The organism is Phenylobacterium sp. SCN 70-31 (genome assembly GCF_001724605.1).
In the GTDB taxonomy this organism is placed as follows: Bacteria; Pseudomonadota; Alphaproteobacteria; order Caulobacterales; family Caulobacteraceae; genus Phenylobacterium.
Genome location: NZ_MEEX01000036.1, coordinates 1 through 42,318 on the forward strand (window position 1 = coordinate 1; position 42,318 = coordinate 42,318).

36 protein-coding genes and 1 pseudogene are annotated in these 42,318 nt (G+C 71.1%); 24 read left to right on the plus strand and 13 right to left on the minus strand.

Annotated features, from left to right (window positions below; translation table 11 throughout):
- The 5 genes and pseudogenes from ABS78_RS20565 to ABS78_RS20585 all read left to right on the plus strand — a co-directional run.
- A pseudogene (locus ABS78_RS20565) lies at positions 1 to 1,099 on the plus strand (S1 RNA-binding domain-containing protein); the annotation flags it as partial.
- 192 nt (positions 1,100 to 1,291) lie between these two features.
- Positions 1,292 to 1,969 (plus strand): fumarylacetoacetate hydrolase family protein, encoded by a 678-nt coding sequence (locus ABS78_RS20570; protein WP_293383875.1) that lies wholly within the window; start codon positions 1,292 to 1,294, stop codon positions 1,967 to 1,969.
- A complete protein-coding gene (gene maiA, locus ABS78_RS20575) occupies positions 1,969 to 2,616 on the plus strand; it encodes a maleylacetoacetate isomerase (RefSeq protein WP_293383878.1) in 648 nt (215 codons plus the stop codon). Before ABS78_RS20570 ends, maiA begins: the two co-directional genes overlap by 1 nt.
- Positions 2,617 to 2,630: 14 nt before the next feature.
- On the plus strand, positions 2,631 to 3,257 hold the full coding sequence (locus ABS78_RS20580; RefSeq protein WP_293383881.1) for a carbonic anhydrase: 627 nt from the start codon (positions 2,631 to 2,633) through the stop codon (positions 3,255 to 3,257).
- A 148-nt stretch (positions 3,258 to 3,405) separates the two neighbouring features.
- Positions 3,406 to 5,214, plus strand: a complete 1,809-nt coding sequence (locus tag ABS78_RS20585) for a M2 family metallopeptidase (RefSeq protein ID WP_293383884.1) — start codon at positions 3,406 to 3,408, stop codon at positions 5,212 to 5,214.
- Positions 5,215 to 5,261: 47 nt separating this feature from the next.
- On the opposite strand, the gene ABS78_RS20590 is transcribed toward ABS78_RS20585, so the two are convergent.
- On the minus strand, positions 5,262 to 6,014 hold the full coding sequence (locus tag ABS78_RS20590) for a sulfite exporter TauE/SafE family protein (protein WP_293383887.1): 753 nt from the start codon (positions 6,012 to 6,014) through the stop codon (positions 5,262 to 5,264).
- 16 nt (positions 6,015 to 6,030) lie between these two features.
- The gene (locus ABS78_RS20595; RefSeq protein WP_293383890.1) at positions 6,031 to 6,984 is read right to left on the minus strand and encodes a 2-oxoglutarate and iron-dependent oxygenase domain-containing protein; all 954 of its coding nucleotides are present in this window, start codon (positions 6,982 to 6,984) and stop codon (positions 6,031 to 6,033) included.
- A 192-nt stretch (positions 6,985 to 7,176) separates the two neighbouring features.
- Here ABS78_RS20595 and ABS78_RS20600 point away from each other — a divergent pair, with 192 nt between their 5' ends.
- The 4 genes from ABS78_RS20600 to msrA all read left to right on the plus strand — a co-directional run bounded on the left by ABS78_RS20600 (position 7,177) and on the right by msrA (position 11,163).
- A complete protein-coding gene (locus ABS78_RS20600) occupies positions 7,177 to 9,030 on the plus strand; it encodes a monovalent cation:proton antiporter-2 (CPA2) family protein (RefSeq protein ID WP_293383893.1) in 1,854 nt (617 codons plus the stop codon).
- 87 nt (positions 9,031 to 9,117) lie between these two features.
- The gene (locus tag ABS78_RS20605) at positions 9,118 to 9,825 is read left to right on the plus strand and encodes a CoA transferase subunit A (protein ID WP_293383896.1); all 708 of its coding nucleotides are present in this window, start codon (positions 9,118 to 9,120) and stop codon (positions 9,823 to 9,825) included.
- Between the two features lie 2 nt (positions 9,826 to 9,827).
- Positions 9,828 to 10,496: a 3-oxoacid CoA-transferase subunit B gene (locus ABS78_RS20610; RefSeq protein ID WP_293383899.1), complete on the plus strand. Its 669-nt coding sequence runs from the start codon at positions 9,828 to 9,830 to the stop codon at positions 10,494 to 10,496.
- Between the two features lie 85 nt (positions 10,497 to 10,581).
- Positions 10,582 to 11,163, plus strand: a complete 582-nt coding sequence (gene msrA, locus ABS78_RS20615) for a peptide-methionine (S)-S-oxide reductase MsrA (protein ID WP_293383976.1) — start codon at positions 10,582 to 10,584, stop codon at positions 11,161 to 11,163.
- Here msrA and ABS78_RS20620 read toward each other — a convergent pair.
- The gene (locus ABS78_RS20620) at positions 11,138 to 12,694 is read right to left on the minus strand and encodes a glycosyltransferase family 39 protein (RefSeq protein ID WP_293383902.1); all 1,557 of its coding nucleotides are present in this window, start codon (positions 12,692 to 12,694) and stop codon (positions 11,138 to 11,140) included. The two genes, msrA and ABS78_RS20620, sit on opposite strands and share 26 nt — an antisense overlap.
- Before the next feature lie 235 nt (positions 12,695 to 12,929).
- Here ABS78_RS20620 and ABS78_RS20625 point away from each other — a divergent pair, with 235 nt between their 5' ends.
- The 4 genes from ABS78_RS20625 (at position 12,930) to ABS78_RS20640 (ending at position 18,844) form a co-directional block, all read left to right on the plus strand.
- The gene (locus ABS78_RS20625; protein WP_293383905.1) at positions 12,930 to 16,292 is read left to right on the plus strand and encodes a TonB-dependent receptor; all 3,363 of its coding nucleotides are present in this window, start codon (positions 12,930 to 12,932) and stop codon (positions 16,290 to 16,292) included.
- 154 nt (positions 16,293 to 16,446) lie between these two features.
- On the plus strand, positions 16,447 to 17,442 hold the full coding sequence (locus ABS78_RS20630) for an agmatine deiminase family protein (RefSeq protein WP_293383908.1): 996 nt from the start codon (positions 16,447 to 16,449) through the stop codon (positions 17,440 to 17,442).
- Positions 17,442 to 18,320, plus strand: coding sequence for an N-carbamoylputrescine amidase (gene aguB / locus ABS78_RS20635; protein ID WP_293383911.1), 879 nt, complete (start codon positions 17,442 to 17,444; stop codon positions 18,318 to 18,320). The genes ABS78_RS20630 and aguB overlap by 1 nt, the downstream gene beginning before the upstream one ends.
- Complete coding sequence (locus ABS78_RS20640) at positions 18,317 to 18,844, plus strand: GNAT family N-acetyltransferase (RefSeq protein WP_293383914.1); 528 nt, start codon at positions 18,317 to 18,319, stop codon at positions 18,842 to 18,844. Before aguB ends, ABS78_RS20640 begins: the two co-directional genes overlap by 4 nt.
- A 52-nt stretch (positions 18,845 to 18,896) precedes the next feature.
- On the opposite strand, the gene ABS78_RS20645 is transcribed toward ABS78_RS20640, so the two are convergent.
- Complete coding sequence (locus ABS78_RS20645) at positions 18,897 to 19,694, minus strand: phosphatase PAP2 family protein (RefSeq protein ID WP_293383917.1); 798 nt, start codon at positions 19,692 to 19,694, stop codon at positions 18,897 to 18,899.
- A 175-nt stretch (positions 19,695 to 19,869) separates the two neighbouring features.
- Here ABS78_RS20645 and ABS78_RS20650 point away from each other — a divergent pair, with 175 nt between their 5' ends.
- Entirely contained in the window at positions 19,870 to 20,670 is an 801-nt protein-coding gene (locus tag ABS78_RS20650; protein WP_293383920.1) for a SapC family protein, read from the plus strand.
- A gap of 22 nt (positions 20,671 to 20,692) precedes the next feature.
- Here the strand turns inward: ABS78_RS20650 and ABS78_RS20655 are convergent, their stop codons facing one another.
- Positions 20,693 to 21,085 (minus strand): acyl dehydratase, encoded by a 393-nt coding sequence (locus tag ABS78_RS20655; protein WP_293383923.1) that lies wholly within the window; start codon positions 21,083 to 21,085, stop codon positions 20,693 to 20,695.
- A 168-nt stretch (positions 21,086 to 21,253) separates the two neighbouring features.
- Between ABS78_RS20655 and ABS78_RS20660 the strand changes: the two genes are divergently transcribed.
- The 10 genes from ABS78_RS20660 to trxA all read left to right on the plus strand — a co-directional run bounded on the left by ABS78_RS20660 (position 21,254) and on the right by trxA (position 35,816).
- On the plus strand, positions 21,254 to 23,386 hold the full coding sequence (locus tag ABS78_RS20660; RefSeq protein WP_293383926.1) for a protein-disulfide reductase DsbD domain-containing protein: 2,133 nt from the start codon (positions 21,254 to 21,256) through the stop codon (positions 23,384 to 23,386).
- Between the two features lie 38 nt (positions 23,387 to 23,424).
- Positions 23,425 to 24,063 (plus strand): thioredoxin family protein, encoded by a 639-nt coding sequence (locus ABS78_RS20665; RefSeq protein WP_293383929.1) that lies wholly within the window; start codon positions 23,425 to 23,427, stop codon positions 24,061 to 24,063.
- Between the two features lie 11 nt (positions 24,064 to 24,074).
- A complete protein-coding gene (gene pgi / locus ABS78_RS20670) occupies positions 24,075 to 25,688 on the plus strand; it encodes a glucose-6-phosphate isomerase (RefSeq protein WP_293383932.1) in 1,614 nt (537 codons plus the stop codon).
- A gap of 24 nt (positions 25,689 to 25,712) precedes the next feature.
- Positions 25,713 to 26,585: a 1-acyl-sn-glycerol-3-phosphate acyltransferase gene (locus ABS78_RS20675; RefSeq protein WP_293383935.1), complete on the plus strand. Its 873-nt coding sequence runs from the start codon at positions 25,713 to 25,715 to the stop codon at positions 26,583 to 26,585.
- Entirely contained in the window at positions 26,582 to 27,049 is a 468-nt protein-coding gene (gene tsaE / locus ABS78_RS20680) for a tRNA (adenosine(37)-N6)-threonylcarbamoyltransferase complex ATPase subunit type 1 TsaE (RefSeq protein WP_293383938.1), read from the plus strand. The genes ABS78_RS20675 and tsaE overlap by 4 nt, the downstream gene beginning before the upstream one ends.
- Positions 27,039 to 28,130 carry an N-acetylmuramate/N-acetylglucosamine kinase AmgK gene (amgK, locus tag ABS78_RS20685; RefSeq protein ID WP_293383941.1) on the plus strand — a complete coding sequence of 364 codons (1,092 nt, stop codon included), beginning with the start codon at positions 27,039 to 27,041 and terminating at the stop codon, positions 28,128 to 28,130. The genes tsaE and amgK overlap by 11 nt, the downstream gene beginning before the upstream one ends.
- Before the next feature lie 35 nt (positions 28,131 to 28,165).
- Positions 28,166 to 28,873, plus strand: a complete 708-nt coding sequence (locus ABS78_RS20690) for a nucleotidyltransferase family protein (protein ID WP_293383979.1) — start codon at positions 28,166 to 28,168, stop codon at positions 28,871 to 28,873.
- On the plus strand, positions 28,870 to 31,914 hold the full coding sequence (gene addB / locus ABS78_RS20695) for a double-strand break repair protein AddB (protein ID WP_293383944.1): 3,045 nt from the start codon (positions 28,870 to 28,872) through the stop codon (positions 31,912 to 31,914). The genes ABS78_RS20690 and addB overlap by 4 nt, the downstream gene beginning before the upstream one ends.
- Positions 31,911 to 35,390, plus strand: a complete 3,480-nt coding sequence (addA, locus tag ABS78_RS20700; RefSeq protein WP_293383947.1) for a double-strand break repair helicase AddA — start codon at positions 31,911 to 31,913, stop codon at positions 35,388 to 35,390. The genes addB and addA overlap by 4 nt, the downstream gene beginning before the upstream one ends.
- 96 nt (positions 35,391 to 35,486) lie before the next feature.
- Complete coding sequence (gene trxA, locus ABS78_RS20705; RefSeq protein ID WP_293383950.1) at positions 35,487 to 35,816, plus strand: thioredoxin; 330 nt, start codon at positions 35,487 to 35,489, stop codon at positions 35,814 to 35,816.
- Positions 35,817 to 35,986: 170 nt separating this feature from the next.
- On the opposite strand, the gene ABS78_RS20710 is transcribed toward trxA, so the two are convergent.
- From ABS78_RS20710 to ABS78_RS20745, 8 genes are read right to left on the minus strand one after another with little or no spacing between them, the layout of a single operon-like run.
- Positions 35,987 to 36,190, minus strand: coding sequence for a hypothetical protein (locus tag ABS78_RS20710; RefSeq protein ID WP_293383953.1), 204 nt, complete (start codon positions 36,188 to 36,190; stop codon positions 35,987 to 35,989).
- Between the two features lie 7 nt (positions 36,191 to 36,197).
- Entirely contained in the window at positions 36,198 to 37,556 is a 1,359-nt protein-coding gene (locus tag ABS78_RS20715) for a folylpolyglutamate synthase/dihydrofolate synthase family protein (RefSeq protein ID WP_293383956.1), read from the minus strand.
- Positions 37,531 to 38,445 (minus strand): acetyl-CoA carboxylase, carboxyltransferase subunit beta, encoded by a 915-nt coding sequence (gene accD, locus ABS78_RS20720; protein WP_293383959.1) that lies wholly within the window; start codon positions 38,443 to 38,445, stop codon positions 37,531 to 37,533. The genes ABS78_RS20715 and accD overlap by 26 nt, the downstream gene beginning before the upstream one ends.
- A 15-nt stretch (positions 38,446 to 38,460) precedes the next feature.
- Positions 38,461 to 39,306, minus strand: a complete 846-nt coding sequence (gene trpA, locus ABS78_RS20725) for a tryptophan synthase subunit alpha (RefSeq protein WP_293383962.1) — start codon at positions 39,304 to 39,306, stop codon at positions 38,461 to 38,463.
- Positions 39,303 to 40,532, minus strand: coding sequence for a tryptophan synthase subunit beta (trpB, locus tag ABS78_RS20730; protein WP_293383965.1), 1,230 nt, complete (start codon positions 40,530 to 40,532; stop codon positions 39,303 to 39,305). The genes trpA and trpB overlap by 4 nt, the downstream gene beginning before the upstream one ends.
- A gap of 18 nt (positions 40,533 to 40,550) precedes the next feature.
- Entirely contained in the window at positions 40,551 to 41,195 is a 645-nt protein-coding gene (locus tag ABS78_RS20735) for a phosphoribosylanthranilate isomerase (RefSeq protein WP_293383968.1), read from the minus strand.
- A 59-nt stretch (positions 41,196 to 41,254) separates the two neighbouring features.
- On the minus strand, positions 41,255 to 41,668 hold the full coding sequence (gene mscL, locus ABS78_RS20740; RefSeq protein WP_293383970.1) for a large-conductance mechanosensitive channel protein MscL: 414 nt from the start codon (positions 41,666 to 41,668) through the stop codon (positions 41,255 to 41,257).
- 45 nt (positions 41,669 to 41,713) lie between these two features.
- Positions 41,714 to 42,004 carry an integration host factor subunit beta gene (locus ABS78_RS20745; RefSeq protein ID WP_293383973.1) on the minus strand — a complete coding sequence of 97 codons (291 nt, stop codon included), beginning with the start codon at positions 42,002 to 42,004 and terminating at the stop codon, positions 41,714 to 41,716.
- Between the last annotated feature and the right edge of the window lie 314 nt (positions 42,005 to 42,318).

Here is a 42,318-nt window from a genome sequence, read left to right on the forward strand (position 1 = left end):
CAAGAGGGCGAAGTCCGCGAAGGCGTGGTCAAGAACATCACCGACTACGGCGCGTTCGTGGACCTGGGCGGCATCGACGGCCTGCTGCACGTCACCGACATGAGCTGGAAGCGCGTCAACCACCCGAGCCAGGTCCTGGCCGTGGGCGACACCGTCAAGGTCCAGATCGTCAAGATCAACCCCGACACCCAGCGCATCTCGCTCGGCATGAAGCAGCTCCAGTCCGACCCGTGGGACGGCGTGGAGGCCAAGTATCCCGTGGGCGCCAAGTTCACGGGCCGCATCACCAACATCACCGACTACGGCGCCTTCGTGGAGCTGGAGCCGGGCGTGGAAGGCCTGGTGCACGTGTCGGAAATGTCGTGGACCAAGAAGAACGTCCACCCCGGCAAGATCGTCTCCACCTCGCAGGAAGTGGACGTGGTCGTGCTGGACGTCGATCCGTCCCCTGGGCCTCAAGCAGGCCCTGGCCAACCCGTGGGAGAAGTTCGTGCAGGATCACCCGATCGGCACGGTCGTCGAGGGCGAGGTCAAGAACGCCACCGAGTTCGGCCTGTTCATCGGCCTGGACAACGACATCGACGGGATGGTGCACCTCAGCGACCTCGACTGGTCGATGTCGGGTGAGGAAGCCATCGCGAAGTACCAGAAGGGCGAGACCGTCAAGGCGCGCGTCCTGGACGTCGACGTCGAGAAGGAGCGTATCTCGCTCGGCATCAAGCAGATGGCCGGCGACCCGCTCCAGGGCGACACCTTCCGCAAGGGTCAGACCGTCACCACGACCGTCACCGAGGTCACCTCGGGCGGCATCGAGGTGAAGTTCGGCGACGAGGAAGCGCCGATGACGGCCTTCATCCGCAAGTCGGACCTGAGCCGCGACCGCGCCGACCAGCGCCCCGAGCGCTTCGCGGTCGGCGACCGCGTGGACGCCCAGGTGACCAACGTCGACAAGGCGGCCCGCCGCATCTCGCTGTCGATCAAGTCGCTGGAAATGGCCGAGGAAAAGGAAGCCATCGAGCAGTTCGGGTCCTCGGACTCCGGCGCGTCGCTCGGCGACATCCTGGGCGCCGCCCTGCGCGAGAAGGCGTCGAAGGAATAGGGCTGAGGCCCTTGGGGGGCGGCTCTTCGGGGCCGCCTTCCGGAGACTTGGACCAGGGGCTCCCGCTCGCAAGGCGGGAGCCCTTTCCGTTTCCGAGCCGCCCGGATCGGGCGGCGCGTGTGCTTCCGCAACGTCATTCTCCGCAGCGGCGCCGGGGTTCACAGACGGCGGCCATGAGCCTATTTGCGCCCCATGCCTTATGCGCTGCCCCTTTCGCCCGTCCCGGCCGTTCCCGTCGAGGGGAGCGCGGCCGTGTTCCCCGTGCGCCGCATCCTCTGTGTGGGGCGCAACTACGCCGCCCACCGGCGCGAGATGGGCGGCGATGATCGCGACCCGCCGTTCTTCTTCGCCAAGCCCGCCGACGCGGTCGTTCCGCCGGGCCAGGATCCCGCCTATCCCCAGGCGACCGGCAATCTCCATCACGAGATCGAGCTGGTGGTCGCCATCGGCAAGGGCGGCCGCGACATCGCCGTCGCCGACGCCCTGTCCCACATCTTCGGCTACGCCGTGGGCGTGGACCTGACGCGCCGGGACCTCCAGGCCGCCGCCCGCGACAAGGGCCAGCCGTGGGACTCGGCCAAGGGCTTCGACGAGAGCGCGCCGATCTCGTCCATCCGCCGCTGGGAGGGGCCGCCGCCCCAGGGACGCATCGCGCTCTCGGTGAACGGCCAGACGCGCCAGGATGCGACGGTCGCCGACATGCTCTGGAACGTGCCCGAGATCGTCGCCGAGGCCTCGAAGCTGTGGGCGCTGGCGCCCGGAGACCTGATCTACACCGGCACTCCCGAGGGCGTCGGCGCCCTGGTCCGCGGCGACCGGGTGGACGGGGAGGTCGAGGGCGTGGGCCAGCTCGCCTTCACGGTGCGCTGATGGCGCTGACCCTGCATTCGGCCTGGCGCGCCTCGGCGCCCTATCGCGTCCGCATCGGCCTGGCGCTGAAGGGGGTGGAGTACGACTACGCCCCGGTCGACCTCATCGCCGGCCAGCAGCGGGAGCCTGCGTATCGGGCGATCAACCCCCAGGGCCTGACGCCGGCCCTGGACCTGGGCGACGGGACGATCCTGGCCCAGAGCCTGGCCATCCTGGAATGGCTCGAGGAGACCCGGCCACAGCCGCCGATCCTGCCGCGCTCGGCCATGGACCGGGCGATGGTGCGGCGCATGGCGGGCATCGTCGCCTGCGACATCCACCCGCTGAACAACACCCGGGTCGGACGTCACCTCCAGCTCGAAATGGGTCACTCGCAGGACGAGTACATCGCCTGGATGAAGCACTGGATGATCGAGGGTTTCGACGCCCTCGAACCCCTGGTGGCCGCGCACGGCGGACGCTTCGCCTTCGGCGACACCGCAACGATCGCGGATTGCTGCCTGGTCCCGCAGGTCTACGGCGCCCACCGCTGGAGCCTGGACATGACGCCCTGGCCGGCGATCGCCAGGGTTTCCGCTCACGCGGACACGCAGCCCGCCTTTCAGGCGGCCCACCCCGACCGTCAGCCCGACGCGGCAAAGGCTTGAGGAAGGCGACCGACATGCCCAAGACCCTGGAAGACCTGAAAGCCAAGAACCGCGCCTGGGCGGCCGGCAAGGTTTCCGTCGATCCCGGCTTCTTCAGGCGCCTGGAGGGCCAGCAGGCCCCCGAGTACCTGTGGATCGGCTGCGCCGACAGCCGCGTGCCGGCCAACGAGATCGTGGGCCTCGACCCCGGCGAACTGTTCGTCCACCGCAACGTGGCCAATCTCGCGCCGCCCCAGGACGCCAACTACCTGTCGGTGCTGCAATTCGCCGTCGATGTGCTGAAGGTGAAGCACATCCTGGTCGTGGGCCACTACGGGTGCGGGGGCGTGGCCGCCGCCGTGGACGGTCAGCGCCGTGGGCTGGTCGATCATTGGCTGCATCCGATCCGCGAGGTTCACCACTGCCATCGGCATGAGCTGGAGGCGCTGCCGGACGAGCGGGCCAAGTGGGATCGCCTGGTGGAGCTGAACGTCATCCGCCAGGTACGGAACGTGGCCTCGGACGTCTTCGTCCGCGAAGCCTGGCTGCGCGGCCAGGCGCTCAGCGTCCACGGCTGGGTCTATACCCTCGGCACCGGCCTCGTGACCGACCTGGACGTCACCATCGCGGGGCCGGAAGACCTGGCCGAGTTCGTGGACTGAAGCTGGCCGTCCGTCTTCCCCGGGCCCGATTCCGTCTCTCTGGCCCCGACGGTTCGCCCCGGGGTTGACGCTCCTGGCCGAGGGCTCTCTCCTCGGAGCCAGCCGGCGGCTTGAAGCCGCCAACAGAAACCACGTCCAGGAAGACGGAATGAAACTCAAACCCATGGCCGCCGCGGCGGCCGTCCTCGCCTGCCTGGCCCCCGCGACGGCGCTGGCCCAGGCCGGGGCGCCTCCAACCCCCGCGGAGGCCAAGGCCTTCGTCGACGCGGCCGAGGCGCGGATCGACACCGCCAGCGCCTTTTCGGCCCGAGCGGCCTGGGTCCGCGCAAACTTCATCACCGAAGACACCCAGTGGCTGGATGCGAAGGCTTCGGCCGAGCGCAGCGCGCTTCTGGCGAGCCTCGCCACCGAGGCCGCGCGGTTCGATGGCGTCGCGGCCGATCCGGTGACCGAGCGCAAGCTGAAGCTGCTCAAGCTGTACGCTGTGGCGCCGGCCCCGAACCGGCCGGGCGCGGCCGATGAGCTGGCGAAGCTGCTGACGCGCATGAACAGCGCCTATTCGACGGCGAAGTTCGACTTCAAGGGAAAGCCCATCACCCTGAACGACGCCGAGGATGTGCTGCGGGCCAGCCGCGATCCGGCCGAGCTGAAGGCGGTCTGGGAGGGCTGGCACGCGACCGCGAAGCCCATAAAGGCGGACTACGAACGCTTCGCCGCGCTCTCGAACGAGGGGGCCAGGGGCCTGGGCTTCGCCGACACCGGCGCGCTGTGGCGGTCGAACTACGACATGGCTCCGGAAGCGTTCGCGACCGAGACCGACCGCCTGTGGGCCCAGGTCGCGCCATTCTACCGCAACCTGCATTGCTATGTCCGGGCGCAGCTCAATGCCAAGTATGGCGATGCCGTGCAGCCGAAGACCGGTCCGATCCGCGCCGACCTCCTGGGGAACATGTGGGCCCAGCAGTGGGGGAACATCTACGACATCGTCGCGCCGAAGACGGCCGCCGCCGGCTACGACCTCGACAAGCTTCTCGAGGACAAGGGTTATGACGCCGTCAGGATGGTGAAGACCGGCGAGAACTTCTACTCGTCGCTCGGCTACGCCCCGCTGCCCGAGACGTTCTGGGCGCGCTCGCTCATCACCCGGCCGCGCGATCGCGAGGTGGTGTGCCACGCCTCGGCCTGGAACATCGACGGCAAGGACGACATCCGCATCAAGATGTGCACCAAGGTGAACGGCGAGGACTTCCAGACCGTCCACCACGAACTGGGCCACAACTACTATCAGCGCGCCTACAAGGATCAGCCCACCCTGTTCCGTAGCGGGGCGAACGACGGCTTCCACGAAGCCATCGGCGACTGGGCGGCGCTGTCGGCGTCCACCCCAACCTACCTGAACCAGATCGGTCTTCTGGATACCGTGCCGGGCGCCGAGGAGGACATTCCGTTCCTGCTCAAGATGGCCCTGGACAAGATCGCCTTCATGCCGTTCGGCCTGCTGGTCGACCGCTGGCGCTGGGACGTCTTCTCGGGGGCGACCGGCCCGGACGACTACAACAAGGCCTGGACCGCGCTGCGTCTCAAGTACCAGGGGATCACGCCGCCGGGTGAGCGTCCGGCCGACGCCTTCGATCCGGGGGCCAAGTACCACGTGCCGGGCAACACGCCCTACACGCGCTACTTCCTGGCCCATATCTACCAGTTCCAGTTCCACCGGGCGGCCTGCCGGCAGGCCGGATGGAAGGGGCCGCTGCACCGCTGTTCGGTCTATGGCCAGACGGCGGTGGGCGAGAAGTTCAACCGGATGATGGAGCTGGGCCAGTCGCAGCCCTGGCCCCAGACCCTGGCCGTCTTCTCGGGGGAGACACGCACCGACGCCAGCGCCGTCGCCGACTACTTCAAGCCGCTCGACGCCTGGCTGGCGAAGCAGAACCGCGGCCAGGCGTGCGGCTGGTGACCTGACGGGGAAGGGCGCGCGCCGCGGTGCGCGCCCCGACCCTGGCTTCAGCCCGAGAACGCCTTCCAGACCAGATAGGCGCCGACCGGGATCATCAGGCCGTAGATCGCCACATAGAACCGCTCGGCGGCGATGCGCTTCACCAGCCAGACGCCCGCGAAGGTGGAGGCGATCGCCACCGGAAGCAGGGCGGCCACCGTCAGCAGGTTTCCCGGCGTGAACTGGCCCAGGGCCGCATAGGCCGGGACCTTCAACCAGTTGATGACGGCGAAGAAGACGGCCGTCGTGCCGGCCAGGCGAGGGGGCGAGAGGCCGCGCGGCAGCACCCACATCTGGAACGGCGGCCCGCCCGCGTGGGCGATCTGGCTGGTGAACCCGCTGATCGCGCCGAACAGGACGCCGACGACGGGCGGCGAGTTGGCCGGCGCCTGAACCGCACCGCCGTACATCAGCCACAGCCGGTGGAGCGCGAAGACGATCGAGATCGCGCCCAGGGCGCCCAGCACCGCCGCCGCCGACACCTGCGCGGCCAGCAGGTAGCCCGCCAGGATTCCCACCGCCGCGCCCGGCAGCATGACGGCGACGATCCGCCGGTCCCACTCGCGGCGGAAGGCCCAGACGCTCACCACGTCCTGGACGATCAGGATGGGCAGGAGGATGGCGGCCGCCCGCACGGGCGACACGGTCAGCGCCAGCAGCGGCATGGACAGGGCGCCGACGCCGGCGAACCCGCCCTTGGCGAAACCCATCAGCACCACGGCCGGCAGGGCCAGGGCGTAGAAGATCGGATCGGTGATCACGCCGGCGGGACGCGCGTCAGGCCAGCTTGATCTCCCGCAGCCGCTCCTTGAGGTAGTCGTCCGCGGTGATCGGGTCGGGATACCGGTCGGGATGGGCCGCATCCACGCAATTGGACAGCGTCTCGATCCGGTAGTCCGAGTTGAAGTGCAGGAAGAACGGCGTCGAGTAGCGCGGGAAGCCGCGGCGTTCGGGCGCCGGGTTGACGACCCGGTGCGTGGTCGAGGGCAGGCGGTGGTTGCACAGCCGCTGGAGCATGTCCCCGATGTTGCAGACCAGGCTTCCGGCCGGCGGGTTGATGGCGATCCACCGGCCGTCGTGGTCCTTCACCTCCAGCCCGGCTTCTTCGGCGCCCAGCAGCAGGGTGATGACGTTGATATCCTCGTGCGCGCCGGCCCGGATGTGCGGGCCGTCCTGCGGCACGGGCGGATAGTGCAGCAGGCGCAGGATGGAATTGCCCACGTCCACCTTGTCGTCGAAGAAATGGCGCGGCAGGCCCAGATAGGCGGCGATCGCTTCCAGCACCTTGAGGCCCATGCTGTCGAGGGCCTGGTAGAGCCACTGCACCGCCTCGTGGAACCCGGGCAGTTCGGCGTCGGGCCAGACGTTGTCGGCCATATGGTCGCGGAAGCGGTGGCCGGGCGGCAGGTCCCGGCCGACGTGCCAGAACTCCTTGAGGTCGTAGTGGGCGGCGCCTTTGGCCGTCTCGACGCCGAAGGGCGTGTAGCCGCGCTGGCCGGCCAGCGGCAGTTTGTATTTCAGCTTGGCCGCCTCGGGCAGGGCGAAGAACCGCTTCATCTGGTCGATGGCGGCGTCGATGCGGTCCTGGGGCAGGCCGTGGTCCGAGATCACCGCGAAGCCCCAGCGGGCGTAGCTGTCGCCCAGCTTGCGGGTGAAGGTTTCGAAGTCCTGGTCGAACAGCTCGAACGAGACCGGTTCGATGCCGTCCCGGAGGGCGTGCGCTTGGCTCATGGCGGTCTTCTACACCCGCGCGGCGGGACGCTCCACTGGGGCGGGCCCGGCCAGCGGCCGTGAGGAGTTGCTCCGTTGGACGGCTTCGGACGTCCCCACTTCCGCCCCGGCGCCGGAGATGTTGCGCGGCGGGGCGATTGCGCACCACATAGGATGCGACCGCCCATCCCCGGTGCGGCGAAGGAGACGCGCATGGCGGCCGAGGCGGCGGGCGGAGCGAACCTCGGCCAGGTGGTGATTCTGCTCGCGGCGGGCGTGGCGGCGGTGCCGCTGTTCCGGCGGCTCGGGCTGGGGTCGGTCCTGGGCTACCTCGCCGCGGGTCTCGCCATCGGGCCGTTCGGCCTGCGCCTTTTCGCCGATCCCGAGGCGATTCTGCACGTCGCCGAGCTGGGCGTGGTGATGTTCCTGTTCATCATCGGCCTGGAGATGCGGCCGGCGAAGCTCTGGACGCTCCGGCGAGAGATCTTCGGCCTCGGGGCGACCCAGGTCGTCCTCTGCTGCGCCCTCCTTTCCGGAGTGGCGCTGCTGGCGGGCCTGCCGCCGGCCGCGGCGGTCATCGGGGCCAGCGGCTTCGTTCTGTCCTCGACGGCCGTGATCATGAAGATGCTGGACGAGCAGGGCGAGACGTCGTCGGACGCCGGCCAGCGGGCGATCTCGATCCTCCTGCTCGAAGACCTGGCCGTGGTGCCCCTGCTGGCGCTCGTCGCGGTCATGGCGTCGTTCTCCGGAGGGCCGGTCGAGTCGACCCAGCCCATGTGGGTGTCGGTCCTGATCGCCCTGGGCTGCATCGCCGCCGTCGTGGCGGCGGGCCGGTGGCTCCTGAACCCGTTCTTCCAGATCCTGGCCGGGACCGGCGCGCGGGAGATCATGACGGCCGCGGCGCTGCTGGTGGTCCTGGGGACCGCGCTCTTCATGCAGTGGGGCGGCCTCTCGATGGCGATGGGCGCCTTCCTGGCGGGGGTGCTGCTGTCGGAATCCAGCTTCCGCCACCAGCTCGAGGCCGACATCGATCCCTTCCGCGGCATCCTGCTGGGCCTGTTCTTCCTCAGCGTCGGCATGTCGCTGGACCTCGCCGTGGTTGCGCAGGAGTGGCGATTGATCGCCGCCGGCGTCGTGGCGTTCATGGGGGTCAAGGCGCTGGCCATCTACGGCGTCGCCCGCCTGTTCCGGTCGGACCACCGCGAGGCGATCCAGCGCGCCGCCCTGTTCGCCCAGGGGGGCGAGTTCGCGTTCGTGCTCTATGCGGCGGCGGTCTCGGCCGGGGTGATGGACGGCCGGACCAGTGCGGGCATGACGGCGATCGTGATCATCTCGATGGCCCTGACGCCCCTGGTCATCATCGCGCTGAAGGCGGCGCTCCCGCCGCCCAGGGAGTCGTTCGACGGCGTCGACAAGGCCGACGGCTTGCAGAGCCGGGTGCTGATCATCGGCTTCGGCCGCTTCGCCCAGGTGGTCAGCCAGCCGCTTCTGGCCAAGGGGATCGAGGTTTCGACCATCGAGAACGACGTGGAGATGATCCGCGCCGCCGCAGGGTTCGGCTTCAAGGTCTACTACGGCGACGGCACGCGGCTCGACGTGCTGCGGGCCTCGGGCGCGGGCAACGCCGAGGCGATCATGGTGTGCGTGGACAAGCCCGACGTGGCGGACCACATCGTCGAACTGGTCAAGGCCGAGTTCCCGCTGGCCAAGCTGTTCGTCCGCGCCTTCGACCGTGGCCATTCGCTGCGGCTGGTCGAGGCCGGCGTGGACTTCCAGATCCGCGAGACCTTCGAATCCGCGCTGCAGTTCTCGAAGCGCGCGCTGATCGAGCTGGGCGTGGACGAACTCGAGGCGGCGGACCTCGTCAAGGACGCCCGCAAACGCGACAACGAACGCTTCGAACTCCAGGTCGCGGGCGGCCTCCAGGCCGGCCGCTGGCTGATGCGCGGCAACATGGCGACGCCGACGCCCGAGCCGTTCTCGACGCCGAAGAAGGGGGGCGAGGCGCTCAACCTGGACGCCGCCGAAGTTCTGGGCCGCGAGCGCGAAGACGCCCAGGCCACTTGACCAGAACGCGGGCGCCGGTGTTCATCGGTTGGTGAATTCTGCGCCGTTCCTGTTCTCAGGGGGGCGTTTGCAGCGTATGGGGCCAAGATGGCTGACAAGGTTCGCAACGATGCGGTCGAAGCCCTCGAGGGGCTGCTCTTCGATGGCATGACGATCATGGCCGGCGGCTTCGGGCTGTGCGGCATTCCCGAGAACCTGATCGCGGCGATCCGCCGGTCGGGGGTGAAGGACCTGACGGTCGTCTCCAACAACTGCGGCGTCGACGATTTCGGGCTGGGCGTGCTGCTGGCCGGCGGCCAGATCCGCAAGATGATCAGCTCCTACGTCGGCGAGAACAAGCTGTTCGCCGAGCTCTACCTCTCCGGCAAGCTGGAGCTGGAGTTCAATCCGCAGGGCACGCTGGCCGAGCGCATCCGGGCCGGCGGCGCCGGCATCCCCGCCTTCTACACCAAGACCGGCGTCGGCACCCTGGTGGCCGAGGGCAAGGACGTGCGCGAGTTCGACGGCGAACTGTATGTGATGGAGCGGGGCCTGACGGCCGACCTGTCGATCGTGAAGGCCTGGAAGGGCGACCGCGAGGGCAACCTCGTCTACCGGATGACCGCGCGGAACTTCAATCCGATGATGGCCACGGCCGGCAAGGCGACGGTGGCCGAGGTCGAGAAGCTGGTCGAGACCGGAACGCTGGACCCCGACCATGTCCACACGCCGGGCGTCTTCGTCGACCGCATCGTCGAGGGTCTGCACGAGAAGCGGATCGAACAGCGCACCGTGCGCCAGCGCGAGGAGGCGTAGACATGGCCCAGGGCACGAGGGGCTGGACCCGTGACCAGATCGCCGCCCGCGCCGCGCGCGAACTGAAGGACGGCTTTTATGTGAACCTGGGGATCGGCATCCCGACCCTGGTCGCCAACTACATTCCCGACGGCATGAGCGTGACGCTCCAGAGCGAGAACGGCATGCTGGGCATGGGTCCCTTCCCGTATTCGGGCGAGGAGGACGCCGACCTCATCAACGCCGGCAAGCAGACGATCACGGCCCTGCCTTCGTCCAGCTACTTCTCCAGCGCCGACAGCTTCGCGATGATCCGCGGCGGCCACATCGACCTCAGCATCCTGGGGGCGATGCAGGTGGCGGCCAACGGCGACCTCGCCAACTGGATGGTGCCGGGCAAGATGGTGAAGGGCATGGGCGGCGCCATGGACCTGGTGGCCGGCGTCAAGCGCGTGGTCGTGGTCATGGAGCACAACGAGAAGACCGGCGCGCCCAAGCTGCTGGACGCCTGCACCCTGCCGCTGACGGGCCAGGGCGTCGTGGACCTCGTCGTCACCGACCTGGGAGTCTTCGACGTCAGCCGCGGCAGGAGCCCGCTCACCCTGCTCGAGCTGGCGCCCGGCGTGACGCTGGACGAGATCAGGGCCCGGACCGAGGCGCCGTTCCAGGTGGCGGAGACGGTGGCGGCCTGATCCCCGCGGCGCCGGCCTTGAAGCCGCCGCCATGTTCCTCACGTAATAGGCAGGCGTGAGGAAGGCCGGACCCATGAAGACCCAGATGTTCGCAGCGGTCGCCCTGGCTGGAAGCTTGGCTCTGTCGGGCAGCCTGACCGTGGCCGCCCCGGCCGCCGCCGCGACCCGGACCGCCGTGTTCGCCGGCGGATGCTTCTGGTCGGTCGAGAAGTTCTTCGAGGCGACGCCCGGCGTCGTGACGGCCGTCTCCGGCTATTCGGGCGGAACCACGGCCAATCCCACCTACGAGAACCACCGGGGGCACCTGGAAGCCGTGAAGGTGACCTACGATCCGGCCAAGGTGAGCTACGCCCAGCTCGTCGAGAAATTCTACCGCAACATCGATCCCACCGATCCCGCCGGCCAGTTCTGCGACAAGGGGCCCTCCTACAGGACTGCGGTCTTCGTCGCGAACGACGCCGAGCGACAGATCGCCGAGGCCGAGAAGGCCAAGGTGGAGAAGCTGCTGGGCGCCAGGGTGACGGTGGCCACCCGCGTCGCCGCGCCGTTCTGGAACGCCGAGGCCTACCATCAGGACTACGCGAAGAAGAATCCGGCCCACTACGAGCGCTATCGGATCGGCTGCCGTCGCGACCAGTCGCTCAAGGCCGTATGGGCAGGCCGCTGACGGGATCGCGCGGGCGGGGCGCGAAGTCCTCGCCGACGAACATCTCGATCCGGCGCTTGCGCTTGGCGTCCAGCCGGACGCTGCCGATCTCCAGGCCCGACGCGCGGGCGAAGTCGGCCTGCATCTCGGCTCGCCGCCAGCCCTCGTAGGACACCATCAGCACCTTGCCGCCGAGGTCGTCGGTGAGGGGCGCGGCCGTCTCGGCCTGGTTGCGCGGCCCCTCCATCAGCAGCCAGCTGGTCAGCGGGACGCCCCGTTCGGCCAGGCGGTCGCGGCCGTAGTAGGCGGTGGCGTAGAAGAGGAAGCGGTTGTTGACGGCGATCGCCGTCAGGCCCGGCTCGCGCCAGGCGCGGTCCAGGATGAGATCGGCGGTGTCGGACCAGCCGCGAGCGCGCTTCAGGCCGTTGGCCAGTCCCGCCTTGTCGGCCAGCGCGGGCGAGATCACCGCGGCGAGAAAGAAGGCGGCCACCCCCGCCTGGATCGCGACGGCCGTCCGCAGCCATAGGCGGGCCCGCCAGCGCATCAGCCAGGCGGCGACCAGGATCGCGCCCGCGAGATAGCCCGCGCCCGACCAGTTGGCGTTGGCGCGGCTGATGAACGCCTGGCCCGTCACGATCAGGATCGGCGGCAGGGTGAAGCAGAGCAGCAGCAGGTCTTCGCGGCGGATCGCCCGTCCCTCGACCGCCCGTCCCCGGATCGCGAGACCGACGCCCAAGATCAGCGCGCCCAGCGGGATCGGGCCGAAGACCCCGAACTGGGAACCCAGGAATGCGCCCATCTCGCCGATGTTAAAGAGATGCACCCCGCTCCAGGCTGCGTTGGCCGCGGTGTGCTGGAAGGTGGCGAACCCGTGGGTCGCGTTCCAGGCCAGGTTCGGCGCCAGGACGGCCGCCAGCGCCAGCGTGGCCGCCGCTGCGGACGCGGGGGTCCAGGCGCGGCGCGCCTCGCGGGAGAGCGCCAGGTGGAGCGCCAGGCCGACCACGAAATAGACCGCCGCATATTTGGACAGGAACGCCAGTCCCAGGCTCGCGCCCAGGCCGGCGGCCAGCAGACGTCTTCGTCGCGGCTCGGCCGGCGTCAGGAAGACCGTGTAGGCCAGGAGGGACAGGCCCAGGAAGAACAGGAGCGGCGCATCGGTCGCCGCCACCAGGGCCGAGAGCTGCACGCCCGGCATGAGGCCGTAGAGGGCGGCGGCGGCCAGGCCGGTCGGCGCATCGAACAGGCGCCGCCCGATCAGGAAGGTCAGCAGGGTGGCGCCGGCCTGGAAGAGCGCGGCCGGCGCCCGGATCCACGCCTCGGCGTCACCCCCGATCTGGGTGCTGGCCCAGATGGCCCAGGCGATCATCGGCGGCTTCGAATAGTAGCCGAAGTCCAGGGATCGCGACCAAAGCCAGTATTGCGCCTCGTCGGGATAGAGTTCGAGCGGCGTGGCGAAGAGCGCCGCCAGTCGCGCCAGGGTCAGGGCGGCCGTCAGAAGGATCGCGGCGCGCAGATCCGGAGCGGCGCCTTGCGGCCTGAGGCTTTGCGGCATTTCGATTCCCCGGAGGCCAGCCGACCCTAGCGCCCCTGGGCGCGGCGCAAAAGCTTGCCGCCTTTTCAGTCGCTTTGGCGGGAAGGTGCGGCCTTTCTGCCTCACTATGACAGTCTCGGACGAACCGTCGCAAAACAGTCACCAATACCCCGGTTTTTGACGGTATAGGGCGGCAAGGTCAGGCGACGTTGTGGGGATTTTTCGCGCCTGGATACCTGTTGAGAGGGGAATTCGAATGAGCATGAGACGGCTCGCCTATGGCGCGGCGCTGGCCGCGCTGGCGTGCGGCACGGCCACGGCTGTGTACGCGCAGGAAACCACGAGCGCGATCCGGGGCACGCTGCGAGGGGAAAGCGGAGCGCCCGTCGCGAACGCCACCGTGACGATCGTTCACACGCCCTCGGGCACGCGCACGATTACGCGTTCGGGCGCGGACGGTGTGTTCGACGCCCGCGGCCTTCGGGTCGGCGGTCCCTACTCCGTCAGCGTCTCGGCGCCCGGTTATGATTCCGAGGCCGTTTCGGGCGTCCGGCTGGCCCAGGCCGACACCCTGCGTCTGGACCTCGACCTGACGTCGGCGACCGCCGTCGACGAACTGGTCGTCACCGCCGCGCGGAACCCGGAATCCAACAACTCGGGCCTGTCCTCGACCCTGGCGCGCGACAGCATCGAGTCGGTCGTGACCGTGACGCGGGACATCCGCGATCTGGCCCGCCGCAACCTGCTGGTTTCGTCCAACACCCTGTCGGACGGCGGTATCTCGATCGCCGGCTCGAACCCGAAGCTGAACCGCATCACCATCGACGGCGCCTCGGTGCAGGACGACTTCGGCCTGAACTCGGGCGGTCTGCCCACCCTGCGCGGCCCCGTCTCGCTGGACGCCGTCGAGCAGTTCACGGTCCAGGCCGTGCCCTACGACGTGGAGAACGGCGACTTCCAGGGCGGCGCCATCGACATCGTGCTGCGCTCGGGGACCAACAACTTCCACGGCAGCGCCTTCGTGAACTACCTGAACGACGGCATGGTCGGCCGGAAGTTCAAGGGCCGCCGCGTCGACCAGGTGATCAGCCAGAAGAACTTCGGCGGCTTCCTGTCGGGCCCGATCCTGAAGGACACCCTGTTCTTCGCCATCTCGTACGAGAAGTACAAGTCGGCCGAGCAGGTCCCGGTCGGCCCGACGGGTTCGGGGTTCGCCAACTCGATCACGGGCGTCACCCAGGCCACGATCGACCAGGTGGTCGGCATCCTGAACAACACCTACGCCACCGACTTCGACGCCGGCGGCATCCCCCGGTCCACGCCGATCCTCGACGAGAAATATTCGGCCAAGATCGACTGGAACATCAACGACCGCCACCGGGCGTCGTTCACCTACCGCTACTCGCTCTCGGAAGTGACGGCGCGGTCGAACCTCAACACCGGCACCGCCGGTCTGTCCTCGAACTTCTACCTCAGCGGCGAGGAGGACTACTCCTACGTCGGTGAACTGAATTCGCAGTGGACCGACGCCCTGACGACCCAGCTCCGCGTGTCGTATCGGGACTATGAGCGTCGCCAGAATCCGCCGTCCGGCCAGGAGTTCGGCGAACTCCAGATCTGCTCGGCGCCCACGTCGGACGCCGTCCTGACCACCTGCCAGAGCGGTTTCTCGAACATCCGGATCGGCCCCGACGGCTTCCGTCAGGCCAACGAACTCGAGACCCACAACCTGAACGTCCAGTTCAAGGCGACCTACGCCTACCGCGAACATCTGTTCAAGTTCGGTTTCGAGTCGCAGAATCTGGAGATCGTCAACCTGTTCGTCCCGAACAGCGACGGCGTCTACTATTTCGACTCCATCGCCGACTTCCAGGCGGGTCGCGCGAACCGCTTCGTCTATTCGAACGCGCCTTCGGGCAACCCATACGACGCCGCGGCGGTCTTCGACTACCAGCAGAACAGCGTCTACCTTCAGGACATCTACGACATCACCGACAGCTTCCAGGTGACGGCGGGCTTCCGCTACGATTGGTACAAGAGCGACGACAAGCCGATCCTGAATCCGTTCTTCCAGCAGCGGAACGGCTTCACGAACCAGACCACCTATGACGGCAAGTCGATCCTGATGCCGCGGGTCGCGTTCAAGTACGATCCGAAATCCTGGTTCCGGATCAACGGCGGCGCCGGCATCTTCGCCGGCGGCATTCCGGACGTGTTGATCTCCACCTCGTTCAGCACCACGGGCTACGCGGCGGCGGGCATCACGGTCGAGCGCAACGCCGACGGCACCTTCCGTGAACTGGGCGCCAACCCCGGCTTCACCCAGGCTATCGGCGGCACGGCGCTGAACGTCGCCGTCTCGGACCCGCGCTTCGGCTACGACCTGCCGGCCAGCGTGACCGGCCTGGTGACCCCGGCGCTCCTGCCGACCACCTCGGAAGTGATCGCCCTGAACCCGGCCTTCAAGATTCCGTCGGCCTGGAAGTTCTTCATCGGCGGTTCGGCCGACCTGCCCTGGGGCGTCAAGGCCCAGACGGACCTGGTCGTGACCGAGACGGTGAGCACGATCGGCTACTCGGACTTCAAGGTCCGACCGCTGATCGTCAATGGCCAGCAACAGTTCACGCCGGACGGCCGCCAGCGGTTCGACGGCCTGACCATGACCGATGCGGCGCGCGCCGCCGCCGGCGTCGCCGGGACCAACGTGCAGAACGCGGCCGATCTCGTGGTCGGCAACGAGAAGCGCGGCAAGGGCTGGGTGGCCGCCATCGGCGTGTCGAAGGCGTTCCTCGACGACGACCTGCGGGTGGGCCTGGGCTACGTGCGCCAGAACCTGCGCGAAGGCGCCAGCGGCGTGCGCTTCGGCACCACTTCGGGCTCGCTCTACGCCAGCCAGCTCGCCGACGCGCTGGACTCCAACCGCGACGCCTACGGCCGCGGGTACGAGGAAGTGCGCGACCGCGTGAAGCTGGAAGTCACCTACGAGAAGGAGTTCATCGAGAACGCCAAGACCCGGTTCACGCTCTTCGCCGAAACGCGCTCGGGCCGTCCGTTCAACGTCACGATGGCCAGCCAGGGCGGCAACCGCAGCCCGATCTTCGGCACCAACCGGAGCGCCTACCAGCTCTATGTGCCGGACTTCGCGGCTGACCCGAACCCGAACGACCTCGACGTCGGCTTCGTGACGTTCGACAGCGTGGCGACCCTGAACCGCTTCAAGGACGCTGTGGCGCGGTTCAACCTGCCCACCGGCATCGTTCCGAAGGGCTACAACCGCAACCCCGACGTCAACCAGGTGGACCTCCAGATCAGCCAGGAGATTCCGACTCCGATCGACGGCCACAAGTTCCGCGTCCAGCTCGATATCCAGAACGTGCTGAACCTGCTGAACAACAAGTGGGGCACGGTCGAGGAGTACGGCTCCACCGGCTCGGGCCAGGGCAACAACCGGATCGTCGACGTCCAGTGCGCCACGGCCACGGGCGCGGCCGCCGGCAACGGCAGCCCGACCTGCGTGCGCTACCGCTACTCGAACCCGAACACCACGGCGCTGACCCGCTCGGTCAACAACGCCCGTTCGCTGTGGTACGCCCAGCTCTCGCTGCGCTACGAGTTCTGACGGACGCGAAGACGGCCAATGGAGGGGCGGCCGCGGCGACGCGGCCGCCCTTTCTCTTTGGGCCATGCTTGACGGGACCCCGGCCGAGGGCCACATGCGCGGCCCCCGACGCCCGGCTTCCGCCGATGGCCGGCTTTCTGGAGGTCGTGTTTCGATGAGCTTCGTCGTTCCGCCGGAATGGGCGCCGCACCGGGCCATGTGGCTGGGCTTTCCCAGTCATGCCGATCTCTGGCAGGACGACCTGCCCGTGGCCCAGGCCGAGGTGGCGGCCCTGGCCCGGGCCCTGGCCGGCCCCGGCGGCGAGCACGTCCGCGTGATGACCGGTCATCCGGGCGGCGAGGCGGCCGCCCGCGAATTGCTGGGCGGGGTTCCCGGCGTCGAGCTGGTCCAGGGCCGGTTCGGCGACATCTGGCTGCGCGACACCGGGCCGATCTTCGCGAACGGCCGGGCGCTGGCCTTCCGCTTCAACGGCTGGGGCGGCAAGTACGCCCTGGAGCACGACGACACGGTCGCCCACCAGATCGCCGAGATCACCGGCGCGCCGCTGGTGAGCCACGACTTCGTGCTGGAGGGCGGCGCCGTGGACCATGACGGCGCCGGCACGGTGCTGACCACCGACCAGTGCCTGCTGAACCCAAACCGCAACCCCGGCTGGACCGTCGCCGACGCCGAGGACGCCCTGCGCCACAGCCTGGGCGCGCGCAAGGTCCTGTGGCTGGGCGAGGGCCTGCGCAACGACCACACCGACGGCCATGTGGACAACCTGGCCCGCTTCGTCGCCCCCGCCACGGTCGCGGTCCCCGTCGCCTGGGGCAAGGCCGACCCCAACGCGGAAGCCTATGACGACGCCGCGCGGCGGCTGGCCGGCATGACCGACGCCGAGGGCCGCCCGATCCGGGTGGTCCGCATCCCGTCGCCCGGCTGGGTCGAAGGCCCGGACCAGGACGGCCCGGTCCCGGCCAGCCACATGAACTTCGTCATCGCCAACAAGGCCGTCGTCGCGCCGGTCTACGGGGACGAGCCCGGCCGGTTCGCCATCGAGGCGCTGAAGGCGATCTTCCCCGACCGTGAGGTCGTCGGCCTGCCGTCGCGCGCCATCCTCACCGGGGGCGGCTCGTTCCACTGCATCACCCAGCAGGAGCCCGCCTGATGGCCCGCACGATCCAGGTGGCCGCGCTCCAGACGTCGTACGGCGACGACATGGCGGCCAACATCCGCAAGACCGAGACGCTGATCCGCGAGGCGGCGACGAAGGGCGCGCAGGTGATCCTGCCCTCCGAGCTGTTCCAGGGGCCCTACTTCTGCGTGGCCCAGGAGGAGCGCTGGTTCGCCACCGCCCATCCCTGGCGCGAGCACCCGTGCGTCACCGCCCTGGCGCCGCTGGCCGGCGAACTGGGCGTGGTGATCCCGATCTCGATCTTCGAGCGCGAGGGGCCGCACTACTTCAACAGCCTGGTGATGGCCGACGCCGACGGCTCGCTCATGGGCGTCTACCGCAAGAGCCACATCCCCGACGGCCCCGGCTACATGGAGAAGTACTACTTCCGGCCGGGCGACACGGGCTTCAAGGTCTGGGACACCCGCTTCGGTCGCCTGGGCGTCGGGATCTGCTGGGACCAGTGGTACCCGGAGTGCGCGCGCGCCATGGCGCTGATGGGCGCCGAGGTGCTCTTCTATCCCACCGCCATCGGGTCCGAACCGCACGACGCGACCCTCGACACCGCGGCCCCCTGGCGGCGGGCGATGCAGGGCCACGCGGTGTCGAACGTAATTCCCGTGGTCGGCGCGAACCGCACCGGGTTCGAGCCCTGGGACGGCTATCCGAACGGCGGCCAGCAGTTCTACGGCTCCAGCTTCATCGCCGACCATCGGGGTGACCTGGTGGCCGCGGCCGGACGCGAGGACGAGGGCGTGCTGACCGCGACGTTCGACCTCGACCATCTGGCCACCCACCGCGCGGCCTGGGGCTTCTTCCGTGATCGCCGGACCGACCTCTACGGCGCGCTGGCGGCGCCGCGGCCGGCATGATCGAGACCCCGCGGCTGATCCTGCGGGCCTGGCGCGAGGCCGACCGCCCGGCCTTCGCGGCCATCAACGGCGATCCGCGCGTCGGCGACTGGCTGGGCGGGGCGATCGACCGCGCCGCCAGCGACGCCGTGATGGACCGGCTCCAGGCCCAGATCGACGCCGACGGGTTCGGCTTCTGGGCGGCCGAGCGGCGCGAGGACGGCCGGCTTGTGGGCATGATCGGCCTGCGCCGTCAGGACGCCGCCCCGCCCGGCCCCTGCCTCGAACTGGGCTGGCGGCTTTCGCCCGACGCTCAGGGCGCCGGTCTGGCCACCGAGGGGGCGAAGGCGGCGCTCGACTGGGGCTTTTCGAACCACGACGCCCCCGAGATCCTGGCCTGGACGGCGCAGACCAACGTGCGGTCCCAGGCGGTGATGCGCCGGATCGGGATGCTGCCCGACATGACACGCGATTTCGATCACCCGACCCTGGCCGCGGATCACCCCCTGCGCCGGCACGTCGTGTTCGCCGTCAGGCGGCCTTGAGCCGCCGGCCGCGGTTCTGAGCGCAACTCGGGGCGCAACTCGGGGCGCGGGGTCAGGCGCCCTTGCAGGCCCGGGGCGCGGACCGCGCCGCCGCCACCTCGCGCTTCAGCTTCGCCAGGTCGGTCATGAAGGCGCGGTCGGCGTGCAGCCGCGCCACCATGCCGGCGGCCAGGGTGCGGCCGGCTTCGACGTCGGACGGAAAGTGGACGCCGCAGACCACCCGGCTCTCGCCGCTCTCGCGCCCCAGTTCCAGCAGCGCGTCGGCGCGGGCCGGCGCCGCCTCGGTCAGGATCAGCGCCCAGGCCCAGGCGGTCATCGAATGGCCCGACGGGTAGGAGGCGTTGGTCCGCATCCAGTCCTCGCGCGGCACGCAGATCGGCTGGTCGTTGCCGATGAGCGGTCGCACCCGGGCGTAGGCGTCCTTGGCCGGCGTGCCGACCGTGCGCACATCCAGCTCCACGCGGTGCAGCAGTCGCAGGGCCGCCGGCGTCTCCCGTTCGTTGAGGTCGACGCCGAGGGCGCACGAGAAACGCCGGATCGCGGCGCCGCCCCACAGGTCGTTGTCCTCGATGGCGGCCCTCCAGCGTTCCGAGCCTTCCAGCGCGCGGGTCTCGTCGAAGACGGCGCGGTCGGCCCGGCCATGCGGCGAATCCACGGCCGGCGGCGGCCCCAGGATCGTCTTCCCGTCCAGCGGGTTGGCCGCGAAATAGCCGGTCAGCGTGGTCGGCTTCGGCCCGGCGGGCTGGCCGGCGGCCGGCGCGGCGGCCTGACCGGCGGCGGGCGGCGCGGCGTCGGTGGCGCAGGCGGACAGGGTCACGGCGAAGGCGGCGAGGAGGAGGGGTCGGCGCACGGATCTCTCGTATCGGTTGAAGGGCGATTCAACGGGCCGGCGGCCTCTGGCGCAAGCCTTCCATGACCCCTCCGAGGCGAATTTGCCGGGCAGGGCGGGATCGGCTAGAAGCGGCGACCTTGCACGCGAGGGCCGGAGGCCGGAATCGCGGCGCCACGACCTCGAAGGCTGACGAATGACCACCGCCCAGATGCCCGGCCAGCTGTCCGGCAACGTCCTGTTCTACAGCAAGCCCGAGCCGCTCGCGAAGGAGCTGCATTCGAACCTGGGCGTGAAGCGCATGGACGGCCCCTTCGGCTTCGCCCGCGCCGGCCACGCGATCCCCCTGACCGTGGGCGAATTCCCGCTGGCCGCGGTGACCGGCCCGATCATCTTCGTGGGCGACGACCGGGTTCCGATCGCCGTCATGGGCCTGAACGCCGGCGAGAACATGTTCGTCCGCGACGACGGCACCTTCGAGAACGGCGTCTACATCCCCGCCTATGTCCGCCGCTATCCGTTCGTGTTCGCCAACGACGACGCCAACAAGCAGATGGTCCTGTGCATCGACCGCAACGCCGAGTTCATCACCGACAAGGGTTATGACATGGCGTTCTTCGACGCCGCCGGCGAGCCGACCGAGTACACGAAGGGCTGCATCGAGTTCTGCAACAACTTCGAGGTCGAGCGTCAGCGCACCCTGGCCTTCGTCCAGCTCCTGAAGGACCTCGACCTGTTCGAGTCGAAGGAAGCCAACTTCACCCCCACCAATCCGGACGGCACCGCCGGCCAGCCGCAGAAGATCGCCGAGTACTTCGGCGTCTCGGAAGAGAAGCTGAACAAGCTCCCGGCCGACAAGCTGGTCGAGCTCCGCGACAACGGCGCGCTCAGCCAGATCTACGCCCATATCCACTCTCTGGTGGGCTGGGACCGTCTGGTGGCCCTCGCCATGGCCCGGCAGGCCGCCCAGCCGCAGCCGGCGAACCTCAACAGCTAGAGGCGTCGCCCCTCCCGGGGGGCTACCTCTGGAACACGCTCCGGGTCAGGCACGAGAAGACGAGGCGGCCGGCCTCGTCGAGCAGGTCGTGCTGGGCGATGACGATGCCCTTGTCGTCGCCCACCGGGTCCTTGGCCATCACCGTCATGCGGCCCCGCAGCAGTTCGCCCGCGGGCGGATTGCGCATCCAGCGCAGGGCGTCCACGCCCAGCCGCTTGGTCTGCTGGAAGTTGCCCGCCGCCAGGGCGTCCAGCCGGGTCCAGATCGCGAAGATCATCGAATCCGGGGCGCCCCGGTCGACCGACCAGCCCGGCGCGAACGCCTTCGCGAACGCGGCCAGCGCATCGGCGTCGACCGCCATGGCCCCCAATGAGGCGACCTGGCCGATCTGGATGTCGTCGAACGAGGCGGGCACGGCGAATCTCTCCTTGACCTTGCCCGATGATGGACCGCCGTTCGACAGAGTCGAGCCCGCGCGGGGGTAGGGCGGCGCATGGACGTCGATCTGACCTGAGCGTGCTTTGCAGGCGCGCCACAGCCGCGCCATATAGCCGCTGTAGTGCCGACGGCTGACGAGGTGACGATGCGGTTCCTGCCGGGCGTTCTGGGCGCCCTCGCGATGTGCGGAGCGATCCTTCCCGGCGCGGCGTCGGCCCAGCCCGTGAACACGGGTCATCTGACCGCCGAACTCGTCAGCGCGGTCCAGGGCGTGGCGCCCGGACAGACGATCCAGGTCGCTCTGCGCCAGGACATCCAGAAGGACTGGCACACCTACTGGCGCAACGCCGGCGATTCCGGCGAGGCGACGCAGATCGCCTGGACGCTGCCCACGGGCTGGTCCGCCTCGGGCTTCACCTGGCCCACGCCGCATCGCATCCCCTTCGGCCCGCTGGTCAACTACGGCTACGAGGGCGAGGTCCTGCTGCCCATGACGGTGACGGCGCCCGCCGGCGCCACGCCGGGCGGGACGGTGACGCTCAGGGCCAAGGCCACGTTCCTGGTCTGCGCCGACATCTGCATTCCCGAAGAGGCGACGCTCGCCCTCGCCCTGCCGGTGACGGCGCAACCTGCGCCCGCCGACCCGCGCTGGGGGGCGCGCATCGAGAGGGCCGTCGCCGAGGCGCCGAAGCCCGCAGGCCTCGTCGCGGCGTTCGAGAGATCGGGCGAGGTGCTGAAGCTGGCGGTGACCGGCGCGCCGCTCAAGGGCCGCGACCTGGCCGGCGCCTATTTCTTCCCCTTTTCGGGAACCGTCATCGACCACGCCAAGCCCCAGGCGATCGAACGCGGGCCGGAAGGCCTGACCCTGTCGATCGCGCCAGGCTACGATTTCCAGTCGCCCACGCCGCCGACCGAGGTCGCGGGCGTCCTGGCGCTGGACGGCGCGGCCTACGAGGTCACCGCCGTCGCGGGTCCGCCGCCGGCGGGCGCCGCCGGCCTCGGCCCGCCGCCGGCCCGCGCCGGGCCGGGCGGGGGGGTGAGCCTGGGCCTGATCTCGGCGGCCGTGTTCGCTTTCGCGGGCGGCCTGATCCTGAACCTGATGCCCTGCGTCTTCCCCGTGCTGGCCATGAAGGCCGCCTCGCTGGCCGGGCATGGCGGCGCGGGCGGCGACGCCCGCCGCCAGGGATTGGCGTTCGGCGCCGGGGTCGTGGCGTCGTTCCTCGCCCTGGCCGGCGGCCTGATCGCGTTACGCGCCGCGGGCCTCGAGGCCGGCTGGGGGTTCCAGCTCCAGGACCCGACCGTGGTCGCCGTGCTGGCCCTGATCATGCTGGCGGTGGCGCTCAACCTGTCCGGCGTCTTCGAGATCGGCGCCTCCTTCCAGGGCGTCGGCTCCGGCCTCGCCGCCCGCGGCGGCCTGTCCGGCGCGTTCTTCACCGGCGTGCTGGCCGTCGTGGTGGCCGCGCCGTGCACCGCGCCGTTCATGGGACCGGCGATGGGCTGGGCCATGGTCCAGCCGCCCGTCGCCGCGCTCACGGTCTTCCTGGCGCTGGCGCTGGGCTTCGCCCTGCCGTTCGTGGCGCTCGCCTTCATTCCCGGCCTGGTCGAGCGCCTGCCCCGGCCCGGCCCGTGGATGGACGTGTTCCGCAAGGCGCTGGCGTTCCCGATGTACGCGGCCGTGGTCTGGCTGGTCTGGGTGCTGACCGTCCAGGTGGGCCCCGACGCCGTGCCGCGCATCCTGGGCGCGGGCGTGGTTCTGGCGCTCGCCGGATGGCTGTACGGCGCGGCCCAGCGGCGGGCGATCGTCGGCGGTCGCACCCTGGGCCTGTCGGGCGCCGCCGTGGCCCTGGCCGTGGCGGCGGTCGCCGGCGGCGCGGTCTGGCCCACCTACGCTGTCGCCACCGACGGAATCTCGGGTTCGGCGGAACTGGACGACGAGGCCTACACCCCCGAACGGCTCGCCGCCCTGCGCGCCGAGGGACGTCCCGTGCTGGTCAACTACACGGCCGCCTGGTGCGTGAGCTGCCAGGTTAACGACCGCGTGGCGCTCTCCACCCGGGGCGTGGCCGAGGCGCTGGACCGCAACAACGCCGTCTACCTGAAGGCGGACTGGACGCGGCGCGACGCGGGGATCGCCGCCGAACTGGCCAGTTTCGGGCGCGCGGGCGTGCCCCTGTACCTCGTCTATGGCGCGGACGGGGGAGACCCGGCTATCCTTCCGGCCATTCTGACCGAAGGCCTCGTGGTGAAAGCCCTCGACGCCGCCGGCAAGCCGAGCTGACACGTCACGACCCCAACCTCACCCCAGGGAGCCGCACGATGATCCTCGACCGCAGAACCGCCCTCGTCCTGGCCGCGGCGGCCGCCGTCGCCGCCCCGGCCGCCATCGCTACGCCGGCCGCCGCCGCGCCCGTGCTGGGAAAGCCTGCGCCCGCCTTCCAGGCCGTGGACGCCGACGGCAAGACTCGCTCGCTCTCCGAGTTCCGCGGCAAGACCGTGGTCCTCGAATGGACCAACGAGGGCTGTCCCTATGTGAAGAAGCACTACGATTCCGGGAACATGCAGAAGCTCCAGGGCCAGGCCGCCAATGACGGCGTGGTGTGGCTCACCATCATCTCCTCCGCGCCGGGAACCCAGGGCTACCTGACGGGCGCGCAGGCCAAGGCCTGGAAGGCGCGTGAGAAGGCGGCGTCCGCAAGCGTGCTGCTCGACCCCAAGGGAACCGTGGGCCGCGCCTACGACGCCAAGACCACCCCGCACATGTACATCGTCGATGAGGCCGGCACGCTGGTCTACATGGGCGGCATCGACGACAGGCCGTCGGCCGCCGCGTCCAGCCTGGACGGCGCGAAGAACTACGTCACCGCCGCCCTGGCCGACGTGAAGGCCGGCCGCGCGGTGGCCCAGCCCGCCACGCGGCCCTATGGCTGCAGCGTGAAATACGCCTCCGCCGACTGAGGAGCCCCGCCTTGACCGTCGACGCCGCCTGGGCGGCCCTCTCCAAGGCCGCCGAGGCCGCGCGCGGCCGTCGCATCACGGACCTGTTCCGCACCGAGCCCGAGCGGCTGGGTCGCCTGTCGCTGTCGGCGGCGGGCCTGGAGCTCGATCTGTCCAAGCATCCCTGGTCGCTGGCCGATCTGGAATCGATGGTCGATCTGGCGCGCGCCAGCGGAGTCGAGACCGCCCGCGGGATGCTGTTCGCCGGCGGCGTGGTGAATGCGTCCGAGGGCCGACCCGCCCTGCACATGGCGCTCCGGGCCGCCGACGGCGCCGACTTCCGCGCGGCCGGTCAGCCGATCTCGGGCGAGGTCGAGGCGACCCGCGCGGCGATGCGCGCGTTCTCCGACGAGGTCCGGGACGGCCGGCGGAGGGGGGCGGCCGGCCGGCCCTTCCGCGCCATCGTCCATATCGGCATCGGCGGTTCCGACCTGGGGCCGCGGCTGGTGTGGGAGGCGTTGCGCCCGGCGGCGCCCGGGATCGATCTGCGGTTCGCGGCCAACGTCGACCCCGCCGAACTGGCCCTGGCGCTCACGGGCCTGGACCCGGCCGAGACCCTGGTGGTGATCGTCTCCAAGACCTTCACCACCTTGGAGACCCTGACCAATGCCGAGACCGCCCGCGCCTGGCTGCGGGCGGCGCTGGGTCCCGAGGCCGACAGCCATCTGGTCGCCGTCTCGGCCGCGCCCGACAAGGCCCAGGCGTTCGGCGTCCCGCCCGACCAGGTGTTCGGATTCTGGGACTGGGTCGGCGGCCGCTATTCGATCTGGTCGGCGGTGGGCTTGTCGTGCGCGGTGGCGCTGGGTTTCGACGTGTTCGAGCGGATGCTGGCGGGCGCGCGGGCGATGGACGCCCATTTCCAGAAAGCCCCGCTGGCGCTCAACGCCCCGGTGCTGTTGGCGCTGGCGCACATCTTCAACCGCAATGGCCTGGGCCGGCCGATCCGCGCCGTCGTGCCCTACGCTCAGCGGCTGCGCCTGTTCGCCGCCTTCCTTCAGCAGCTCGAGATGGAGTCGAACGGCAAGCGCGTGACCGCCGACGGCCGCCCCGCGCCGCATCCCACGGCCGCCAGCGTGTTCGGCGACGCCGGCACCAACGGCCAGCACGCCTTCTTCCAGCTTCTCCATCAGGGGACCGATGTCGTCCCCCTGGACATCGTGGCGGTCGCCCAGGGAAGCGAAGGCGACCCGGCGGCCCAGCGCAAGCTGCTGGCCAACGCCGTGGCCCAGGCCGAGGCCCTGCTGGCCGGCCGTTCGGAGGACGCGGTGCGCGCCGAACTGGCCGCCGCCGGCCGCCCGGCCGACGAGATCGACGCCCTGGCGCCCCAGCGCGCCTTCCCCGGCGACCGCCCCTCGACCTTCATCCTGCTGGAGCGGCTGGATCCCGAACGGCTGGGCGCCCTGGTGGCCCTCTACGAGCACAAGACGTTCGTCGAAGGCGTGATCTGGGGGATCAACAGCTTCGACCAATGGGGCGTGGAACTGGGCAAGACCCTGGCGGCGCGTGTGCTGGCGGAACTGGAGGGCGGGGCCGCGACCGCCCACGACCCGTCGACCGCCGCGCTGATCGCCCGGTTGAAGTCCTAGGCGTCCGCGGGACATCATCGCCCCATGACGCTGGCCCAGCCTGCGGCCGCGGCGCGCATGCCGCGCGGCCGCGACCACATCGTGGACGTCCTGATCGCCGAGCGGGCGCCGCGCCTCTCGGGCGGCCCGGCGTGGCCCCTCTTGCGGCCGCTGCTGTACGCCATGCTGGGCTATGGCCGGGCGCGCCGGATGGCCGACGCCATCGCGCCTCTGCCGGGCCGCGCCGCCCTGGACCACGTCTCGGACCTCCTCGCGCTTCAGGTCACGGCCAGTGGCCTGGACCGTGTCCCCCGCACGGGACGCCTCGTGGCGATCTGCAATCACCCGACCGGGATCGCCGACGGCGTGGCGGTGTTCGACGCCCTGAAGGCGATCCGGCCGGACATCTGCTTCTATGCCAACGCCGACGCCCACCGCGTCTCGCCGGCCTTCGGTGAGGTGCTGATCCCCGTGGAATGGGTCGAGGCCAAGCGCACGCGCGAGAAGACGCGGGCGACCCTCGGCATGACGCGCGAGGCGCTGGAGGCCGAACGCTGCCTGGCGATCTTCCCCGCCGGACGCCTGGCGCGCCGGCAGGCCGACGGGACGCTGGCCGACCCCGAATGGATGTCGTCGGCGGTCTCGATCGCCCGCAAGTACGAGGCGCCGGTCCTGCCGATCCATGTCGCCGGCCCGTGGTCGACGCTGTTCCACCTGTTCAACGGGGTCTCGACCGAGTTGCGCGACATCACCCTCTTCCACGAACTTCTCAACAAGCGCGGGCGGGCGTTCCGTCTCACCGTCGGTCCGTTGATCGCGCCCTCTGCGCTGGATGGCGATCCGGTGGAGGCGACGGCCCGTCTCAAGGCCTATGTCGAGCGCGATCTGGCCACCGACGGCGACGCGGCCTTCGCATGACCGAGACCCGCCCTGCGCCCTCCGTGAGCCTGGTCGACGAGGCGGCGACCGCCCGGCTGGGGGCGGCGGTGGCGGCCTGCCTGCAAGCCGGCGAGGCCGTTTGCCTGTCGGGACCGCTGGGCGCCGGGAAGTCGACGCTGGCCCGCGCGCTGGTCAGGGCGCTGACGACGCCGGACGAGGAGGTGCCCAGCCCGACCTTCACCCTGGTGCAGTTCTACGAGGGGCCGGGCCTGGCGGTCGCCCATTTCGACCTCTATCGCCTGTCCGATCCCGACGAGGCCTACGAGATCGGCCTGGACGAGGCGCTGGAGACCGGCGCGGCGGTGATCGAGTGGCCCGAGCGGCTCGAGGGCCGCCTGCCGCCCGACCGACTCGATATAGAGATCGCGCTCGCGCCGGATGGCGGCCGCACGGCGCGGCTGGTCCCGCACGGCGCCTGGAAAGGACGGACGATTGAGGTCTGAGCGTGAGGCGGAGAAGGCCGCGTTCCTGGCGGCGTCCGGCTTCGGCGACGCGCGACGGGCGCCGTTCGACGGCGACGCCTCGACGCGCGTGTTCGAGCGGCTGCGCCTGGCCGACGGCTCCACGCGCTTCTTCATGGACCAGCCGCCGGCCCTGGAGAGCGTCGTCTGCCCGCCGGAGGCCGGGGACGCCGAGCGGATCGCGCTGGGCTACAACGCCGCCGCGCGGCTGGCGGCGGGTTCGGTGGCGGCCTTCGTCACGGCGGCGGCCTGGCTCAGGGAACGCGGCCTCTCGGCGCCCCGCATCGATGCGTTCGACGCGGCTCTCGGCCTGGTGGTCCTGGAGGACCTGGGCGACGGCCTCTTCGCCACGCTGATCGGCGACGGCCAGGACGAGCGCCCGCTCTACGAGGCGGCCGTGGACGCCCAGGTGGCGATGCAGTCAGAGCCGCCGCCTTCGGTGCTGTCGTACGAGGGCCTGTCCTGGCCCCTGCTGACCTACGACACCCTGGCGCTCAAGGTGGCCACCGACACCTTCCTGGAGTTCTGGCCGCCCTTCGCGGGCCTGCCCCCGTTCGGTCCGGCGGCGGTCGCCGAATGGGACGCGCTGTGGGCGCCCGTCTGGGTCCGGGGCGAGGCCGGCGCCGACGTCTTCACCCACCGCGACTTCCACGCCCGAAACCTGCTGTGGCTGCCCGAACGCGCGGGCGTCGCGCGCGTCGGCATGGTGGACTTCCAGGACGCCCTTCGCGCCCATCCGGCCTGGGATCTCTTGCACCTGTTGCAGGACGCCCGCCGCGATGTCGCCCCCGAACTGGAGGCGGCGATGCTGGACCGCTTCCTGGCCGTCAGGCCCGAGTTGGACCGCGCGGCGTTCCTGGCCGACTACCGCGCGCTGGCCGCATCCAACGCCGCCCGAATCCTGGGCCGGGTCTTCGCGCGCCAGGCCCTGCTCGGCCGGACCCAGTACGAGTCCTACATGCCGCGCACCTGGCGCTATCTCGAACGCAATCTCCAGGACCCCGACCTCGTCGGCCTCAAGGCCTGGTTCGACCGCCACGTCCCGCCCGAGGCGCGCCGGTGAGCGCGCCGGCGAGCCCTCCCGGCCCCACGACGGCGATGGTGCTGGCCGCGGGCCTGGGCACCCGCATGCGGCCGCTGACCGACACCCGGCCCAAGGCCCTGGTCCCGGTGGCCGGCCGGGCGCTGATCGACCATGTGCTGGACCGGTTGCGCGACGCCGGAGTGACGCGGGCGGTGGTGAACGTCCACCACTTCGCCGACCAGATGGAGGCCCATCTGGCTACGCGCCGCGACCTGGAGATCGTGGTGTCGGACGAGCGCGCGGCCCTGCTCGATTCCGGGGGCGGCATCCGTCACGCGGCCGACAAGCTGGGCCGCGACCCGATCTTCGTCGCCAACATCGACTCGCTGTGGATCGAGGGCGCCGCGCCCGCCCTGGAGACGCTCAAGGGCGCATGGGATCCGGCCGAGATGGACATCCTGCTGCTGCTGGTGCGTCGCGGCCACGGGATCGGCTTCGAGGGTCCGCAGGGGTTCTTTCGGGACGCGGCCGGCCGGCTCACCCATTCCACCGCGCCCCAGCCCCCGACCCCGTTCGCCAATGTCGGGGTCACGATCCTGAAGCCCCAGGTCCTGGACGACCAGCCCGACGGCGCCTTCTCGATCGTCCCGGTCTGGCATCGCCTGCAGGCGCAGGGGCGGCTGCACGGCGTCGCGATGGACGGATACTGGATGCACGTGGGCGATCCCGCCGCCCGCGACGCCGCCGAGGCCCGACTGCGCGAGGCGGCGGGCGCATCGTGACCGGCCTCTTCGAACGGCCGGGTCCGCGCTGGTTCACGATCCCCGCGCACCGGCCGTTCGCCGACGACCTGGCCCTGGGCCTGCACCGGGCGCTCTCGCCCCGGGGTCCCGAGGCGCTGGCCGACGCCGTGGTCCTGACGCCCACCCGCCGCGGGGCCCGCGCCCTGGCCGACGCCTTCGTCCGCGCCGGGGGCGGCCGGGCCATCCTGCCGCCGCAGATGCGTCCGCTGGGCGACCTGGAAACGGGCGAGCCGCCCTTCGAGCCCGGCGATCTGGCCCTGGACCTGCCCGCCGCCATCGACCCGCTGCGTCGCCGCTTCGAACTGGCGCGGCTGGTCAAGGCGCACGAGACCGACCTGAAGCGCGACCTCGACGCCGCCGCCGCCCTGGAACTGGCCGACGCGCTGGGCGGCTTCCTGGACAGTCTGCAGATCGAGGAGATCGACCCCTCCGGACGCCTGGACGATCTGGTCGGCGCCGATCAGGCCGAGCACTGGGCGATCTCGCGCGACTTCCTCCAGACGGCGCTGGAGGCCTGGCCGCGCCGCCTCGCCGAGTTGGGCGTCGCGGACGTCAGCGTCCGGCGTGTGCTGTTGCTGCGCCGCCTGGCCGAACAATGGGACGCGCGGCCGCCCCGCAACGTCCTGGTGGCCGCCGGCTCCACCGGCACGGCGCCGGCCACGGCCGCCCTGCTGGCGGTGGTCGCGCGCGCCCCGCAGGGCGCCGTGGTGCTGCCGGGCCTGGACCTCGACCTCGCCGATCCCGCCTGGCGCGTGGCCGGCGAACAGCATCCTCAGGGGGCCATGCGGCGGCTGCTTCAGCGCTCGGGCGTCGAGCGGCGAGAGGTCGGCGTCTGGCCGGTGTCGGCTGCGCCCGACTTCCGGGGCCGCTGGCGGCGACGGATCGTCAACGAGGCCCTGCGCCCGCCCGAGAAGACCGACGACTGGCTGGAGCAGATCGCCGCGCTCAGGGCCGAGGGCGCGGACGACGGGGTCGATCCGTTCGTGGCCGGCCTCTCGGGCCTCTCGCTGGTCGACGCCCGGCATGAGGAGGAGGCCGCGACCGTGGCGGCGCTCGCCCTGCGCGAGGCGTTGGAGACGCCCGGCCGCACCGCCGCCCTGGTGACGCCCGACCCGACCCTGGCGCGGCGGGTGATGGCGCGGCTGGCGCGATGGGACGTGGTTCCGGACTCTTCGGCCGGGGTGGCCCTGGCCGGCGCGCCCGCCGCCGTGCTGGCCCGCCTGTTGACCCGGCTGGCGGGCGACCCGCTTGACCCGGTCGCGCTGCTGGCGGTCCTCAAGCACCCGTACGCGGCGCTGGGGCTCGCTCCCGAGGATCTCGACCGCCGGCGGCGTGCGTTGGAGCTGTGGGGGCTGCGCGGGCCGCGGCGCGCCGACTGGCCCGCTCTGGAGGCCAAGATCGGGCGGGCCGAACGGGCGTCGGAGGACGAACGCGCCGACGCCTTGTCGCTGTGCCTGCGGCTGCAAGGGGTGCTGGCGCCGCTGTCCGCCGCCTTCGCCGACGGCCCTGCCGCCGTGGGCGAGGCGGCGCTGGCGCTGGCCCGCGCCCTGGAGGCCGTCGCCGCCGACGAGGCCGGTTCGGCGGGCCGGCTGTGGTCGGGCCACGGCGGCGAGGCCTTGAGCCGCCTGCTCGCCGGGCTGATCGACGGGTCGGATGGCCTGCCGCCGGTCTCGGCCCGCGGCTTCGGCGACCTGCTGTTCAAGCTGGTGTCGGGCGAGACGGTGCGCGTGGGCGGCGCGACCCATCCGCGACTGCGGATCCTGGGCGCCATCGAGGCGCGGACCACGCGCGCAGACCTGCTGGTGGTGGCCGGGCTGGAGGAGGGGGTCTGGCCCCAGGGGGCGCCGGTCGATCCGTTCCTGTCGCGCCCCATGCGGGCGGCCCTGGGTCTGCCGCCGCCCGAGCGCCGCATCGGCCTGGCCGCCCACGATTTCGCCCAGGCGGCCTGTGCGCCGGAGGTGGTCCTGGTCCATGCCGAGCGCCGCGAGGGGGCGCCCAGCGTCAAGTCGCGCTGGCTCTGGCGGCTGGAGACCCTCGTCGGCGGCGCCAAGGACAGTCGGGGCGAGCCGCTGCGCCTGCCCGGCCGGCCCGAGCTGCTGGACTGGGCGCGCGCCCTGGATGCGGCCGGGGACTACCGGCCCGCCCCGCGGCCCGCGCCCCTGCCGCCGCTCGCCGACCGCCCGCGAAACATGGCGGTGACCCGTATCGAGGCTCTGACGCGCGACCCCTACGCCGTCTGGGCGCGGGACATCCTCAGGCTCTATCCGCTGGACGCCCCGGACCAGGCCGTCGACGCCCGCGCTCGCGGGACGGCGATCCACACCGCGTTCGAGACCCTGGCCCGCGACTGGCCCCGCGAGCTGCCGCCCGACGCCGCGGCGGTGTTCCAACGGCTCTACGTCGAGGCCCTGCGCGATCAGGGGATGCCCGAGGAGGCGCTCGCGCGCGAAACGGCGCTGGCCCGCGAGGCCGGAGCCTGGGTGGCCGCGCTGGAGGCGGATCGCCGCGCCGACGGCCGCGCCATTCACGTGGAGCTGAAGGGCGAGCTGACGTTCCCCGCGCCCGGCGGCGACTTCACCCTGACGGCGCGGGCCGACCGCATCGAGATCGACCCCGACGGGTTCGGCCATATCCTGGACTTCAAGACCGGCAAGGCCCCGTCGCAGAAGGAGGTCGACACCGGCTTCTCGCCGCAGCTCACGCTCACCGCCGCCATCCTGATGGCCGGCGGGTTCGAGGGGCTGGGACGCCCGCGCCCCGGCGACCTGACCTATCTCGAAGTCACCGGCCGCAAGCCGGCGGGCAAGGTCGAGGTGCGCGCACTGGCCGGCGAGGCGAGCGAGGAGGCCGCGCGGCTGGCGCTGGAGGGCGCCCGCAAGCTGGTAGCCCAGTACGACGACCCCGCCCGGCCGTACCTCTCGCGGATCGCGCCCCAGTTCCTGAAGGCGCGGGTCAGCGACTACGACCATCTGGCCCGGGTCTTCGAGTGGTCCACCAGCGGCGACGAGGGCGAGACATGACGGCCGCCCCGCCCGATCTCCCGCCCGATCCACAGCGCGTCGCCGCCGATCCCGCGCGCTCGGCCTTCGTCAGCGCCAACGCCGGCTCAGGCAAGACCAAGACCCTGATCGACCGGGTCGCGCGCCTGCTGCTCGTGGGCGCCGAGCCCGAGAAGATCCTCTGCGTCACCTACACCAAGGCCGCCGCCGCGGAGATGCAGCGGCGGCTGTTCGAGCGCCTGGGCGGCTGGTGCGTGGCCGACACGAACGAACTGCGGCGCGACCTGGCCGACCTGGAGGGCCGGGCGCAGGCCACCTACGACGACGAAGGCCTGGCCCGCGCGCGGCGGCTGTTCGCCAGCGCCCTGGAGACGCCGGGCGGCCTGAAGATCCAGACCATCCACGCCTTCTGCGAGAAGCTGCTGCGGCGCTTCCCGCTGGAGGCGGGCGTGTCACCGGGCTTCACCGTGATGGACGACGCGGCCGCCGCCGTCATCGCCCGCGAGGCGCGCAAGGGCGTGGCGCGCCATGCGCTCAAGGCCGAGGGCCGCATCGCCGAGGCCTATGCGCGCATGTCGGTGGCGCTGGACTTCCAGGCCTTCGAGGGGATGTTCCGCGCGTTCGAGGACCGCCGCGAGGCTCTGGCCGGCTACTTCGAGCGCGTGGAGGGGTGGGACGGCGCCGAAGCGGCGACCTGGCGCGCCTGCGGGTTCGACGCGCCGGCCGATCCCGAGGCCATCGCCCGGGACGCGACGGCGGCCATCGACCGGCCGCTGTGGGCCGAGGCGGCGGGCCTGCTGGAGGCCTCGGGCAAGTCGCTGAAGGAAGCCGCCGCCCTGCGGCGTGTGGCCGGCGATCCGGCGGCGGATCTCGAGATGGCGCTCTCGGCCCTCTTCACCGAGGGCGGCCGGGGGACGCCCGCCAAGTGGGTCGCCTCGGCGGCGGCCCTGAAGGCCGCGCCGCAGGTCCAGATGGCGCTGCTCTCGGAACAGGACCGGCTGGCCGCGGCGCGCGAGCAGGTGAAGTCGGCCCGCGTCGCGACCGACACCCTGGACGCCCTGGTGCTGGCCCAGGCCTATCTCGCCGCCTACGCCCTGGAGAAGGACGCCCGCGGCGCCCTCGACTTCGCCGACCTGATCGGCAAGACCGCCGAACTGGTCCGCCACGCCCCGCTGGCCGCCTGGGTGCTCTACAAGCTGGACGGCGGTATCGACCACATCCTGCTGGACGAAGCCCAGGACACCGCGCCGAGCCAGTGGGCGGTGCTGGACGCCCTGGTGGACGAGTTCTTCGCCGGCGAGGGTCGCGAACGGCCCCGGCCGCGCAACCTGTTCGTAGTCGGCGACGAGAAGCAGTCGATCTATTCCTTCCAGGGCGCGGACCCGACGCTGCTGAAGGCCAAGTACGAGCGTCACCGGGCGCGGGCCGGGATGGCCGGCCAGCCGTTCGAGCGGGTCGAGCTGATCGCCTCCTGGCGCTCCACCGAGGCGGTGCTGGGCTATGTGGACGCCGTCTTCGCCAGTCCTGAGACCCGCGACGGTGTGCCGCCGCCGCCGGGTGCCGAGCGCGTGCGCCACGAGGCCGTGCGCAAGGGCCAACCGGGCTGCGTCGACATCTGGCCGCTGTTCGAGCCGCCCGAGACGCCGCCGCGCGAAGCCTGGACCGCGCCCCTGGACCTGGAGCCCGAGGAGAGCTCCAATCGCCGGCTGGCCCGCGAGATCGCGCTCGAGATCCAGGCGACGGTGAAGCGCGGGGACGCGGTCTGGGACCGCAGCCTCAAGGACCAGCATGGCCGGCCCGGCGACTGGCGGCCGGCGCGCTATGGGGATGTGCTGATCCTGGTCCGCAAGCGCTCGGCGCAGTTCCAGGAGATCCTGCGGGCGCTGAAGCGCGCTGGCGTGCCCGTGGCGGGCGCGGACCGGCTGAACCTCTCGGAGCACATCGTCTTCGACGATCTCCTTGCGCTGGCCCGGGTGTGCCTGTTCCCCGACGACGACCTGACGCTCGCCGCATTGCTGCGCAGCCCCTTCTGCCGGGTCTCGGACGACAGCCTTTATCGCCTGGCGCATGGTCGGCGCGGGACCCTCTGGAGCGTGCTCCAGGCCCGCGCCGAAGAGGAGTCCGAGTGGGCCGAGGCGCTGGCCACGGTCCGGGCGGCGATCGCCCTGTCGCGCGAGGCGCCGCCCTTCGAGCTCTTCGCCCGGATGCTGGGGCGCAACGGCGCGCGGGCCGAGATCGTCCGCCGCCTGGGCGGCGAGGCCGACGACGCCCTGGACGAGTTCCTGAACCAGGCCCTGGCCGCCGAGGGGCGCGGCGTCGCGGACCTGGAGAGCCTGGTGGCCGACTTCGCCGGCCTCGACATCCACGTGAAGCGCGAGATGGAGGCGGTGCGCAACGAGGTGCGCGTGATGACCGCCCACGGCGCCAAGGGCCTGGAGGCGCCGATCGTGTTCCTGCCCGAGACCACGGCCCAGGGCGGGGGTCGCGACTCGCCGCTGATGGAGACCGGCGACGGCGTCTTCCTGTGGTGCGGATCCAAGGCGGGTGACGGTCCCGCCAGCGCCGCCGCCCGCGAGCGCCGGGCCAAGGCCGAGGCCGACGAATCCTGGCGGCTGCTCTATGTGGCGCTGACCCGCGCGCGCGACCGGCTCGTGCTGTGCGGAAGGCTGCCGGGCAACCGCAAGGAAGAGAACCTGAAGGGCTGGTGGGGTCTGCTGAAGCCCGCCTTCGAGGCCGCCGAGATCGCGGGCGAGGTGCGGGAGATCCCCTGCGGAGACCGCGTGGGCCGCCGGTTCGGCCACGATCCGCAGGTGCTGGGCGAGGGCCAGGCGACGCCGCTGCCGCCCATCCCCCTACCGCCCTGGAGCGGGCTGATCGCCGACCGGGAGGCCTTCGCCCGCTACGCTTCGCCGTCCGATCTGGGGGAAGACGCCGCCGCGCCCGCCGCCTCGCCGCTGGACCGCGCCCGGGGGCTGGGCCGCTTCCGCCGCGGAGACCTGATCCACCGTCTGCTCCAGCTCCTGCCGGACCTCCCGTCCGAGGCGCGGGCCGAGGGCGCCGCCGGCCTGCTGGCGCGCGAGGCCGACCTCGCCGACGCACAGCGCGCCGAGATGGCCGCCGCAGCCCTGGGTGTGCTGGACGACGCGCGTTTCGCCGAGGTGTTCGGGCCGGGCTCGCGGGCCGAGGTCTCGATCGCCGGGGGCGCGGCGGCGCTTCCGCCCGGCCTCGCCATCTCGGGCCGGATCGACCGGCTGGTGGTGCTGGCGGACCGCGTGCTGGCGGTGGACTTCAAGACCAACCGGCCCTCGCCGCCGCGGATCGAGGCCGCCGATCCCGCCTACCTGCGGCAGATGGCGATGTACGCCGCGGTGCTCGCCGAGGTGTTCCCGGGACGGCGCGTCGAGGCCGCCATTGTCTGGACCGATGGGCCGAAGCTGATGCCGGTTCCAGAAAACCTGATCGCCGCCACCCTTGCCGACCTCCGCCGTGACGGTTGATGTGGACGCTGGCCCCGCCTACATCCCGATGCGAATTGGGGCGAACCAACCGGCGCCGCCGGACGTTGCCGTGAAGCCCTCGATAGGAGTCATTCCATGAGCACCGTGAAGGTCACCGACGACACCTTCCAGTCCGACGTCCTGGAGTCCGCGACGCCGGTCCTCGTCGATTTCTGGGCCGAGTGGTGCGGCCCCTGCAAGCAGATCGCCCCCGCCCTGGAGCAGCTCTCGGACGAGCTGGCCGGCAAGGTGACGATCGCCAAGCTCGACATCGAGCAGAGCCCGACCACGCCGTCGCGCTACGGCGTGCGCGGCATCCCGACCATGATGCTGTTCAAGGGCGGACAGATGGCCTCGATGAAGGTCGGCGCCATGCCCAAGCAGAAGATCCTGGAATGGCTGACCGAGGCCGGCGTCGCCGCGTAGTTCCTCCCGATCGGGAGGGCGTGCCCGCCTTACGCCCCCTCCGTCAGCTTCGCTGCCACCTCCCCCGAAGTATTCTCTTCGGGGGAGGAGCTTGGCGCGTCCCGCTCCTCCCCCGCGTAGCGGGGGAGGTGGATCGGCCTGGAGGGCCGAGACGGAGGGGCGCTCTCCCATCAAGAAGAGGGAGGGCCCCGGCGGCGGCGCACGACCCAGTTCACGATCCGGCTGGCGATGAGCCAGCCGGCGAGCCAGCCGAACATGACATACGGCCCTCGCCCATAGAAATGGATCAGGACGGCCAGCACCACGAGCGCGACCGCCAGGGTCGCGAGCCACGGCATTGGCAGCGCCAGGCGCCAGGTGCGTCTTCCGAACATCAGCCCCTCATGTAGGCCACGTCTCGCGGCTCATGGCCAGGACCTCGCCCGCGAAATGCAGGCCGCCGCAGACCAGGACGTGAGGCGCCGGACCGTCGCTCTCCAGGGCGCGCGCGACGGCGTCCTGGACGTTGGCCGCGGTCTCGGCGTCGAGGCCCACGGCGGCCGCGGCGGCGGCGAGATCCTCGGCCGGCGCGGCGATGGGCGAGTCGAAGCCCGTGCAGATCACCCGCGGCCGCATCTCGGCGAAGGGGCGGAAGAAGCCCTCGGCGTCCTTGCGCGCGAACATGCCCGCGACCAGCACCAGCGATCGCGGATCGCGATCGACGATCCGGCTCGCGGCCTCGGCCAGCGCGCGGCCGGCGTGCGGGTTGTGGCCGCCGTCCAGCCACAGGTCCGAGCCGCGCGCGCGGGCGAGGTCGGCCAGCGGGCCGGTGGTCAGCCGCTGCATCCGCGCCGGCCAGACCGCCGAGGACACGCCGCGCCCGACCACCTCGTCGGGGAGCGCATGGTCGAACGTCAGGGCCGCGGCCGCGGCGACGCCGGCGTTGGCGAACTGGTAGCCGCCGAACAGGCTGGGCGGGGGCAGGTCGAGGAGGCGGTCCGGCATCTGCACCAGCAGGCGGCCCCGCTCTTCCCAGGCGTCGAAGTCGCGGCCCATCAGCAGCATGGGGGCCATGCGGTCGTCGGCCTCGCGTTCGATCATCTCCAGCGCCTCGTCGGGCTGGCGGGCGACGACGACGGGCCGGCCGCGCTTGATGATCCCGGCCTTCTCCCAGGCGATCTTGGGCAGGCCCGGCCCGAGCATCTCGAGGTGGTCGTAGTCCACCGGCGTGATGACGCTGACCGCCGGGGCGTCGAAGACGTTGGTGGCGTCGAAGCGGCCGCCCAGGCCCACCTCGACGATGCAGAGGTCGGCCGGCGTCTCGGCGAAGGCCAGGAAGGCCAGGACGGTGGTGATCTCGAAGAAGCTGATCGGCTGGCCGTCGTTGGCGGCCTCGACCCGGTCGGTGAGGTCGTTCAGCTCGTCGTCGGTGATGAGCCGCCCCGCCAGCCGGATGCGCTCCGCGAACCGCACGAGGTGGGGAGAGGTCAGGGCGTGGACCCGCAGGCCGGCCGCCTCGCCGATGGCGCGGAGATAGGCGACGGTCGAGCCCTTGCCGTTGGTGCCGGCCACGTGGATCACCGGCGGCAGCTTCAGGTCGGGGCGGCCCAGCGCCGCCAGCAGCCGCTCGACCCGGCCGGTGCTGAGGTCGATCAGCGTGGGATGGTTGGCGCGCAGCCGCTGGATCACCGCATCCGAGGCGCGGATGGGATCGTGGCCGGGATCGGCGGCGGCGTCAGGCGGCGGGGGGAAGGCGCTCACGCCCCATCATAAGGGTCTTGAGGATCGAACCCAGCTTTTCCGGCAGTTCGGCGCGGGTCACCACCTGGTCCACCATGCCGTGCTCGACCAGGAACTCGGAGCGCTGGAACGTCGGCGGCAGCACCTCGCGGATCGTCTGCTCGATCACGCGGCGGCCCGAGAAGCCGATGGTGGCGTTGGGTTCGGCCAGGTGGACGTCGCCCAGCATGGCGTACGACGCCGTCACCCCGCCGGTGGTGGGATCGGTCATCACCACGACATAGGGCAGGCCGGCCGACTTCACCTCGTTCAGCGCCAGGGTGGTGCGGGCCATCTGCATCAGGCTGAGCGTGCCCTCCTGCATCCGCGCGCCGCCCGAGGCGGTGAAGATCACCAGCGGCACGCCGCGCGCCACGGCCTCCTGCGCGGCCTTCACGAAGGTCTCGCCGGCCGCCATGCCCAGCGAGCCGCCCATGAAGGCGAAGTCCTGGACGATCACCACGGCCGGCTGACCGTGGATCTGGCCGAAGGCGACGGCCATCGAGTCCTGCTCGCCGGTGGCCTTGCGCGCGGCCTTCAGTCGATCGGGATACGGCTTGTCGTCCGGGAACTTCAGGGGGTCCTCGGGCATGATCGGGGTGGAGATCCGCTCGAACTTGCCGTCGTCGAACGTGTAGAGCAGGCGCAGCCTGGCCCCGATACGCATATGATTGCCCGAGGGGGTGACCCACAGCGCCGCCTCGAGGTCGGGCCGGTACAGCATCTCGCCCGTGTCCGGGCACTTCACCCAGAGGTTCTCGGGCGTGTCGCGCTTGCCGGGATTGCGGACGCCGGGGGCGATACGGGACAGCCAGCCCCGCTTCTTCTCGGCCGGCGGCCGTGCGGACTTGTCGTTCTTCTGGTCAGCCATCGCCTTCGAAACTGTTCAGGCCGGAATCCGGCGCGCGGCGCGGACAGCCTTAGCCAGTGACTCGGCCTTTGTAAGCACGCGCCGAGTCACGTCTTCGTTGGGGGTCACGTCTTCGCCGGCGTCGACGCCGGCGGCCACCTCGTCCACCAGGGCCGAGCCCACGACCACGGCGTCGGCCACGCGGGCCACGGCGGCGGCGCGTTCGGGCGTCTTGATGCCGAAGCCCACGGCGACGGGCAGGCCGGAGGCCTTGCGTACGCGCTCGACGTGCGGCGCCACGGCCGCCGCGTCGGCCTCCTTCACACCGGTCACCCCGGCGACCGAGACGTAGTAGACGAAGCCCGAGGTCCGAGAGACCACCACGGGCAGGCGCTTGTCGTCCGAGGTCGGCGTCGCCAGCCGGATCAGCGATACGTCGTGGGCGTCCAGGGCGTCGGCCAGGCTGTCGGCCTCCTCGGGCGGGCAGTCCACGACGATGACCCCATCGACGCCGGCGGCCGCGGCGTCGCGCGCGAACGCCTCGTAGCCCCACGTCACCAGCGGGTTGGTGTAGCCCATCAGGATGATCGGCGTGTCCTGGTCGTCCTGGCGAAACGCGGCGATGGCGGCCAGCGTCCCCTTCAGCGTCATGCCCTTGCGGAGCGCCCGCTGGGCGGCGCGCTGGATGGGCGGCCCCTCGGCCATCGGGTCCGAGAACGGGAAGCCAACCTCGATCAGGTCGGCCCCGGCGGCGGGCAGGCCCTTCAGGATCGCCAGCGCCGTCTCGGCGTCGGGATCGCCCGCCATCACGTAAGACACGAAGCCGGCGCGGCCTTCGGCCTTCAGGGCGGCGAAGCGGGCGTCGATGCGAGCCTTGGTCAAATCTGCATGCCCAGATGATTGGCCACGGTGGCGACGTCCTTGTCGCCCCGGCCAGACAGGTTCAGCACCACGACGCCGCCCTTGCCCACGTTCCTGGCGATGTCGCCGATGCGGGCGAGCGCGTGCGCGCTCTCGATGGCGGGCAGGATGCCCTCCAGCTCGGCGGTGAGCTTGAAGGCGTCGAGGGATTCGAGGTCGGTGGCGGTGAGGTACGTCGCCCGGCCCACGTCGTGGAGCCAGGAATGCTCGGGCCCGATCCCCGGATAGTCGAGGCCGGCCGAGATGGAGTGCGCCTCCTCGATCTGGCCCTCGGCGTCCTGGAGCAGATAGGTCATGTTGCCGTGCAGGACGCCCGGCCGCCCGCCGTTGATGGCGGCGGCGTGCCGGCCGGTCTCCATCCCCTCGCCCGCCGCCTCGACGCCGATCAGCCTGACGCCGTCGTCGTTCAGGAAGGGGTGGAAGATGCCGATGGCGTTCGAGCCGCCGCCCACGCAGGCGACCACGGCGTCGGGCAGCCGGCCCTCGGCCTCCAGCACCTGCTGGCGCGCCTCCTGGCCGATCACCGCCTGGAAGTCGCGGACCATCTCGGGATAGGGGTGCATGCCCGCGGCGGTGCCGATGAGGTAGTAGGTGTCGTGGACGTTGGTGACCCAGTCGCGCAGGGCCTCGTTCATGGCGTCCTTGAGCGTGGCCGAGCCGGCCGTCACCGCCTCGACCCGCGCGCCCAGCAGGTTCATGCGGAAGACGTTGGGCTTCTGCCGCTCGACGTCGACGGCGCCCATGTAGACCACGCAGGGCAGGCCGAAGCGGGCGCAGACGGTGGCGGTGGCCACGCCGTGCTGGCCGGCGCCGGTCTCGGCGATGATGCGCGTCTTGCCCATCCGCATGGCCAGCAGAATCTGGCCCATGCAGTTGTTGATCTTGTGCGAACCGGTGTGGTTCAGCTCCTCGCGCTTCAGATAGATCTTCGCCCCGCCGAAGTGCTCGGTCAGGCGGCTCGCGAAGTAGAGCGGGCTGGGCCGGCCCACGTAGTGCCGCATGTAGCCCGCCAGTTCGGCCTGGAACGCCGGGTCGGCCTTGGCCGCGCGATAGGCCGCGTCCAGCTCGTGGACCAGCGGCATCAGCGTCTCGGGCACGTAGCGCCCGCCGTAATCGCCGAAGCGCCCGTCGGCGTCGGGATAGGCGGTGTAGTCGTTGGGCCGGTCGGGTGAAGCGGGGGCGTTCATGGGGAAGCGGGTCTAATCTCAGGCGCGCCGGACAGCGTCCAGGAACGCCGTGATCAAGGCCGGGTCCTTTAAGCCGGGTCCCCGTTCCACGCCAGAGGAAACGTCCGCCAGCGGGGCGCCCGAGGCGGCCAGGGCCTCGCCCACGTTCCAGGGATTGAGCCCTCCCGCCAGGAACCAGGGCCTCTGGAAGCGGCGGCCCTGGAGCAGGGTCCAGTCGAAGGCGACGCCCAGGCCGCCGGGCCGGTCGGCGTCCTTCGGGGGCTTGGTCTCGAACATCAGATGCTCGACCACGGGCTCGTAGGCGCGGGCGGCGTCGATGTCGGCGGCTTCCGATACCGGGACCACCTTGACGATCCCGCGGCCGGAGCGGGCCGCGATCTCGCGCGCCCGGGCCGGGGTCTCCCTGCCGTGGAGCTGGATCAGGTCGGGCGAGAGGCCGGCCACGAGAGCGTCGAGATCGTCGTCGGACGGATCGACCACCACGGCCACGATCTTCACGCCGCGGGCGCGGGCCGGCGGCGCGAGCCGGGCCGCCGCCTCGGCGGCGATGTTGCGGGGGCTCCTGGGGAAGAACATGAAGCCCAGGTACGCGGCGCCGCCGTCGACGACGGCGCGCACGGCCTCGGGCGTGGAGACGCCGCAGATCTTGGCCTTGGCGGACATGGCCGGGGATTAGGCGACGCCCCGGCCCCCGCGCAAGGCTTGCGGGCCGGGCTTGCGCGCTATTTCGCCTTCAGCAGGTCGCGGATCTCGGTCAGCAGGACCTCCTGCGGCGGCGGCGCGGGCGCTTCTTCGGCCGGCGGCGCCGGCTGGCGGCGGATGGTGTTGACCACCTTCACCAGCATGAACACGGCCCAGGCCACGATCAGGAACTTGATGCCGGCGTTGATGAAGGCGCCGTACTGGATGGCCACCAGCTCGTTGATGTCCGCCGTGGCCGGGTCGTCGGGCTTGAGCACCCATTGCAGCCGCGAGAAATCGACGCCCGAGGTCAGGAGGCCGATCGGCGGCATGATCACCTGGTCGACCAGCACCTTGACGATGTCGTTGAACGCCGCGCCGATGATCACGCCGACGGCCAGGTCGATGACGTTGCCGCGCGCGATGAATTCGCGGAATTCCGAGAAGACGCCCATGAAACCCTCCTGGTCAGAGGGCCGGAATCGTCAGCCCTCGCCGTCCTAACCCTCGTCGTCGGCGTTCAGCCGCTCGCGCAGCTCCTTGCCGCTCTTGAAGAAGGGGACGTGTTTGGCCTGCACGTCAACCGGCTCGCCCGTCCGGGGGTTGCGGCCGGCGCGCGCATCGCGCGAGCGCACCGACAGGGCGCCGAAACCGCGCAGCTCGACCCGCCCGCCGCTCTCCAGCGCCTCGATCATGCGCTCCAGGACCACACCCACCACGCGCTCGATGTCGCGCTGGGTAAGATGCGGATTCTCTTCGGCAAGTTTCGCGATCAGTTCGGACTTGATCATGACGCCCCTCGAACCGGCGCGACCATGGGGGATGCCGGGACGCGGATCAAGGCGCAAAAAGGGTTTCCGGAGTTCTACGGCCAAGCTTCGTGCGGAAGCGGGGCGTCGCGGGCTTGCGGGACTGGGCGCGCGTTCGTGTTTTCCGTGGTTCGGATGGGTGGCGCCGGGGGCTTGTCGGTCTCTGAGTCAGTTTGGAACCACAGAAAACACGGAAGACACGGAAGGGGCCTGAGCCTCCGCGGGAGCGGAGGCTCGGTCATGGGACCGCGGAAAACGCGGAAGGGCGCGGAAAGCGCAGCTTCGCCTTCCGCGTC

Excerpts from the sequence above, each read along its gene's own strand:
- mscL (WP_293383970.1), bottom strand. The coding sequence starts at position 41,668 with ATGGGCGTCTTCTCGGAATTCCGCGAATTCATCGCGCGCGGCAACGTC.
- ABS78_RS20605 (WP_293383896.1), top strand. The coding sequence starts at position 9,118 with ATGGCTGACAAGGTTCGCAACGATGCGGTCGAAGCCCTCGAGGGGCTG.
- ABS78_RS20665 (WP_293383929.1), top strand. The coding sequence starts at position 23,425 with ATGATCCTCGACCGCAGAACCGCCCTCGTCCTGGCCGCGGCGGCCGCC.
- ABS78_RS20630 (WP_293383908.1), top strand. The coding sequence starts at position 16,447 with ATGAGCTTCGTCGTTCCGCCGGAATGGGCGCCGCACCGGGCCATGTGG.
- ABS78_RS20620 (WP_293383902.1), bottom strand. The coding sequence starts at position 12,694 with ATGCCGCAAAGCCTCAGGCCGCAAGGCGCCGCTCCGGATCTGCGCGCC.
- maiA (WP_293383878.1), top strand. The coding sequence starts at position 1,969 with ATGGCGCTGACCCTGCATTCGGCCTGGCGCGCCTCGGCGCCCTATCGC.
- ABS78_RS20745 (WP_293383973.1), bottom strand. The coding sequence starts at position 42,004 with ATGATCAAGTCCGAACTGATCGCGAAACTTGCCGAAGAGAATCCGCAT.
- ABS78_RS20660 (WP_293383926.1), top strand. The coding sequence starts at position 21,254 with ATGCGGTTCCTGCCGGGCGTTCTGGGCGCCCTCGCGATGTGCGGAGCG.
- ABS78_RS20710 (WP_293383953.1), bottom strand. The coding sequence starts at position 36,190 with ATGTTCGGAAGACGCACCTGGCGCCTGGCGCTGCCAATGCCGTGGCTC.
- aguB (WP_293383911.1), top strand. The coding sequence starts at position 17,442 with ATGGCCCGCACGATCCAGGTGGCCGCGCTCCAGACGTCGTACGGCGAC.
- ABS78_RS20675 (WP_293383935.1), top strand. The coding sequence starts at position 25,713 with ATGACGCTGGCCCAGCCTGCGGCCGCGGCGCGCATGCCGCGCGGCCGC.
- ABS78_RS20585 (WP_293383884.1), top strand. The coding sequence starts at position 3,406 with ATGAAACTCAAACCCATGGCCGCCGCGGCGGCCGTCCTCGCCTGCCTG.
- ABS78_RS20690 (WP_293383979.1), top strand. The coding sequence starts at position 28,166 with ATGGTGCTGGCCGCGGGCCTGGGCACCCGCATGCGGCCGCTGACCGAC.
- ABS78_RS20640 (WP_293383914.1), top strand. The coding sequence starts at position 18,317 with ATGATCGAGACCCCGCGGCTGATCCTGCGGGCCTGGCGCGAGGCCGAC.
- ABS78_RS20735 (WP_293383968.1), bottom strand. The coding sequence starts at position 41,195 with ATGTCCGCCAAGGCCAAGATCTGCGGCGTCTCCACGCCCGAGGCCGTG.
- trxA (WP_293383950.1), top strand. The coding sequence starts at position 35,487 with ATGAGCACCGTGAAGGTCACCGACGACACCTTCCAGTCCGACGTCCTG.
- ABS78_RS20610 (WP_293383899.1), top strand. The coding sequence starts at position 9,828 with ATGGCCCAGGGCACGAGGGGCTGGACCCGTGACCAGATCGCCGCCCGC.
- ABS78_RS20570 (WP_293383875.1), top strand. The coding sequence starts at position 1,292 with ATGCCTTATGCGCTGCCCCTTTCGCCCGTCCCGGCCGTTCCCGTCGAG.
- tsaE (WP_293383938.1), top strand. The coding sequence starts at position 26,582 with ATGACCGAGACCCGCCCTGCGCCCTCCGTGAGCCTGGTCGACGAGGCG.
- ABS78_RS20650 (WP_293383920.1), top strand. The coding sequence starts at position 19,870 with ATGACCACCGCCCAGATGCCCGGCCAGCTGTCCGGCAACGTCCTGTTC.
- ABS78_RS20600 (WP_293383893.1), top strand. The coding sequence starts at position 7,177 with ATGGCGGCCGAGGCGGCGGGCGGAGCGAACCTCGGCCAGGTGGTGATT.
- ABS78_RS20580 (WP_293383881.1), top strand. The coding sequence starts at position 2,631 with ATGCCCAAGACCCTGGAAGACCTGAAAGCCAAGAACCGCGCCTGGGCG.
- accD (WP_293383959.1), bottom strand. The coding sequence starts at position 38,445 with ATGGCTGACCAGAAGAACGACAAGTCCGCACGGCCGCCGGCCGAGAAG.
- ABS78_RS20595 (WP_293383890.1), bottom strand. The coding sequence starts at position 6,984 with ATGAGCCAAGCGCACGCCCTCCGGGACGGCATCGAACCGGTCTCGTTC.
- ABS78_RS20625 (WP_293383905.1), top strand. The coding sequence starts at position 12,930 with ATGAGCATGAGACGGCTCGCCTATGGCGCGGCGCTGGCCGCGCTGGCG.
- trpB (WP_293383965.1), bottom strand. The coding sequence starts at position 40,532 with ATGAACGCCCCCGCTTCACCCGACCGGCCCAACGACTACACCGCCTAT.
- addA (WP_293383947.1), top strand. The coding sequence starts at position 31,911 with ATGACGGCCGCCCCGCCCGATCTCCCGCCCGATCCACAGCGCGTCGCC.
- msrA (WP_293383976.1), top strand. The coding sequence starts at position 10,582 with ATGTTCGCAGCGGTCGCCCTGGCTGGAAGCTTGGCTCTGTCGGGCAGC.